Genomic DNA, 55,375 nt, shown 5'->3' on the forward strand with positions numbered 1-55,375 from the left:
ATTCGGCCCATCGAAACGTTTTGCAAAGCCGTCAGTCGGCCAATCAATTGATGCTGTTGAAACACCATGCCAGTCTGTCGGCGATGCATGCGCAATGCACGCGAGTTCGCCAAATTTCCTAAGCCGGCGACAATGGTGGTGCCGCGCTGCGACGCATGCAGCGAGTTAATACAGCGAAGTAGCGTGGATTTTCCAGCGCCGGAAGATCCGAGCAATACGGTGAACTGTCCCTGATGGAGTTTGAGAGTGGTGGGATACAGTGCAATCGCATCACCATAACTGACTGAGACATTCTGTAGTTCGATCATGACACCTCCGGCAGATTTGAATTCGTAATCAAAAATGATGACCTGATTACGAATCTGAATTGCAGCGATGGTAATGTCGTGATATGACACCCTGATGACTCGTTGATGTCATTTTTGTGACATGGTCGCGGGTGCCTGTGAGGGAAATAAGTTGTGCTATCTATGCCAAATATAGACGTCTGCTATCGGCCAGGAGTGGACGCTGGTCAGCGACCGCTAAGTGGTCAGGTGCTATGGTGATCGTGAGTGATCGTCCTAGCTCATTAAACGTACTAGACCACAATTCCGCATGTCCCTCACTGACTTCCAAACACTTGTTCTTGATGAAGGGCTCGCCGAATGGTTCGCCAACCACGGCGGCGCCAGCGCGAGCACCATTGCTGAGAAGCTCTCGGTGTCACATGAGCAAGCACTGGCAGCGGTTGAGGAGCTTGCGCATCTGGGCTATGGCACCCTAAATCGTGACGTAAAGCTGGTCGCGCTGAGCTTCGACCCCGCCAACCCTAGTGGTGGCTTTACCCAGAGGCCATTCACGACCCACATCTTCTTCCCCTCCAGGGGCGCGCTGCGTCGGGCCTTCTACGCTTCTGAACTACCGGCACAAAACCTAACCGAGTACGTTGTAAGACTGCACCTCGGTACTCAGCAGATTGAACTCATCTTCTTCTCCGAGGAGGTTCTATCTCGCTACTTTGATCATCCGGAGCTGTACGACATTAGTGACAGTCTCGCCGGCGGAGAGATCAACGCACGTGGGGAAGATGTTGACGATCGTTATCTGTATGTCAGGTATGGCAAATGCCGACTTCGAGACGGAAGAATTGCAGTCACTGCGATCTGCAAGGATCTTGCTGACATGGGAGTGTTGGAGCAAAGGTACTGGCACTCCCATGAACTGGTAAAGCCAGACTTGGAGTCCAGCGATCCCAACTTCCAGGCCTTTCTCGGCAGAACCTACGATGGATCTTGGGTCGAGTACCCTGACCCCATCGCCGATTTGATCGCCGCAATGCGATCTCTGAACTCGATCGTGTCGCCCGGCGCGCTTTTCACTCGACTCGAGAACGTTCACCTTCGCGCGCCAGTTGAGCAAACGTACAAGTCCTTCTGCGACTGCGCTAGCGAGCTCTACAAGATCATTGGCCCCGACGCACTCTCTCAGGCGACCATGAAGGACATTCTCCAAAATAGGTTGGGGTTGTCTGCATCCGACTTTGTGCATCATCAGTCAAAGCGCCCCCTCAGCAGCAGCCAGCTGCTGGCGTTGCTTGAGCAGCAGTTCAAGCTACCTGGCAGTCTGTCGGAGGTCCTTCGTAAGGTATCTGCGCTCCGAGTCGATGCTGATCACAAGATCCTAAATCGGGACGAGAAGCCGTCTACGTACTCAGAACAATTCGCCGCGTTGTGCAGCCAAGCTACCGCAGCCGTCGAGGAGCTTGCCGGAGCGCTGACGCCGTCAACCGAATGATGCCTAACTCTGCGTTGGGCGGCTGCTTTCAGTCGCGCTACTGACCAAAGGCGAAAGGCCACTCTGGGTCGATCTGAGCCGCTCACCTATTTTTTGGTGAGCAAGGAATGGAAACCACCTTGGTGCACCGCAGCAAGCAGTTTAGGCATAAACCGCAGATTGCGGATACCCATCCTCCGGCGCATCGCCGAGGAAGAAGATGCCAGGCAGCCCGGCCAGCCATTCAACTGGCGCACACTTCCTGGTCTGCTGCCTCGCGGATGGCCGTCTGGCCGGTGAAGTCCTCCCACCGGCGCACGATCACATCCACGTACTTCGGATCGAGTTCGATCAGCCGCGCGACGCGACCTGACTTTTCGGCCGCAATCAGCGTTGTGCCAGAACCACCGAACGGATCGAGCACCACGTTACCCGGGCGGCTCGAATTGCGGATGGCTCGCTCGACCAGCTCCACCGGCTTCATCGTCGGATGCAGATCGTTCTTCTGCGGCTTCTTGATCGCCCACACATCGCCCTGATCGCGGTCACCACACCAGTGGCGTTGCGCACCCTCGGGCCATCCGTACAAGATCGGTTCGTACTGGCGCTGGTAGTCGGCACGGCCCAGCGTGAAGGTGTTCTTGGCCCAGATGATGAACGTCGACCACTTGCCACCGGCGGCGCGAAAGGCGGCCTGCAGCACATCCAGCTCGCTGGATGACATCGCCACATAGATGCCGCCCCGGCAGTTCGCCACGGTGGGCGTCAATGCTGCCAACAGGAAGTCGTAGAAGCCATCGCCCAAGTTGTCGTTGAGGATCGCGCGGTCCTTGCCGCGCATCTTGTCCTTGGCGCTGTTGGCATAGTTCACGTTGTACGGCGGGTCGGTGAAGACCATGTCTGCCATGTCGCCTCGCATCAGCCGGGCATAGCTCTCTGCCACGGTCGAGTCACCGCACAGCAGTCGGTGCTGGCCCATGATCCAGACATCGCCCGGGCGCGATATTGGAATTTCGCCAACCTCCGGTACCGCGTCCTCATCGGTCTGCCCCTCGTTGTCCGGCTCGTCGCCCGCGATCAGTTCGGCCAGCGCGTCGGCGTCGAAGCCTGTGATGTCCAGATCGAAACCTTTCAGCTGCAAAGCCTCAAGTTCGATCCGCAACATCGCGTCATCCCAACCAGCGTTCTCCGCGATGCGGTTGTCTGCGATGACCAAGGCGCGGCGCTGGGTCGGGCTCAGGTGATCCAGTACGACCACGGGCACGATTTCCAGCCCGAGTTTCTGCGCAGCGGCCAAGCGGCCATGCCCAGCGACGATGACGCCGTCACTGCCCGCAAGGATCGGATTGGTGAAGCCAAACTCGGCAATCGATGCAGCGATCTGCGCCACCTGGTCATCCGAGTGCGTCCGCGCATTGCGGGCATAGGGCAGCAGTTTGGCTGTAGGCCACTGCTCGATCTTGTCTGCCAACCAGGACGCGCTCATTGTTCGACCTCCGAGGTCGCCAGCCGTTCTGTGGCCACGTCGTCGAAGGACTGGCCCGATTTGATTCCAAAGCCTGCGATGAGCGTGACCGGCACGCCGGGGTGGTTTTGCTGAAAGCGCTTGATGGCCACGTCCACGTACTCCGGTGCAACTTCCACACTGCGGCAGATCCGGCCAGTGCGTTGCGCGGCCAGCATCGTCGTGCCACTGCCACCGAAGGGCTCGAACACGACGTCACCCGAATCGGTGTAAGCCTTGATCGCAAACTCCGGCAATGCCACCGGGAACACGGCCGGGTGATCAATGTCCTGCCCGATCTTGCCCTTGTGGCGCATCACGCGAATCACCGAATCGGGGATGCGGGTGTCCTGCGTCGGCTGACCCTTGTGCGTCCAGCCGCCGACCTCGCCATCCTTACCACGCATCGCTGTGGACGACCCGTCAGCGCGCAGGTGCGATTCCTGGCCTGCGTGCTTGCAAGGCACGATCTTGTTGGGTTTGCGGGTGCTGCGATTGAAGTGGAAAACAAACTCGAAGCTGGGAGCTAATCGGCCCTGCCAGTCGCCGGGCATGCCTGGCCCCTGATCCCAGACGTACCACGCGAAGCGCCGCCACCCTTGCTGACGCATCCAGGACAGCCAGCCGTCCCAATAGGGGATGACTTCGTTGTCGCGGTGGATCAGCCCAAGATTGACCAACACCTGTCCGGCGTCCGTTATCGGCAGATGTGCGAACACACCGCGCATCAGTGCATCCCAATCGACAATGCCGCCGGAGGTGTAGTTGCGCTGGTTGCCATACGGCGGCGAGGTGAAGCAAAGCTGCGCGGTGTCACCCTGCATCAGCGTGGCGACCACGGCTGGGTCGGTGGCGTCGCCACAGATCAAGCGGTGCGAGCCGATGGCCCAGACATCTCCCTCGCGCGACACCGCCACCACTGGCGTGTCAGGTACGTCATCGGTCGTATCGAGTTCATCGGCGTTTGCACCATCCTGCGCCGCCGGTTCACCTTCAGTCGACGGGGCATCTGCCAGCAGCGCATCGATCTCGATGTTCTCGAAGCCGGTCAGCGCCAGTTCGAAACCCGCTTCGGAAAGCTCCGCCAGTTCGAGCGCCAACATCTCCTCATCCCAGCCAGCGTCAAGCGCCAGCCGGTTGTCGGCGATGACCAAGGCGCGCTTTTGCGCGGTGGTGAGATGGGCCAGTTCGATCACCGGCACCTGATCCAGCCCCAGCTTGCGTGCAGCAGCCAAACGACCGTGGCCCGCGATGATGCCGTTGTCGCCATCAACCAGTACCGGGTTCGTCCAGCCATATTCGACGATGCTGGCGGCGATCTTGGTGATCTGCGCATCGGAATGTGTGCGCGGATTGCGGGCGTAGGGAATCAGCGCCTCGACCTTGCGGTACTCGACGTTGAGCGTATTCAAAGAGGGTGTCCTGAAAATAGAAAACCCGCCGACGACAACCGTGGGCGGGTTTTTGGGGTTGGTGCGAACTGACGGGGTGCGAACTGCGAACCGTGCGAACCTTGGTTCGCACCCTGACGCTAAAAAAGCGCCGCGCTCGCGCCCCCCGCATTGGTTTTTGGCCAGGAAGGACCCGTTGATTTCTGGGCTGCTTCCTCTGCCGTCACCTCTGTCCAGACGATAAATGAATACTACGCAAGATCAGGTCGTTTTGTTGCAGGGGCAAAAACCGCTGATTGCCGCGTGATGGCGCACATCCCCGACCATACGCGCCAAATCACGCCAAAACCCTACGCAACCACCACACCATTAAGTTGATCTGCGACCGTCTGCAATGCCCGCCGCCAATGCCGCCATGCCGTCGTGCGGTCGCAGGCAAAGCGGATCGTGATGTCCCGCCAGCCATAGCGCTTCGCGCGCATCCATACGAGATGACGTTGCTCGATGGTGAGCCACTGCACCCAGCGCATAGCCTCCAGCATTCGTTCAATTGCCTCTGGACTCGGCGGAAAGGATCGGTACACCCTCTCGTCCGCTGCAAAGGTCTCCCATTCGCTTCGGACAATGGCGGGCCAGCAGTTGAAGTAGCCCTGCACTCGAACAGGAGGCAACCGTCGACTGGTGCTTGCGGCCTCTTCAAACCGAGCAGCAACGTCCTCGATAGTCCACTTAGTCATTGCGTCGCCCTCCGTAGAGCCGGTCACCGATGCGTCGCACGATTTCGCGCTCGATGAAGTCCAGACGTTCGTCGGATGCGTTGACCACCAGGATGTGTTGGTCACGCCAGCCACGTTCCTTGATCGCATCCAGATCCGTGGCCTGAGGCTGCAGACGACCGAGGGGGCAGCGGTATTGGGGTGTCGGCACCTTCATGTCACACCTCCTGCGTCTCGACAGCCCAGTGCAGCAAGGCCAGTGCGTCGGCTTCGTTGTCGTCGACTGGGGTGTGACCACGCAGGCGGACGGACGCGATCATGTCGTCCTTGCCCGCATTGCCCTTGCCGGTCGCGTGCTTCTTGATCGTGCCGACTGGAACACCCTGGTAAGGGATGTTGTGATGCTCACACCACGCGGTCAGGTGTCCCATGAAGCCACCGTAGGCGTGCGCCGCATCAACGCCAGCGTGCCGTCGAACCTCCTCGAAGAACACCGCGTTGATGTGGTTGCTGGCCGAGAGCAATTCGTTGAGCCAGCGCTTGAAACGGAGGAAACGCATGCCGCCTCCTTCAAATCGCTGCGGCTTGAAGTGCTCCGTGCCGCTGGTGATAGTGCCGTCCAGGTGCTGCAAAGCCCACCCGGTGTGTGTGCCCAGATCAAGGGCCAAGATTGTCGTGTTCATCGTCGTACTCCAGTTCGGGGGGCGAGTGACGGATGCGACGGGTTCTTTGGAAAACAGCCTTTACGTGCGCGCACGCGTAGCGCGTCAATCAGGAAACCCGTCAAATCCGTCACTCGCCCGGATTGCTCAGTCATCTCGATAGGGGTAGCCATGGCTGTACGGCTTGGGCCTGAGGGCTATGCCCGTGATCCCACGTGCGCCCCCGGTCAGCCGACACTTCTCGAACTTGCGGGCGGCCATCAGTTCGGAAAAGCGCTTGACCGAGCCCACGTACTCACCCGCGCGCTCAGCCCATTCACGCCAGTCGGCGAACAATTCGGAAACGCCTTCGCGGTGGGTCTTGGCCAGTAAGCAACGCTCTTCGATCCACTGCCCGAGCGCGTCCTCAGCCTCGAAATACTCCTCGGTCGCCGACACCACACTGGCGGGTGGCTTCAGTCCTTGGCGTTGCCAAAAGCTGCAGCCCTCGACTGCCCACGCCAGAATGCCGTCCCGCTCCTTGAGCAGTTTTTCGGTCAGCCTGCCGTCACGCCGCTCGGGCGGGATCGTCACCGTGAACGGGATCAGGTGCAGTCGCCGCTTCATCGCCTCATCCACGTTGCGGATCGATGGCTTGTGGTTGCCTGCGATCACCAACTTGAACTGCGGCACGTACTCGAAGAAGTCCTGGCGCATGAAACGCGCAGACACCTTGTCGCCACCGGTGATGGCCTTGACCTTGGATTCGTTCCAGCGCCGACCCTGTTCGGTTTCGATGGAGGACACAAAGCGGGCACCGCGCAGGCCCGCCAAATCGGTCGGATGCCGGTCGGTGCGCGCCTCCATGAACGTGTCCATCGGCGCGTTGGCCGCGTAGTCGCCCAAGATGGTGGTCAGGACGTTGACGAACACCGACTTGCCGTTCGCGCCGGTCCCGTACAGGAAGAACAGCGCGTGCTCGCTGGTCACGCCCGTCAGGCAGTAGCCAACCATCAGTTGCAGGTAGGCAATCAGTTCAGCGTCACCGCCTGTGACGTCGGCCAGGAATGCGCGCCACGTCGGACTGTCGCCCTGCGGTGTGGCCGTGGTCACCTTGGTCATCCGATCATCGCGCCGGTGCGGTCGCATGCGGCCCGTGCGCAGATCAACCACACCGCCTGGTGTGTTGAGTGCCCAGACGTCGGCATCCCACTCCTCGGCGGTGGACGCGTGCTTGGGATCGGAGCGTGCGATTTTCTCGACGGATGAGATCGTGGCGGAGCTGGCCAGCTTGCCTGTGAGCCGAGGGCTGTCCGCCTTGAGTGACGCCATCCGGCAGATACCGCGCGCCAGATGAGACACATAGAGAACCTGATCCGGATTCCAGCGCACGCCGGTCCAGACCAGCCATTTGCCCCAAAGCGCGCAGTAGCGCCAGTCCTCGCCATAGCGGCGTGTGAAGGCCGAGGACAAGCCGTCCTCCGTAGTCCAGTCGACACCGGTCAGCAGATCCGGTGGTGGCGTCTCCTCGACCGACCGCATCACCGGCATCCGCTCGCCGACGGCGAGGAAGCCCCTCACATCGAAGCCGTCCGGAATGGCGTCAGCCGCATCCCATCCTTCCGGCTTGTCATCGGGTGGCACCAGGATGGCGACCGTGGTCGCACCCGCGTTCAGGATTGCTTGCGATGCACGGTCAGCGTAATCCCAGCCTGGCGCGTCCCGGTCAGGCCAGATCAGCACGGATTTGCCCGCCAGCGGCGACCAGTCGGTCTTATCGACGGGAGCGTTTGCGCCATGCATGGCCGTGGTTGCCACCACGCCGATGGCGATCAGGGCCTGCGCACACTTCTCGCCCTCGACCAGCACAACGTGACCAGCGGCAGCCAGCCCCGGCTGGTTGTACAGCGGACGCGGATCGGGCGGAGTCATCTTACGCCGCTTGGCATCCCACGGCCGGAACTCCTTCTTGCGCCCGGGTGGGTCGTAGCGGTACACGACCGCAATCAGTTTGCCGGTGGCATCGAAGTAGTCCCACTTGGCCGTGGCCGGGCCGAGATCATCAACCGGAGCTTCCTTCTTGGCGCGGCGTACCGGCACTGATCGCGAACGACCGAGCAGATCAGCTGCCTCGTCGAGCACCCGGGGAAAGTCGGTGTGGACGTTGGCCCCGAGGTAGGCGGCGATCAAGGCAAAGATGTCACCGCCATCGCCCGTGGCACGATCCGTCCAGAGACCAGCCTTGTCGCCTTCGAGTACCACCTCAAGGCTGTCGCCCGGGCTGCCCAGGATGTCCCCGATCAGAAACTTGCCACGACGCTTCTTTCCTGCCGGAAGCATCGTGGTCAGGACTGATTCCATGCGTGCGATCAGTTCAGTGCGAATATCGTCCCGCTCGCTGTCATTGACGTTGCGCCGGCCCGTTTCTCCCGGTGGTGATGTGTCATTGAAATCAAGCATCGGCACCACCCTCGTGTGACGTCTGCTGCGCAGCGATCCAGGCTTCCAGCTCGTTGGGTTTGAAGCGAACCAGTTTGCCGACGCGGTAATGCGGAATGCGACGCTCCTTTCGCTCCTTGGCTTGAGAGAGCCAATACGACGGCAGGTTGAACATCAGGGCAGCCTGGCGCACGTCGATCAGCTGCTCGCCCAGTACGTGATTCAAATTCGAGGTATTCATGCTTGTGTCCTCCAGCAGCGGTCTTGCCACGCGCACATCCGGCATTCAAAGTGGGTCGAGTCATGGAAGGCGCGCGGCAGGAGCTCTCCCGCCTCGGTCGCCGTGATGACCTTGACCGCCCGATCCGACATGCGTTGGGCCAGTGCTGCGTCAAAGGGCACGAGCTCGGTGTAGATCTCCATCGTGTCGGCGTTGAGTGCCGTGAAGATCGCCGGGTGCTCGTGCAGTTCGAGATAGGCTTGGTAGATCGCCACTTGCGCGGCGTAGACGGGCTTGGAGAGAGTCAGGCCCTTCTTGTCCAGATCGCTCCAGGACTTGTTGCCGAGACACTTACATTCCCAGAGCGCGGGATAGGCGAATCCCTCGGGGCCGCCGACGATGACGCCGTCGATGTGGCCCTGCAGGCGGCCATCGGCCACCGAGAAACCGAACTGCTCGCCGTCGGCCTTGCGGGTGCGCAGGTCAAAGCCCGCGTCCCGGAGCCACGCGACCATGCAGTCCTCCATGACGTGACCGCGTTCGAAGATCCGCAGCATTCGGCCCGGGGTGTCACGCCCGTGGTCGATGGGTGCCTTGGCGTACTCGAACTGCAGCGCTCGCTCACAGGCCACTCCGAGGCGCGAGGCCCCGAGGTACTGGCGCTCGGACTGGCGGGCGCGAGCCTGCTGCAGGCCCGTGTCCACCAGGGTGGTGACCTGACCCGAGATGCTCGATGAGGAGTTGAAGTCGATCATGGCTTCTTCCCCTTCGGCTCTTCCCAGGGCAGGTCGTCCTCCAGATCCGCGAACGGGTTGGCCAGAGGGTCGGGCGCAGGCGTCATGCCGCGTACCGGTGGGTACTTGCTCGCCTCGTGGTGCGCGACCATTGCCTCGGTGTAGCAAGTGACGATGGCGTCGATCACTTGCAGCGCCTCGGCTTCGGAGTAGTCGCCCAGCGGCTTGGTGAAGCCAATCTCGCCCGCAGCCTCGCCGAAGGCCCTGAGGCACTTCTTCATCGCGGCCAGTTCGACATCAGATGGATCGATCATGGCGACCTCCGTACTGTCGACGCGACCTTCCTTGACCCGCAGCCAGTTGCCGTACAGCGCATGAAACGCGTTTTGGCAGCGTTGTGAGCAGAACACCCAGTCGATGGGATAGCGCCGGGGATGGCCGACACCGTGACGGTTGTCGGTGTGGCCGAATCCCCGGGCCTGTCGTTTGCAGACCCAGCATTTCATCGGCCTCCCTCACTGTGCCCACGACGGCTTGCCGGTCACCGGTGCGCGTTGTGGAGCCGGTGCCTGATACGCAGGCGCAGCCGCCTGCGCTGGAGCGCCGGAATGTCCACTGCCCGGAGCCTTGGGCGGCACGCCCATCAGTTTTGCGTAGTCGGGGTGATCAGGCTCGACCGCGATCTTGACCACGTTCCGGTCTTGGCCCTTGCCATCCTTCTCAATGTCCACGCGCGCCAGAAACTCCAGGCCATCCAGTTCATGAAAACCCTGGATGCGGCGCGCGGCGGCGGCCTGCGGGCTGTTGTCCTGAGGATGGACGTTGCGGGCGCTGTTGAGCGCGGCGCGGATAAAGCTGCGCCCCATCTGACCCCAGGTCGGCCCCTTCTTGGAGTGCAGGCCGATGTTGCTCCACATCTTGCGCTTGGCATGGTCGCCCGCCGTGACGACAAACTCGGCGGCGAGGTAGACAGAGCCGGTTTCGAAGGACTCGGTGGCGTAGCCGCCGCCCCAGCCTTGTCCCGGATCGTCATAGCCACCGGGCTTGATGGTCATGCGCACTGGCACGACAGCGCCCTTGGGGATCAGGTCAAAGCCCGACTGTTGGGGATCGGCATCTTGGAAATCAAAATAGTTGGACGACATGGCGATTACTCCTTGGATTCGGTGGTGTTTTCTGCGGTGGGGGTGCCGGTGCAGCCGGGCATGGGCAATGGCGACTGGCCTGCGCACTTGGCGATCAGTGCGCCGAGATGCGGCGGCTCCAGCAGGTCGAGACGACCGCTGCGGTCTTTGGCCGGGAAGCCGTAGGGATTGACGGTGTGGGTGACGAAGGCGCGGTAAGCACTGCCGTCGTCGGCCTTGATCTCGGCCAGTGTCACGACCTCATCGACAATGCCGGGCAGCTCCAGACTGGTCTTGCTGCCTTCGATCTGTGGCACGAACACCTTGCGGTTGTAGTCATCGAGGCGCTCGTCGAGGATGGCGACGAACACCACGTTCTTGCCCCGTGCGTGCTGCAAGTGGGTCAGTGCGCCGATCATTTCCTGGCCGAGCAGGCCATAGGCCGCGCGCAGATCCGGTTTGCCGGAGCGGTCACTGGTGGCACCGGGTTGCGTCTTGCACCATGCGAAGCACTGCCGGGACAACTGCGTGATCGAGTCGAGAAAGAAGGTCTGGTAGCGGTCGAGCTGCGTCGGGCTGCCAAATTTCTCGATGACGTGGTCGTAATGCGCCTGCGAGAACGCGCTCTCCGGCGGCAGTGACTTGTCCGGGCCTGCGAGGAACACGAAAAAGTCGCGGCTTTCCGGCCACGATGCCGGGCGGATGGTGTCGCCCGGCCAATCGGCCACGGCGAGATCGCCCGCCTCAATATCGAGGAACAAGGTGGTGGCAGGGTCGAGGTCTTTGAGCCGGGTGGTCTTGCCGATGCCAGACTTGCCCAGCATCAGCAACTTCACACCCTTGCGTTCGGCCAAGCGCTGCTGCGCGGTAATGATCGGGAGGGACATCACGCCACCTCCTTCAGTTGCTCCGCGACCGCCGGATTCCAGAGGATTTGGTAGCCGCTGTGACCGTTGCGGGAGTACGGCATGGCTTCGGCCCATGCTTCACCGGCCTCGGTCAGTTCCCACTCGTCCCGGTCGTTGCGGAACTGAAGGCCGCCGGATGCCAGCAACTGGTTCGTGGCTTTGGCTGAGCGACTCAGCAATTTGCCGAGCTGTGTGGCGTTGAGCGAGCAGATCGGCTCGTTGGCGGCAGGCAAAGCGCGGCGCAGCACTTCCGTGGTCAGGCCGGTGTTTTCCTGAATGCAGGTCAACGTGGCAGCCATTGCAATGCCGGTCTTGACACCCGGTACCTTGGCGACCGCTTCGCCGATCAGCAGGATGGCGGTGACGCGATCTTGGGTCGGCGCGGGCAAGGCAGCCATCGTGGTGGCGGCGGAATACGCGCCTGTCTTGCGGATTGCAGGCAGCACTTCACCGGTGATCCAGCGCTTGAAGCGCTTGGCGGCATCCTTGGTGCTACCGAGGATCAGGGCGTAAAGCCCCGACTCGTTGACGTGGTTTTGACGTTGACGGCCACCTGCCGTAAGGGTCTCCAATTTCTGGAGATCCTCGGCATCGACGTGGGACTTGATCGCCTGAGACGGATTGCCCATCTCCAGGGCGTCGCAGACATCGGTGGCGTTGAACCACGGCAGACCGAGTTCATCGACCTGGACGCGCACGGCGTGCGCTTCGAACTGGAAGGGAATGATCGCGCTCATGATCAGCCCTCCCACGACACGTCGGCGATACGGTCGACTCCACGCGCGGCACGTTTGCGCATCTCGGTGTGGAGTTCTTCCAGCGCGGTGCGGCGGCGGCCGAGCGCCAGCGATTCCGCGTTGGCTGTCTGGATGGCAAAAGCCAGCTCGTCCACAGTGGCGACATCAAGCGGGACAACGACGTCCTGACCGTCCGCGCGGCGATACCGGATTTCGTCAGGGAGGTGTTCGCCGTAGATGGACGGCAGCTGTTGACGCAGCGAGGCGATGAGATTGGTGCTCATGGTCATTACTCCGAATCGATGGAAAGGGTGAAAGACGGCTTGCCGGAATCCACGGTGCGAGCGGCGGCGAACTGCTGTTGCAAAGCAGGCGGCCAGTTCGTGAAGCGGGATTCGGAGACGGACAACTTGATGTCGAGGTAACCCTCGACCTTCTCGCCTGAGGCGACGATGCGTTCAGCGATCTCAGCCAGTTGCTTCTGATCCCAGCTGACCTTCTTGGGCAGCTCGAACTTCAGGTGCAGCGGGCCATCGCTGATGTGTGCTGTGCCGAAGTCACGGCCGGATTCGCGCAGCGCGGTGCGTGCCTGCTCGCCGTAGCACTGATCCAGTGCCGCATCGAACTTGGTGCGCGCCTTCTTCAGCCAGTCGATGGCTGCATCGAGGTTCTTGTCGATCTCGTGTTTCTGCGCGGGCGGCAATGCGGCCAGTTGGCTGACCGACATCTCGGCGATGTCGGCAGGGAAGATGGTGATGTCATTCATCGCATCTCTCCTCAAACCGCCGCGCGTTCGGATGTCGAGTCGTGCAGCGCTTCGCGCTCAAACTCGAGGATCGCGTCGACCGGGTAGCCGACACGCTTGGACAGCTTCAGGTAGCGTGGACCGCGACCCTCACTGCGCCAGCGCTGCAAAGTCTTGGGGCTAACGCCCCAGCGTTGCGCGAGCTCGTTTTCGTTGAGCACGCGGCGATCACCGGGTGACATGGTGTTGATCGCCTGCTGTGGCGACCGGGGGATACCGCTGGTTGGTGTCTGCATGGAATGCTCCTGTGACGTTGTTGAGTAACAGGTGTCATTCCAAACTTCGGGTGGCGAACCTTTAAGGGACGCAATGGCGAACCACGACGGAACTCCAGGTTCGCCAATGGCCCAGTGCAGAAAAGCAAACGGCGAGCACATGGCTCGCCGTCATCGGATGTGTCTGGAAGCAGATCAGGCGTCGGAGAAACCGAGCAATCGACGCTGCGCAGGCCAATCGCGCGGCAGTTGCTCTTGGCGGCCACGCAAGGTGTGCAGATTCAGGTGGCGTGGCTGACGTCCTTCGAATATCGCCTCCACGATATCGGGGGCCAACATGGTCATGCGCAGGACCTCGGCAGCCCAGCCCGGTTCCACTTTGAAGGCGTGCGCCAAGTCCGTTGTCGTGGAGTAGGTGCCATCGTCGATCAAGCGCTTCCAGTAGAAGGCCTTGCCCAGCGTTTTGATCATCGGCACATCGAAGCCACCGATTCGGTCCGCGATCTCGGGGGCTGGCGGTATCAGCAGCTTCCGGTTCTGGCGGCGCTTGATCGTCAGGGGCACCAAGGTAACCCGCTGCCCCTCGCTGACATAACTGCGCGCCTCGGCTCCAATCTCGATGCGGACGGCGCGCTGGCGCTGGTGGGTCGTGGCATTCATGCCAAAGCCTCCTCGACACGCTCTTGGGACTCTTCGATCAAGGGATGCGTGCTGATGTCCGCACCGAATCCGATCCAACCGTCCTCTCGCCAAACGATATCCAGGCCGTGCCCGTGTAGTTGCACGCGTTCGATCAACAGCCGTGTAATCCGTTGCTGCTCGGCAGGGAACAGTTGCGACCACACGTCACCGATGCGCTGCATGGCGACCACCACCTGTGCCTCGTCCAGCGTCGCCCCCGCCGGATGCTGCTGGCAGGATCTCCACACTGCGATCAGCATTTGCGGCGATGAGAGCGCAGCATGGATTTGCGCCAACACTGCATCTTCGATCTCGGCGGCTGGCAGGTGGCCCACGTCCGGCGTATGCGGAGCCAGGCTGGCACCGGCGTTGCGCCGCTTGTGCAGGTAAGGCACGTAGTAGCGGTACTGCCGACCATTTTTCTTTTTGACGAAGGAGTGCAACATGCGTTGGCCATCCGGTGCAAACAGAAGTCCCGCCAGCAGTGCCGGATGCTTGGCTCGGTGTTCGCGCGGAGCCTGCTTTCGCCTCTCAATGAAGGCGTGTGCCGAGTCCCACAATTCTTGAGAAATGATGGGGTCGTGCTGGCCCGAGTACCACGTCTCGTGATTGCAGATTTCACCGAGGTAAATGCGGTTACGCAGCAAGGTAAAGAGGTACTGCTGATCGATGCTGCGTCCCAATCGCTCCCGACCGGACTGGGTGACCCATGCCTTGGTGGTATGCCCTTCGATTTCCAATTCGCGGACGAGTCGCGCAGCCGAGCCGTGCTCGGCATAGCGGCGGAAGATGTCACGCACCAGCGCGGCTTCACGTTCATTGATGACGAGCTTGCGTTCGACCACGTCGTATCCAAGAGGCGGGACTCCGCCCATCCACATGCCCTTGGCCTTGCTGGCGGCGATCTTGTCGCGGATGCGTTCGCCGGTGACCTCGCGTTCGAACTGCGCGAATGACAAAAGGATGTTGAGCGTCAATCGCCCCATCGATGTGGTGGTGTTGAACTGCTGCGTGACCGCGACAAAGGAGACGCCGTTGCGGTCGAAAACCTCGACCAGCTTTGCGAAGTCCGGCAGGCTGCGCGTGAGGCGGTCGATTTTGTAGACGACCACGGTATCGATCTTCCCCGCCTCGATGTCGATCATCAGGCGGCGCAACCCGGGCCGTTCCATGTTGCCGCCCGAGTAGCCGCCGTCGTCGTATCCGTCGTCGACGGCTATCCAGCCTTCATGCCGTTGGCTGGCAATGAAGGCCAAGCCTGCATCACGCTGTGCCTCGAGGCTGTTGTATTCCTGATCGAGGCCTTCGTCAGTGGACTTGCGGGTGTAGACGGCGCAGCGCTTCTTTGGCGTGACTGCGGGAATCTGGTTTCGCCGCACTGAGCTCATACCGCCTCCTTCTTCGAAGCTGGTGCCTTCAAGCCAAAGAACACCGGACCTGACCAGTGACTGCCCGTGATGCGTTTGGCTACAGCGGACAGGCTCTTGAAGCGTTGCCCCTGGTACTCGAAATCATTCGATCCACGCACCAGCACACGATGCTCAATGTCGTCGTAGACGCGTGTCAGGACGGTACCGGGCAGCAGGCGCTGACTATCGCCGCGCAGTTGCTTGGGCAAGATGCCGGTTTCGCCAACCTCCTCGAGCTTCTTGCGCAGTGATGGTTTCAAACCGCCAAACGCGCGCTCTTGCATCCGGTAGGCCAGGCGACTTTCCAACCAGACCCGATGGTGGTGATTCGGCCGTTCATCGAAATGGTCGTCCCAGAGAGCCCAAAGATCATCCATTGAAAGATGGGGAATAGCCGCGACGCGGGCGGCGACTGAGGCGGGCGTTGGTGAGGTTGCGTGTGCTGTCATGGGCGAACTCCGTTGTTGTGATCGGGGTTCGCATTCACGCGCTGTTGGCCGGGGAAGCCAAGGCAAACGTGCTCGCTGTTTTTGGAGATGTCGCGCGATTGGCGGACACGAAGGCGCAGCAGCGCGGCAGCCAAGAGATCAGCGATTTCTTGATGCCCGTGCCGTGGCCGGTCAGGTGATGTGCAAATGGAGATAGGTTCGATTTCTGTCATGGCAAGCGTTCCGATGGAAAACGCTGCTCATGCTAAAAACCAAGGGCACTTCGCGTAACGTGAATTAGCGTGAGTGCGCGGGTTTGGCGCTATGTCTCTTTGGGCCTATACCAAGCCGCGCGCTGGCCATTCACTTCCCGATACCGAAGCTCGAAAAGGCGGGATTCGTGCACGACCTGCCGCCAACTGCTGCACCCATACTTGGCCGGCAGTTGATCGGGATACCTTTCTGCAATCCATCGTCCAGCAGTAGCGACCGGCGTCCACTCGTCGACAGCCAACTGATCTGCCGCTTCACGCAATGCGCGAACAATTCCGGCTGCGGGCCAATCCACCGAGCCATCCGGCGCTATGCCGTTGATCACCAGATCGCGGAAGGCATCGGACTGGGCAAACTCCGCCGCCAGACGACGGGCCTGATCCATGTGCTCCGCCCAGCCTCGCAGTTGCTCAAAGTGTTGATCGACGCGACTGTAGGCCGCCGCCAAGGACTCTTGCGCACCACGGCATCCATCCTGACTCCAAAGGTCGTGCTGGTCGATAAAGTGGTGCACCAGGTTGTTCCGCAGCAGAACCAGTTCCTTCAGATCGTTTTGCGTCGTATCGAAATCCTCGGCAGACATCCGCAAGCTCATCTTCATCTTGAACGAGATGATGTTGTCGGGCGTATCTGGTTCGGCGACCTCGTCTTGCTCGCCGCTGGTGACATACGTTCCGAGCAGCGTGCCAACCAACGTACCCAGAGTCTTGTTTGCGGCATCCGCAATGCGCTCCGCTTGGTTCGATTCGAGGGGTGATCCTGACGCAGAGATTTCGTGGTGTGCCACGATGGCCTTCATCAGTTGTTCGTACTGCTGCAGACGCAAGAGACAACGGCCCAGCATTCGCTGCACCTCGCGTTGCAAGGTCTGCAGTTCTTCATCTATGGGTTGGATCGGCAAGCCTGTCATCGAGGGACTCACCGTACTGGCAATTGCCCGTTCGAGACGAACTGATCGAAGCTGTCAAAGCTCTCGCCGTCTTGCCAAGACCGATCCCATGACCGTGGTTCAGCACTTTCCAGTAGCAAAAGGGTCAGGACGCGATCTCCTGTGGTGTAGCTGTGCTTGAACTCGCGCAACTTCATGTGTGGTGCCTCCTCCGGGCACCAGATCGCTGCAGACATCTCCGTGCCATCCCACTCCTGCTCAACGGTGGAATCAGCAGCCAGGGTGCCGGGTAATGGTTCCTGCGGATCGTCAGTGCGCCGAATGCGGGCGCGCGTCTTGACCGCGCTGCTGCTGCGCCATTCGTACTTCACGAAACCGTTGTCCCAATAGACAAGGATTGCCCGCTGCGTGGTGAATTTGATGAACCGAATGCACAGCGCCTCGAACGACACCTGGAACCGTTTGGCAAGGGCGCTCAGGACATGCAAGTCGATGTGCTGGTTCGAGATCCACTCGCGCAGCAAGTCGCCAGGCATCAGCAGGTTGCTGGCAAAGTCGTCCGCCTCACGTTCGATGACACGGATAGTGTCAGCGCCGGAGTACACGCTTTCCTTGTCGCAGTTGAAACTTTGCCGCTGATCGCGGTGAAGGATGAAGTGGCCCAGTTCGTGAGCGATGGTGAAACGCTGGCGTTCGGGGTTTGCCTTGCCGTTATAGAAGATGCCCCACTCTGCGGTGTCCTGTGGGTTGCGCACCAACATGCCTTCGCAGCTATTGATGTCCAGCACCATCGGGGCCTTGATCTCCCGCACCCCTTTGCCGTAAGGCGTCTCTGGAAGCATTTGCCGGACGACTTCCAGATCCACGGCATCCGGCATGCCATCGGCGTGCCAGGCCCGCAACCATCTCAAGACGGTGCTGGCCGCGATGGAACCGGTTAGGGGCTGGGATGAGCTCAATTGTCAGACCGCCTTAGTTCTTGTCGGGGAACATGATTTTGAGTGCCTGACGGTAACGATCCTTCTCCTCGTCCGTCATTCCAGCGTACTCGCGGAAGAAGGCCACATCTTCTGGACTGGCCTGAGGAACCTGTTCAATGGGCTCGCCCATGATGTCCTCCATCGTCACGCCCAGCACCCTGGCCAAGGCCTGGACCCGTTCAGCGGAGGGACGCTGGCCGTCCTTCATCTCCAGTTCCCATATATACGCCTTGGTACAGCCGACTTCGTCGGCGACCTGTTGCAAGGTCAATTTCTTCGCCTCGCGTAAGCGTCGCAGGCGTGCTCCGAACGCTGAAGCCATAGCGATGCTCCTGTAGGGGAAAACAGTCAGTTAACAAAAACAAGACCGCCAGTATAGCCGCGAGATACAAATAAGGTCTAGATGTGCCGCTTTGATTGACAAGCGGAAATCTGAGGTTCAGAATCGCGATTGTATCTCGCTGCTTTACTTGTACGAGGTGCGTGTTCAGTAACCTAGTCGCTGGCCAGTGCAGTCCGTACATCGGTCGCAGACCTTCGACGCCGATCCAGAAAGGACGATCAAGATGAAGAAGACCTTTGTCGACGTGATGCTCGAGCTGCCGGTGGACGCCACGCTGCGCGACTTCCTGACCACCCACAGCCTGCCTGTGCCCGATGGCTTTGCCTGGGATGACACACCGGAGACCAGCCAGTTTCTGGTCGAAGCGGTCAAAGTCTGGCCCGACATTGCTGCCCGCGACCGGATGACCGCCAACCTCATGGCCAGCGTTCAGTTGGGCGATGCAGCTGGTAAGCAGGCGATGTTTGAGGCGGCCGTGGCCGATGGTGCTGCGCTTGCGGGTTTGGCGCTGTGTGCAAGCGACATCCACCGTTCCTTCTGGCTCTACGTCCACCACCCGGCACTGTTCGAGCGTGCCTATGACTTCAGCTTTTGGGAACAGCATGGGCAACAGACACAGCAATACGATCTTGGCCTGAAACGCCAACCGAACGGTTCGGATGCCAATCTGACCGCGTTGCGTCACGCCATCTCGGCCTTCTACAAGCGCGAACTCCAATGCGGAGACGGCAGCGTGGCGCACTTGGTCGAGCGCAGCCCGGGCGTGTTCCTGTTGTCGGTCCATGTCAAGGACATGGCGATGCTGCGTCTGGAGTTCGAGGGGGCGACCCTGAAACGCCGGGTCGGCAACCCCAACATCCACATGGTGCTGGAGTACGCCAAGTCCACCGGTGTCGTGCGCACGCTGGTGCGCGGCGGGGCAAAGTATCAGCAAATGCTGGTCGAGGCCTTCGCGGAGCATGTGCTGGGCGTGAAAGCAAGCGCTCACAAGATCAAGTCGCCGACTCTGGATCTGTCGATGCTGCGCACCGGGTTCGATGTGCCGGAGGTCTTTGAGGACGGTTTTTCGATGGTGCAGCTCAAGGCACTCACCCTGCTCAGCCCCGACACGGCGCTGAAGATCGAATGCACGGCGATGCAGTCCAGCCAGCAACGCTCGGTGCACGATTTGCTGAAGGAGAAACTCCCAGGCCCGCTGGAGGGTCAGTGGGCGGTGACAGCGGCACAGGTCAATCTCTATTACCCGCCCGAGCCGGGCAGGACTCGCCCCAAGGTGGTCACCATCGAAGTGACCAGCAAAGGGCGGCTGAATCTGCACAAGTTCGACGCCAAGATGCAGGCGCAGCTGGAAGGCTACTTGGTTGCGGTGGGCATCTTGCAGAAGGGCCAGACCCTCAGCGCCCAGGAGTTGCCGCCGGAGACCGACCCAGTCAGTTCTTCATCCGCTTTCGAGGACTGACCAATGACGACGCACGATGCCTGGGCCCTGGTTTGCCGACTGTTCGCAGGCGGCACGCCGGTGCTGCGGGCCACGCTGTCGCCACGCGAGGTATCTGCTTTGTCTATGCTCGGCAAAGCCGTCAGGCCAACAGTGGTGGATCAGTTTTTTGTGCTCTGTCCCCACTGTCAGCAGCATAGGGCGCAGGTCTGGGGCGATGGACGGGGCGGTCGAATCTGCCGGTGCCCGGAGTGTGGCCAGGTTCCTGTCGAGGCAATCGACGGTGCGGCGTTGGCCCTGGACGAAGACTGGCTGAGGCAGAAAATGCGCCTCGCGCTCGACATCGAGAGCCGCGACGACATCGATGACTTGGGCGACGGTGCTTGGCGGCTCGGTAATGCCCGCAGCTCGCCGGTCGTGCTGGCCCGAGATCTGACGAGAGTGCTGCATGAGCCGTCCTTGCTGGATCGTGTCCGAGTTGCGGGTAGCAACATCCGAGTCATCACTCCCAGGCCGCGCACGACTCGTGGATCGCCCTTCGGCTCAGGAGTGGAATGGCTGGCGCTGGAAGAACGATTCACGTTCTATGGCAACGGGATCTCGTTCATCCCTTCGGCACCGTCTGCAGCGCCAGCAGTGGCCGATCCGGCCGCACCTGTGAACGGGCCATTCTCGGCGGACTTCAAGTGGGCGACGCTGCCGGACGTGCAGGCCACGCCGATCCGGTTCACCGATGGTCAGGCTAAGGTCTTCGAGTCGCTGTGGTCGTTCAAGGGAGTCGAGGTGGACGGAGAAAGGATCATGCAGCGCGCTGGCCAGAAGAGCGACAAGCCGATTGACCTGTTCAAGATCAAGTCTAAGGACAAGGGCAAGCCGGAGCACGAGGCTCGACTGGCGGCCTACGGAGCACTCGTCGTCACGCAGCAACGCGCAGGCTTGTATTCCATGCCTTGCGCGGCGGCAGTGTTGGCGTGACGGACTGCTGCTCCAAGCCCACCCGACAACGAATGGCAATGGCACGCGCGCAAATGATGGTCGCAAAAGGCCATGTGCGTGTGCCACGGCGAAGAAGTTAGCGCCGATTTCGAGAGAAGAGAGGGCGGAACGGAGGGCAACCGGGGATGTTCCTGCCAGGCCACAGGAGCCTGGTCGCACACGCAGAATGTGCGGGAACCCCGCGTGTCATGCGGGAAGCACAAATGAAAACGCCCAACCGAGAACAGTTGGGCGCTGAATTTTGGTGGCCAGTCGCGGAATCGAACCACGGACACGCGGATTTTCAATCCGCTGCTCTACCAACTGAGCTAACTGGCCAAAAACGAAGGCCGCATTGTAGCCACGACCTACCGACCTGTCAAAGACTTTGTGACATTTATTTCGCAACGCCCTCACACCGACCCCGGCGGCGGCAGGGAGCGGTTCCAGGCGGAGGCCAGGGGCGCATCTTCGGCCAGCTCGGGACGGGGCTCCTGGTAGGCGGGAAAAACCACCCGGGCGATGCTGCCCTGGCCCTTGGGATTGGGCCGCAGGCTGGCCTGGGCGTGGTGCAGCTCGGCGATCTCGCGGACGATGGGCAGGCCCAAGCCGGAGCCTTCGGTGCCCGCATCGTCCACCCGGTAGAAGCGCTCGAAAACCAGTTCGGACTGCTCCTCGGTGATGCCGATGCCGCTGTCCTCGATTTCCAGCACCACTTCCGATTCGCCGCCCTCGCTGCGCCGGCGCACCACCCGGCAGGTGACCTGGCCGCCCACGGGGGTGTAGCGCAGGGCGTTGTCGATGAGGTTGTTGATCATCTCCCGCAGCAGGAAGGAGTTGCCCTCGATCTCGGTGGCGCCGTCGGCAGGCTCGTAGCCCATGTCGATGTAGTTCTCCAGGGCCCGCATGACCCAGTCCTCGACGATCTCCCGCAGCAGCTTGTCCAGGTTCATGGGCGCCAGGGGCTGGCTGGCGGCGCCGCTGCCGGCCTCGGCCCGGGCCAGGGTAAGCAGCTGGTTCACCAGGTGGGAGGCCCGGTCCACCGCCCCGGCCATCTGCCGCAGGGCGTACAGCAGGCGCTCCGGGTCGTTCTCCCGCATGGCCAGCTGGGCCTGGGTCTTGAGGCCGGTGAGGGGGGTGCGCATCTGGTGGGCGGCGTCGGCGATGAAGCGGGTCTGGGCCTCCATGTTGCGCTCCATGCGCTCCAGCATGCCGTTGAAGGCCTCGATCAGGGGCTGCAGTTCTTCCGGCACCTTGCGCGTGTTGATGGGCGAAAGATCGCCGGGACGTCGGGCCTCGATGCGGCTGCGCAGCTTGGTCAGGGGTTTCAGCCCCTGGGAGAGGCCGAACCAGACCAGGATCACCGCCAGGGGAATGATGACGAACTGGGGCAGGATGACGCTGGCGATGATCTTGTTGGCCAGCTGGGAGCGCTTTTCCAGGGTCTCGCCCACTTCCACCACCAGCCAGCGGTCGTCGGGCCGGTTGGGATCGGCGAGGAACTGGTAGGCGATGCGCAGGTCCTGGCCGTTGAATTCGCCGTCGCGGAAGCTGATCTCGCCGGTGTCGTCCCGGGGCCGCACCAGCTCGGGGGCCACCGGCAGTTCCTTGTCGCCGGCCAGGCGTGTGCCTTCCCGGGTGACGACGTGGAAGTAGACGCTGTCCACCTCGTCGGCCCGCAGCACGGCCCGGGCCGAGCCGGAAAGGTTGATCACCGGCTTGCTGTCGCTGTAGCGGATCTGCCGGGCGATGGCGTTCACGTTCTCCCGCAGGGCCTGGTCGTAGGGATAGCCGGCGACGATGTTGGCGAAGTAGTGGGTGATGGCGATGCTGATGGGCCAGACGAAAAGCAGGGGCGCCAGCATCCAGTCCAGGATTTCCCCGAACAGGGACCGCTGGGCGTCGCCCCCCTCCTTAGCGGCCGGCGCCGGGTTCTTGCGGCTTTTCAAGGCAGTAACCGAGTCCGCGCACGGTGGCGATGCGCACCCCGCCGGATTCCAGCTTCTTGCGCAGGCGGTGGATGTACACCTCGATGGCGTTGTGGCTCACCTCCTCGCCCCAACCGCACAGGTGGTCCACCAGCTGGTCCTTGGAAACCAGGCGGCCGACCCGGGAGAGGAGGATTTCCAGCAGCCCCAGTTCCCGGGCCGAGAGGTCCAGGTTCTGGCCGTCCAGCTGGGCCACCCGGCCGGCCTGGTCGTAGGTCAGGGCACCGCAGGTGATGACCGGGGCGGTACCGGAGGAGCGCCGGGTGAGGGCCCGCACCCGGGCCTCCAGTTCGGCCAGCTCGAAGGGCTTGGCCATGTAATCGTCGGCCCCCAGGTCCAGGCCCTTGACCCGGTCGCCGGTGCCGTCGAGAGCGGTGAGGATCAGCACCGGCAGCTGCACATTGCGGGCCCGCAGGCGCTTCAGCACCTCCAGCCCGGGCAGCTTGGGCAGGCCCAGGTCGAGGATGAGCAGGTCGTAGGAATTGGTCATCAGGGCCGTGTCGGCCTCCAGACCCGTATAGGCGCAGTCGACGGCGTAGCCGCCCTGCCGCAGGGAACGGGAAAGCCCGTCCGCGATGATTTTGTCGTCTTCAGCCAGGAGTATGCGCATGGAGGATAAGAGCCTGATCCGCGTAAGTTTTATGTAAGCCCGCGCCCTTAATCTGGCGCCGCTGTTCTCCTTTTATGGTCTTAGGAGTCTCGCTTCGGCGGGACTCGGGGGGCGGTTCGATTCCTGCACCGAATCGTCCCCTGCCATCTTTCTTGCGCGCTTTTTCTGTGCGTGCTGCGTTCCCGCCTCCGCTTCGTCCTCGCTCGGCCACTGGCCAAAAACCGCCTCTGGCGCCGCTTTCCGCCGCACGGACGTTCCTTACGGGAACCTTTTCAGTGTAACAAATTCGCCCCTCTCCGGTTGCTGCGCCGCGTCATGGACGGCACTGCCAGTTCCATCCGGACGGCATCATTTCATTCAAATGAATGAAATGGCACAATGGAGCCATTCAAAGCGCCGGCCATCCCCCAGGCGCCGCATCCTCCGCGGAGAATCCCCATGCCCTCCCCTGCCCCCACCTCCATCGCCCGCCGGGCCGTGCCCCTGGTCCTGGTCGCCGTGCTGCTGCTCGGCGGCGCCATCGCCTACCGCCTGCGCCCGCCGGTCCTGCCCCCCGGCATCGCCCTCGGCAACGGCCGCCTGGAAGCCATCGAAGTGGATGTGGCGACCAAGGTGGCGGGCCGCCTGGCCGAGGTCAACGCCCGGGAAGGGGACAGCGTGCCGCTCAACGCAGTCCTCGCCCGCCTCGACGCCGAGGACCTGGCCGCCCAGCTGCAGGCGGCCGAAGCCCAGATCCGCCAGGCCCGGGAAAGCACCCGGGAAGCCAAGGCCGGAGTAAACAGCGCCGCCAGCCAGCGGCGCCTGGCCCAATCCACCCTGAAGCGGACCGAAGCCCTGGTGCAAAAGGGCTACGTCACCGGCAACAAGCTGGACCAGGACCAAAGCACCCTGCAGACCGCCGACGCGGCCCTGGCCGCGGCCCAGACCCGGGTGGCCGAAGCCGTGGCGGCGGTGGAGTCGGCCCAGGCCAAGGCCGAGGCCCTGCGCGTCAGCCTGCGCGACACCGCCCTGCGGGCGCCCCTGGCCGGCCGGGTGCTGTACCGCCTGGCCGAACCGGGCGAGGTGCTGGCCGCCGGCGGCAAGGTGCTGACCCTGCTGGACATGAACGACATGTACCTGACCATCTACCTGCCCACGGCGGAAGCGGGCAAGGTGGCCGTGGGCGACGAGGCCCGCATCGTCCTCGACGCCCTGGAGGCCCCCATTCCCGCCCGGGTCAGCTTCGTCGCGCCGAAGGCCCAGTTCACGCCCAAGGAAGTGGAAACCCGCAACGAGCGGGAAAAGCTCATGTTCCGCCTGAAGCTGCGGGTGGAGCCGGAATGGCTGGCCCAGCACGCCGACCTGGCCAAGCCCGGCATGCCCGGCGTCGGCTACGTGCGCACCGCCGCCGATGTGGCCTGGCCCGCCAAGCTGCAGCTGCGCTGATCCCGCCACCGGCCCAGCTCCAACCACTCCCACTCCCGGCCCGCCACCATGGCCTCACTGGACACCGCCACTCCCATCGCCCGCCTCGCCGGCGTCAGCCTGCGCTATGGCCAGGTTGATGCCCTGGCGGACGTCACCCTGGACCTGCCCGCCGGCGGCATGGTGGGGCTGATCGGCCCGGACGGCGTCGGCAAGTCCTCCCTCCTGGCCCTGGTGGCCGGGGCCCGCAAGATCCAGACGGGACGGGTGGAAGTGTTCAGCGAGGACATGGGCAGCGCCCGGGTACGGCCCCGCCTGCAGCCGCGCATCGCCTACATGCCCCAGGGCCTGGGCAAGAACCTCTACCCCACCCTGTCGGTGGCGGAAAACGTGGATTTCTTCGGCCGCCTCTTCGGCCAGGGCAAGGCCGAGCGGCAGCGGCGCATCGACGAACTGCTCGCCGCCACCAACCTCTCCCCCTTCCGCGACCGGCCGGCGGCCAAGCTCTCCGGCGGCATGAAGCAGAAGCTGGGACTGTGCTGCGCCCTCATCCACGACCCGGACCTGCTGATCCTGGACGAGCCCACCACCGGCGTCGATCCCCTTTCCCGGCGCCAGTTCTGGGAGCTGATCGACCGCATCCGGGCCCGCCGCCCGGGCATGAGCGTGCTGGTGGCCACCGCCTACATGGAAGAGGCGGAGCGCTTCGACTGGCTGGTGGCCATGGACGCCGGCCGCATCATCGGCACCGGCAGCGCCGCCGAGCTGAAGGCCCGCAGCGGCGCCGCCACCCTGGAGCAGGCCTTCATCAGCCTGCTGCCGGAGGAACGGCGCCAAGCCCACAGCCAACTGGTGATCCCGCCCCTGCCGCCGGACGGCCACGACTTCGCCATCGAGGCGGAGGGCCTGACCCAGCGTTTCGGCGACTTCACGGCGGTGGACCGGGTCAGCTTCCAGATCGGCAAGGGCGAGATTTTCGGTTTCCTCGGCTCCAACGGCTGCGGCAAGACCACCACCATGAAAATGCTCACCGGCCTGCTGCCGCCGACCCAGGGCAAGGCCAGCCTGTTCGGCAAGACGGTGGACGCCAACAACCTGGAGACGCGCAAGCAGGTGGGCTACATGTCCCAGGCCTTCTCCCTCTATGGCGAGCTGACGGTGGCCCAGAACCTGGACCTGCACGCCCGCCTCTTCCACCTGCCGCCGGAGAAGATCGGCCCGCGCATCGCCGCCCTCGCCGAACGCTTCGACCTGACGCCCTACGCCGACGCCCCGGCGGCGGACCTGCCCCTGGGCATCCGCCAGCGCCTCTCCCTGGCGGTGGCGGTGGTGCATGAGCCCCGCCTGCTGATCCTGGACGAGCCCACTTCCGGCGTCGATCCCATCGCCCGGGACCAGTTCTGGGCCCTGCTGGTGGAGCTGTCCCGGGAACAGGGGGTGACCATTTTCATCTCCACCCACTTCATGAACGAGGCCGAGCGCTGCGACCGCATCAGCCTCATGCACGCCGGCAAGGTGCTGGCCAGCGACACCCCGGCCGCCCTGCAGGCCGCCCGGGGCGCCGATTCCCTGGAGGCGGCCTTCATCTCCTACCTGGAGGAAGCCAGCGGCGCCGCCCCGGCCCAGCCCCAGCCCCAGAACCCGACGCCCGCCGACGCCCAGCCCGCGCCGACGGCAGCGGCGCGGGCGCCCCACCGGCACAAGGCTTTCAGCCTGCGCCGTCTGCTCGGCTACGCCTACCGGGAAGCCCTGGAGCTGCGCCGCGACACCATCCGCCTCACCTTCGCCCTGCTCGGCTCGGTGCTGCTGATGTTCGTGCTCGGCTACGGCATTTCCATGGATGTGGAAGGCCTGCGCTTTGCCGTGCTGGACCGGGACCAGTCCCCCGAGTCCCGGGACTACATCGACAACATCGCCGGCTCCCGCTACTTCCTGCAGCAGCCGCCCATCGCCGACAGCGCCGAGCTGGAGCGGCGCATGCGCGATGGGGAACTGACGGTGGCCCTGGAAATCCCCCCCAATTTCGGCCGGGACCTGCACCAGGGCCGCTCGCCGGAAGTGGGGGCCTGGGTGGACGGGGCCATGCCCTACCGGGGCGAGACCACCCGGGGCTACGTCCAGGGCCTGCACCAGCAGTACATCGTCAAGCTGGTGACCGAGGCCACCGGCACCGCCCCCACCCTGACCTGGACCGACGTGGCCCTGCGCTACCGCTACAACCAGGACTTCCGCAGCATCTACGCCATGGTGCCGGCGGTGATCCCCCTGCTGCTGGTGTTCATCCCGGCCATCCTCATGGCCCTGGGCGTGGTGCGGGAAAAGGAGCTGGGCTCCATCACCAACCTCTACGTGACCCCGGTCAGCCGCCTCGAATTCCTCATCGGCAAGCAGCTGCCCTACGTGGTGGTGTCCATGCTCAGCTTCTTCGCCCTGGCCCTGCAGGCGGTGCTGGTCTTCGGCGTGCCGATCAAGGGCAGCTTCCTCGCCCTGGCCTGCGGCGCCCTGCTCTACGTGGTGTGCACCACCGGCCTGGGCCTGCTCATTTCCACCTTCACCAAGACCCAGATCGCTGCCCTCTTCGGCACCGCCATCCTGACCATGCTGCCGACGGTGCAGTTCTCCGGCCTCACCACCCCGGTGGCCTCCCTGGTGGGCGGCGCCTACTGGATCGGCCAGTTCTTCCCCGCCACCTACTTCCTGGTCATCAGCCGCGGCGTGTTCACCAAGGCCCTGGGCTTTGCCGACCTGGGACAGCAGTTCCTCGCCCTGGCCTGCTTCATCCCGGTTCTGACCCTGATTTCCCTGGCCCTGCTGCCCAAGCAGGAAAAATAGGAAACGACCATGGACCGCCACGGCACGCTGGCCAACATCTTCCGCCTGGGGCTCAAGGAGCTGCGCAGCCTGTGGGCCGACAAGGTGCTGCTGGTGCTGATCGTGTGGGCCTTCACCGGCGGCATCTACAGCGCCGCCAAGGGCGTCTCCCAGGAACTGCGCAACGCCCCGGTGGCGGTGGTGGACGAGGACCGTTCGCCCCTTTCCGCCCGCCTCATCGGCGCCCTGACGCCGCCCTACTTCAAGACGCCGGACCTCATTTCCATGGCCCAGATGGACCGGGCCCTGGACCAGGGCCGCTATTCCTTCTCCCTGGTCATCCCCGCCAATTTCCAGCGGGACCTGAAGGAAGGGCGGCGCCCGACCCTGCAGCTGAACATCGACGCCACGGTGATGAGCCAGTCCTTCATCGGCGCCAGCTACATCCAGAGCATCGTCGCCGGGGAACTCAACGAATACCTCACCGGCAAGCGGGACAGCAGCGCCCCGCCGATCCGCCTCACCACCCGGGTGCGCTTCAACCCCAATCTCACCGGCTTCTGGTTCGGCGGCGTCATGGAGGTGATCAACAACATCAACATGCTGACCATCATCCTGGTGGGGGCCGCCTTCATCCGGGAGCGGGAGCACGGCACCCTGGAACACCTGCTGGTGATGCCCCTGACCCCCTTCGAGATCATGATGGCCAAGGTCTGGGCCAGCGGCGCCGCCGTGCTGCTGGCCGCCAGCGTCGGCCTCATCGCCGTGATCCAGGCCATCATGCAGGTGCCCATCGCCGGCTCCGTGCCCCTATTCCTCTGCGGCGCCGCCCTCTACCTCTTCTCGGCCGCCTCCATCGGCATCTTCCTCGGCACCATCGCCCGCTCCATGCCCCAGTTCGGCCTGCTCTTCATCCTCACCATCGTGCCCCTACAACTGCTCTCCGGCGGTGTCACGCCCCGGGAGAGCATGCCGGAAGTGGTCAGCGACATCATGCTCGGCGCCCCCATCACCTACTTCGTGCGCCTGGCCCAGGCCATCCTCTACCGGGGCGCCGGCCTCGACACGGTGTGGCCCGAGTTCCTCGCCATCACCGGCATCGGCGCCATCTTCTTCCTCATCGCCCACGCCCGCTTCCGCAAGTCGGTGACCCAGACCCAGGTGTAGGACGCGCCATGGCCGAACTGCCCCAACTGCACAGCGACGACACCCGGGAACGGCTCCTGGCCGCCGGCCTGGCCCTCTTCGGCCGCCACGGCTACGACGGCGTCACCACCCGCATGCTGGCCGCCGCCGCCCGGGTGAACCAGTCGGCCATTCCCTACCACTTCGGCGGCAAGGAAGGGGTGTACCGGGCCGTCGCCGAATTCATCGCCGCCGAGATGGGGCCCCGCATCCAGAGCCTGACCCGGGAGGCGGAACAACGCCTGCAGGACCCGGCCACCGACCCGGGCGAGCTGCTGGTGCAGGTGGTGCGGGATCTGGCCGCCGCCTCCTTCGTCCCCGGCCACCCCCTGGCCTGGTTCATCTTCCTCACCCGGGAGCAGTTCCACCCCACGCCGGCCTTCGACGTGCTCTACGAGCGCTTCACCCGCCCCGGCCACACCCTGGTCAGCCGGCTCCTGGCCCGGGTCACCGGCCAGCCGGAGGAATCGCCCGAGAACCTGCTGCTGGCCCACGCCCTGATCGGCGCCATGGTCGCCTTCGGCTCCGCCCGCACCACCCTGCAGCGGCGCCTGGGCTGGTCGGAAAGCGATTACGAGCCGGCCCAGCTGCAAGCCATGCTGGCGGTCATCGAGCAGCACTGCCGGGCCACGGTGGCGGGCCTGCGACGGCAGGCCTGAGAGACAGCAGGGACGCCACTCTCCAGGCAGGCACGGCGGAGATGGCCGCCGATACTGGCTCCCGGACCAGCCCCCTATTACACCGCCAGCCGGTAGCCGACGCCGGATTCGGTGAGGATGTGCCGCGGCATGGCCGGGTCGTCCTCCAGCTTGCGCCGCAGGCCGGCCATGTACACCCGCAGGTAGTGGGCGTGCTCCACATGGCTGGGGCCCCACACCTCCCGCAGCAGCTGGCGGTGGGTGAGGACCCGGCCGGCATTGGCCACCAGCTGGCTCAGCAGCCGGTATTCGATGGGGGTCAGATGCACCGCCTCGCCGTGGCGGCTGACCTGGCGCCGGGCCAGATCCACCTCCACCGGGCCGAAGGCGAACACCGGCGGCATGTCGCCGCCCCGGCCGGCGCGGCGCAGCAGGGCCCGCACCCGGGCCAGCAGTTCGGGAATGCCGAAGGGCTTGGTCAGATAGTCGTCGCCGCCCGCATCCAGGGCCGCCACCTTGTCGCTCTCGTCGCTGCGGGCCGACAGCACCAGCACCGGCACGCCGGACCAGTTGCGCAGGTCCCGGATCAGATCGACGCCGTCGCCATCGGGCAGGCCCAGGTCCAGCACCAGCAGGTCGGGCTTGCGGGTGCCGGCCTCGATCAGGCCCCGGGCGGCGGTGTCCGCCTCCCACACGGTGCAGCCCTCCGACTCCAGGGCGGCGCGGACGAAACGGCGGATCTGGGGCTCGTCCTCGACGATCACCACCACCGGGGCAAGGCGCTCCTGGCCGGCGGCGGGATTCACAGCAGCTCCGTCGGCAGGGCCGGGGGCTGGCCCAGGGGCAGGGTGAACACGAAGCGGGCGCCGGGGCCGTCGCTGCGGTTCTCCGCCCACACCTTGCCCTTGTGGGCATCGACGATGGCGCGGACGATGGCCAGGCCGAGGCCGACGCCGGGAATGGCCGACTCGTCCTGGCCCCGGGTGAATTTCTCGAACAGGCCCGCCTCCTTGCCCGGCGGCAGGCCCGGCCCGTTGTCGCTGACGCTCACCAGCACCCGCTCCGCCTCCCGGCGGGCGCCGATCTCGATGAGGCTGCCCGGCGGCGTGTACTTGGCGGCATTTTCGATGAGATTGCAGAACACCCGTTCCATCAGCACGGCGTCGAACTCCAGCAGGGGCAGGTCGGCGGGCAGGTCCACCCGCACCCGGTGTTGGGCCAGGACCGAGGCCCGGGCCTGGAGCGCCGCCCCCACCACTTCCTCCAGGGGCTGCCACTCCTTTTTCAGGGTCACCTGGCCCGACTGCAGCCGGGCCATGTCCAGCAGATTATGCACCAGGGCGCTGGTGCGCATGGCCTCGCCCCGGATGGCCTGGGCCAGCTCGGCCTGGGCCGGCGGCAGGGCGCCGCCCAGGCTGAGGGAGTCGGCCAGCCCCACCAGGGCCGTGAGGGGAGTGCGCAGGTCGTGGGAGAGGGCCGCCAGGAGGCCGTTGCGCAGGCGCTCCGACTCCATCTGCACCAGGGCCTCCTGGGCCACCTCGATGTAATGCACCCGTTCCACGGCGATGGCCACCAGGGTGGCGCAGGTCTCCAGCAGGCGCTCCTGTTCCGGCGAGGGCAGCCAGGGCTGCTCCCGGGGCAGCACCGCCAGCACGCCCCGGGTGCGCATCGGCGCCTTCAGGGGCAGGTAGCGCATGGGTGCCGAAGGCAGGGTGTCGGTGGAGTGGCCGGCGGCCTCGCCGTGGTCCGCCGCCCACTGGGCGATGCCCAGGTCCACCGGCAGGTCGGCCGGCAGCCCTTCCGGCAGGCTCAGGCGCTCCTGCTGGCCGGGCACCAGCAGCAGCGCCCGGGCCTGGAAGCCCTGCTGCACGAAGCGCCGGGTGATGTCGTCGATCTGCTCCACGGTGAGGGCCGCCGACAGCTCCCGGGCCATCTCGTAGAGGGCGTCACTGCGCCGCTCCCGGCTCTGGGCCACGTCCACCTGGAAGCGCAGGCCGGCGGTGAGCTGGGCGGTGATGAGGGCCACCGCCAGCATCACGGAAAAGGTCAGCAGGTACTGCACGTCGCTGACGGCGAAGGAGAGGCGCGGCGAGACGAAGAAGAAATCGAAGGCGGCGACGGAGAGGAAGGCGGCCAGGATGGCCGGGTTGCGCCCCAGCTTGACCGCGGCGAAGAGCACCGCCAGGAGGAACAGCATGACGATGTTGGCCAGGTCCAGGGCGCCGTGCAGGGGCGTCGCCACCAGGGTCACGGCGGCCACGGCCGCCGCCGCCAGGCCGTAGCCCCGCACATTGACTGCGGCGGGCCGGGCCGGACCGTCCGGGAGCGGCGGCGCTTCCCCGTCCACCCCGTCGCTGGCCACCTGCATCACGTCCAGGTCCGGCGCCTGGCGGGCCAGGCGCCGCGCCAGGGAAGTGCGCCAGGGCAGCCAGCGGCGCCAGTCCCCGGGCAGTTCCCGGCCCAGCAGAACCTTGCCCAGATTGTGTTCCCGGGCGTACTGGATGGCCGCCGCGGCGGCATCCTGGCCCGGCCGGTTGGCCGTCTCGGCCCCCAGCTCCTGGGCCAGGCGCAAGCTCTTCAGCACCCGCCCCCGCTCCCCTTCGGGCAGCCGCTGGTAGCGGGGGGTCTCCACATAGAGGGCGTGCCAGGGCACCTCCAGCTGGGTCGCCAGGCGGGCGGCGCTGCGCACCAGGCGCTCGCTGCCGGGGCCCGGACCGATGCACACCAGCAGGGATTCCCGGGTCGGCCAGACGGTGCTCACCGACTGGTCGCGGCGGTAGGCCCGCACGTCGTCGTCCACCCGGTCGGCGGTGCGGCGCAGGGCCAGTTCCCGCAGGGCCAGCAGATTGCCCTTGCGGAAGAAGTTGGCCATGGCCCGCTCGGCCTGCTGGGGCACGTACACCTTGCCGGCCTTGAGCCGGGTCAGCAGTTCCTCCGGCGGCAGGTCCACCAGCACCACCTCGTCGGCGGCATCGAAAAGGCGGTCGGGTACCGTCTCCCACACCCGGGCGCCGGTGATGCGGCCCACCACGTCGTTGAGGCTTTCCAGATGCTGCACATTGACCGTAGTGAACACGTCGATGCCGGCGGCCAGGAGTTCCTCCACGTCCTGCCAGCGCTTGGGGTGGCGGCTGCCGGGAGCGTTGCTGTGGGCCAGCTCGTCCACCAGCACCAGGTCCGGCGCCCGCTGCAGGGCGCCATCCAGGTCGAATTCCTGCAGGCGGCGACCCCGGTGCTCAACCTGCCGGGAAGGCAGCAGCTCCAGGCCCTGGACCAGCTCGGCGGTTTCCCGCCGGCCATGGGTTTCCACCACCCCCACCGCCACGTCCACGCCCTGGGATTGCAGGGTGCGGGCGGCGGCCAGCATGGCGTAGGTCTTGCCGACGCCGGGGCTGGCGCCGAAGAAGATTTTCAGGCGGCCGCGGCGGGCCTGGATTTCCTCCGCCTCCAGGCGGGCCAGGAGGGCGTCGGGATCGGGGCGTTGCAGAGGATCGGACATGGGTGGAGTTTATTCCTTGGCGGCAGCGCGCAGGGCCAGCTCGGCCAGGATGCGCTGCCGCACCTGCTGGCGCAGGCGGTGTTTGCACTGGGGGCCGCAGGTCAGCTGGCGGCCGTAGGCGAAGGGATGCTCGACGGCGTTGATCGGGTGCCGGGTGCCGCAGACGGGACAGATATGGATGGGCATGGCCGTACCCTCACAGGCGCTGCTCGGCGTAGCGGGCCAGGGCCGCCGGCTGGTCGGCGATGCTGGCGGCCACCAGATAGACCTCCCGCCCCGGCCCGTCGCCGAGGGCCACGGCCAGGGCGATGCCGGCGGCACCGGCCGCCACCGCCAGCCGCAACGGCGCCTCCCAGGCGGCCAGGTAGCTGGCCAGGGCACGACGCCCGACGCTGTCGCGGGAGAAGGAAACCTGGCCGAGGGCGCGGCCCTGCTGGCGGGCAGCCAGTTGCAGCTGGTCGCCGTCGATACGGATTCCGATACAGACATTGGCATTCATAGGACACCTGGGAACGAAGGGTGGCGCGGCACCCGATGCCCACAGATTAGAAAAGGGGCCGTTGCAATGGGGTCAAAAATAGCCGAACCCGTATCAAGATGGCGTTAAGAATCGCCCCCCCATTCCGGCAGCAACAAAAAAAAACCGGCCCGGGCGAGGCCTGGGCCGGCACAAGAAACAGCTTCCCCGGGGGAGGTGGAAGCTGCTGTCGGAACCCGTTAGAAGGAACGCCCCACCTGGAGGACGAGACGGTCCTTGTTCAACTCCCGGGTTTCGCCATTGGCTGCGGAAAGGCCGCCCACCGGAGGCCGGTAGAAGCGGTCATTGGTGGCGCCGACCCAGGCGCCGGAGAGGCTCCAGCCGCCGCTGAAGGTCCTGGTCAGGCCGAGGCGGTAGTCGGTGTAGTCGGCGCTGATGCCGCCGTAGGTGGCTTTGACGTCGGTGCGGCCCAGGTGCAGGTTGAGGGTCAGGTCCTCGGCCAGGGGCACGTTGGCGCTCAGGTCGTGGTAGAGGCTGCCCTTGGTGTCGCCGCTGTAGCCGGTCTTGGCGTTGGCGCCGAAGTAATCCGTGAGGGACACGGACAGCTTGTAGCTGAGCCAGCGCCAGGAGAAGCCGCCATTCAGCTCGAAGTTGTCGAACTTCTGCCCCGGCAGGGAACAGGGGGCCGCCCAGGCGGCGGAGGGACAGGTCCCTTTGTTCACATTGGCGCCGGGATACCAGTAGCCGTAGCCGCCGACGGTATAGCCCCAGTCGTCGTCCAGCTTGCCGTTGTAGCCGGCGTAGTAGTCCACCTCCAGGTTGCCCCCCGGATAGGAATTGCCGGAGACGTTGGAGGCCCACAGGCCGGCATAGAGGCCGTTGCGGTGGGCCAGGTCCACGCCGCCCTGGAGGGCGGGGCCGCCCCAGGTCTGGTCGATGCCGCGGAAACGGTATTCGCTGACCAGGTTGAGATTGCTGCTGACGGTAAGGTCCGGGGCGGCCTCCGCCTCGGCCCGGGCGGCGCCGGCGGCAAGCAGAAGCAGGGGCAGAAGTACAAGGTGCTTGGAGTTGTTCATGGGTTTTTCCTGTTTTGGGGTGAAGGGGAAGAAGCCGGGGGACGGTGTCCCAGCAGCCAGCCGGCCAGGGCGATGGGGGCGAAAATGGCCAGCAGCGCCAGCAGCAGGTGGCAGAGGTCCAGGAGCGGGCCGGTCATGGCGGGCTCTCAGGGCGCCACCTGGTCCAGGGCCCGGTTGAGGGCCAGGACATTGACTCGGGGCTCGCCCAGAAAGCCCCATTGGCGCCCTTCCGTGTGGCGCTCCAGCAAGGCCAGCACCTGGGCTTCGGGCAGACCGCGCAGGCGGGCTACCCGGGGCGCCTGCCAGCGGGCGGCGGCGGGGCTGATGTGGGGGTCGAGACCGCTGGCGGAGGCCGTCACCAGATCCACCGGGATGGGGGCCTGCTGGCTAGGGTCCGCCGCCTTGAGGACGCTGATGCGCTCCTGCAGCGCCGCCTCCAGGGCCGGGTTGAGGGGCCCCAGGTTGGCGCCGCCGGAGCTGCCGCCGTTGTAGGGCATGGGCGCGGTGGCGGAGGGGCGGCCCCAGAAGTAGCGGGGGTCGGAGAAGGGCTGGCCGATGAGGCGGGAGCCCACGGCCTGGCCGTTTTCCTTGAGCAGGCTGCCGTTGGCCTGGTCGGGCATGGTGGCCTGGGCCAGGCCGGTGACCAGGGCCGGGTAGGCGGCGCCGGTGAGGGCGCTGAGCAGCGCCAGGAGGATCAGGGCGGGTTGCAGTTCCTTGAGCATGGAAGTCTCCTTAGGCCAGATGCAGGCCGACAAGCATGAGGTCGATGGCCTTGATGCCGGCGAAGGGCACCACCAGGCCGCCCAGGCCGTAAACCAGCAGGTTGCGGCGCAGGATGGCGGCGGCGCCCTGGGGCCGGTAGGCCACGCCCTTCAAGGCCAGGGGGATGAGGGCGACGATCACCAGGGCGTTGAAGATCACCGCCGAGAGGATGGCCGAGGCCGGCGTCGCCAGGCCCATGACGTTGAGCACGCCGAGGGCCGGATAGGTGGCGGCGAAGGCGGCCGGGATGATGGCGAAGTACTTGGCCACGTCGTTGGCGATGGAGAAGGTGGTGAGGGCGCCCCGGGTCATCAGCATCTGCTTGCCCGTCTCCACGATCTCGATCAGCTTGGTGGGGTTGGAATCCAGGTCCACCATGTTGCCGGCCTCCTTGGCCGCCTGGGTGCCGCTGTTCATGGCCACCGCCACGTCGGCCTGGGCCAGGGCCGGGGCGTCGTTGGTGCCGTCGCCGGTCATGGCCACCAGGCGGCCGTCCTGCTGGTGCTGGCGGATCAGCTTGAGCTTGGCCTCCGGCGTGGCCTCGGCCAGGAAGTCGTCCACCCCGGCCTCGGCGGCGATGGCGGCGGCGGTGAGGGAGTTGTCGCCGGTGATCATCACCGTCTTGATGCCCATGCGGCGCAGTTCGGCGAAGCGTTCCTTGATGCCGCCCTTGACGATGTCCTTCAGCTCCACCACCCCCAGCACCCGGGCGGCGCCGGCGCTGGATTCGGCCACCGCCAGGGGCGTGGCGCCGCGGCGGGCGATGTCGTCCACCGCCTGCTGCACGGCGGCAGACCATTCGCCGCCCAGGGCCAGGATGTGGGCCTTGACCGCGTCGGCGGCGCCCTTGCGGATGCTGCGCCCCTGCCAGTCGATGCCGCTCATGCGGGTCTGGGCGGTGAAGTGCACGAAGCTGGCGCCGTCGGCGTGGATGTCCCGGCCCCGCTGGTGCAGGCGCTCCTTGGCCAGGGTGACGATGGAGCGGCCCTCCGGCGTTTCGTCGGCGAGGGAGGCGAGCAGGGCCGCTTCGGCCAGTTCCTTCTCGCTGACGCCGGCGGCGGGGGCGAAGGCGGCGGCCTGGCGGTTGCCCAGGGTGATGGTGCCGGTCTTGTCCAGCAGCAGCACGTCCACGTCGCCGGCGGCTTCCACCGCCTTGCCGGAGGTGGCGATGACGTTCTTTTCCATCATCCGCCCCATGCCGGCGACGCCGATGGCCGAGAGCAGGCCGCCGATGGTGGTGGGAATGAGGCACACCAGCAGGGCCACCAGCACCGTCACCGTCACCGGGCTGCCGCTGCCGGCGACGCCGACGCTGTAGATGGAGAAGGGCAGCAGGGTCGCCGTGGCCAGGAGGAAGGTCAGGGTCAGGGCCACCAGCAGAATGGTCAGGGCAATCTCGTTGGGCGTCTTCTGCCGCCTGGCCCCTTCCACCATGCCGATCATGCGGTCGAGGAAGGTCTCCCCCGGATTGACGGTGATCTTCACCACCAGCCAGTCGGAGAGCACCCGGGTACCGCCGGTGACGGCGCTGAAGTCGCCGCCGGACTCCCGGATCACCGGGGCCGATTCGCCGGTGATGGCCGATTCGTCCACCGAGGCCACGCCCTCCACCACCTCGCCGTCGCCTGGGATGACATCGCCGGCCTGGACCAGCACCACGTCGCCCTTGCGCAGGTCTTCCGAGGGCACGGTGTGGAAGGGGGCGCCGGCGTGGGCTTCCCGCAGCTTCTTGGCCCACACGGTCTTCTTCAGGCCCTTCAGGGCGGCGGCCTGGGCCTTGCCCCGGCCCTCGGCCACGGCCTCGGCGAAATTGGCGAAGAGCACGGTGAACCACAGCCACAGGGTGATGGCCAGGATGAAGCCGGCGGGGGCCTCGCCCTCCCCGGCCAGGGCCTGGAGCCAGAGGCCGGTGGTGAGCAGGCTGCCCAGCCAGACCACGAACATCACCGGGTTCTTCACCTGGTAGCGGGGGGAGAGGCGCTTGACCGATTCCCAGGCGGCTTCTTGCAGCAGGGCCCGATCGTAAAGGGATTGGCTTGTTGTTTTCATCGATGACTCCTTAGCGGACGCCGACCATCTGCAGGTGTTCCACCACCGGCCCCAGGGCCAGGGAAGGCAGGAAGGTCAGGGCGCCGACCACGATCACGGTGCCGATCAGCAGCACCACGAACAGGGGCGTATGGGTCGGCAGGGTGCCGGCGGACGGGGGAGTGCGCTTCTTCGCGGCGAGGGAGCCGGCGATGGCCAGCACCGCGGCGATGATGGTGAAGCGGCCGAAGAGCATGGCCAGGCCCAGGGCGGTGTTGTAGTAGGGCGTGTTGGCGCCCAGGCCGGCGAAGGCGCTGCCGTTGTTGTTGGCGGCGGAAGAGAAGGCGTACAGCACTTCCGAGAAGCCGTGGGCGCCGGGGTTGAAAACGCCTGCGGTGCCCGCCTCCAGCATCAGGCTCAGGGCCGTGCCCAGGAGCACCGCCAGGGGCGTGGCGAGGATGGCCACGGCGGCCATCTTCATCTCGTAGGCCTCGATCTTCTTGCCCAGGTATTCCGGGGTGCGGCCGATCATCAGCCCGGCGACGAAGACGCCGACGATGGCGAACACCAGCATGCCGTAGAGGCCGGAACCGACGCCGCCGAAGACCACCTCACCCAGCTGCATCAGCCACATCGGCACCAGGCCGCCCAGGGGCGTGAGGGAATCGTGCATGGCATTGACGGCGCCGCAGGAGACGGCGGTGGTGACGGTGACGAAGAGGGAGGTGGCGCTGATGCCGAAGCGGGCCTCCTTGCCTTCCATATTGCCGCCGGCCATCAGCTCGCTGCCCTGGGTGGCCAGACCGAGCCGCTCGAACAGGGGGTTGCCGGCCTGCTCGGCCCACACTTCCACCGCCAGCAGGGCCACCAGGATGGCGGTCATGGCGGCGAGGATGGCCAGGCCCTGGCGCAGGTCGCCGACCCAGCGGCCGAAGGTGAAGCAGAGGGCGGCCGGGATGAGGACGATGGCCAGCATCTGCAACAGGTTGGAAACCGGGGTCGGGTTCTCGTAGGGATGGCTGGAATTGGCGTTGAAGAAGCCGCCGCCGTTGGTGCCCAGGTGCTTGATGGCGATCTGGCTGGCCGCCGGTCCCAGGGGCAGGGTCTGCTCCCTAGCGGTGGCCGCTTCCAGCACCGGCTTGCCCGCGGCGTCGAGCACGGGCTGGCCATCGGCGCCGACCTTGGGCTGTTCATAGTCTACCGCCTGGGTCAGAGGCACGCTGGCATAGGGCGCCACGCTCTGCACCACGCCCTGCCCCACCAGAGCGAGGGCCAGGATCAGGGACAGGGGCAGCAGCACGTAAAGGGTGGAGCGCACCAGGTCGATCCAGAAATTGCCGATGCCGCCGGCCTCCTTGCGCTGGAAGCCCCGCATCAGGGCCACCACCACGGCCATGCCGGTGGCGGCGGAAAGGAAGTTCTGCACCGCCAGGCCGAGCATCTGGGTCAGGTAGCTCATGGTGGTCTCGCCGCCGTAGGCCTGCCAGTTGGTGTTGGTGACGAAGCTGACAGCGGTGTTGAAAGCCAGGTCCGGCGTGGTGTTGGCCATGGCCTGGGGGTTGAAGGGCAGCCACAGTTGCAGGCGCTGCAGGGCGTAGACGGCGAGCACGCCGAGCAGGCTGAAGGCCAGCACGGCGCCGGCATAGCGGCGCCAGCCCATGTCGTCGCCGTGGCGCACGCCGGCCAGGCGGTAGCAAAGGTTCTCCAGCGGCCGCAGCCAGGCCACGAAGGCCGGCAGGTCGCCCCGGTAGATGCGGGCCATGTACAGCCCCAGGGGCCAGGCCAGGAGGAAGAGGACGGCGAAGAAGAAGCCGTATTGCAGGAGGAGATTGGTACTCATGAGAAATCCTCCGGGTAGAACAGCACGGCCAGCAGATAGGCGAAGAGGCCGCCGGCCACCGCCAGGGCGATCAGGTAAAGGGGCGCCATCACGACCTCCGCAAGCGGTCGAAACAGGCCACCAGGCCGGCCGTCAGGGCAAAGAAGCCGACGGCCAGGCCGATGTAGAACAGGTCCATGGAAATCCTCCGTATGCAGATGGAACATCACGCTCGAACTGTAGGCGGGGAGGAATCAAGACCTTGCTAAAGCTGGGGAGGGCCTCGTTAAGATGGCGTAAAGAAACTGGGCCTGGCTGTAACGGCAATAGGGACGGCCATCTTCAGGCAGCCATAGCCGAAATGCCCGTCCTTGCTGCCTCCCAGCCGAGGCGATGAGAGCAGAGACAACGTGCGGGAAGGAGGAGCGCAGGCCCGGGCGGGGCGCCATGACACCCGGCGGCAAGAGGAAATGAAGGACGACGGGGGCCAGCCGCGACACTGCCTTCGGACGGGGCTCTCCGGGACCGGCTACGCCGAAAGGAAAGGGACGGGCGCCGCCAACGGCGCCGCTGCGGCGGTTCTAACGGAAGGAACCGGAGCGCCTCAGCCCCGGGGCAGCAGGCGCTCCAGTTGCTGGGCGAAGGCGTGGCGGTCGGACTGGCTCATGGCGGCAGGGCCGCCGGTGTCGACGCCGGCGGAGCGCAGGGTGTCCATGAAATTGCGCATGGAAAGGGCGGCCTGGATGGTGCCCTTGTCGTAGGGCTCGCCCCTGGGCGTCAGCACCCGGGCGCCCTTGGCGATGACTTCCGCTGCCAGGGGAATGTCGGCGGTAATGACCAGATCCCCCACCGCCACCCGGGCGACGATCTCGTTGTCCGCCACGTCGAAGCCCTTGGGCACCTGGATGCTGCGCAGGTAGGGCGAGGGCGGCGCGTAGAGGGCCTGGTTGGCCACCAGGGTGACCAGGATTTGGGTGCGCGTCGCCACGCGGAAGAGGATTTCCTTGATGGCCTTGGGACAGGCATCGGCATCGACCCAGATTTGCATGGTCAGCGGGTTCCGAACGGGAGAATGGCCGGCAGCTTACCGCAAGCGCCCCCAACTGGCAGCGGGGCGGCCCGGATTCCGTCCGCCGCCCGGAACCGGGACCGGGAACTTCGCCGGACGGGAGTGCCGCTGCCGCCGGCGGATGGAGACCCGCCGGGAGAGTTGCTACGGCGGTGTCGGCAGGCAATCCAAAAAGAAAAAGCCCGGCTTCAAGCCGGGCTTTTTTGCAGCAGATGCTGACAGGGGCGAATTACATGCCCATGCCCATGCCGCCCATACCACCCATGCCGCCCATGTCGGGCATGCCGGCGGCGGGCTTGTCTTCGGCCAGCTCGGCCACCATGCAATCGGTGGTCAGCATCAGGCCGGCGACGGAAGCGGCGTTCTGCAGAGCGGTACGCTCGACCTTGGTGGGGTCCAGCACGCCCATTTCCACCATGTCGCCGTACTCGCCGGTGGCGGCGTTGAAGCCGAAGTTGCCCTTGCCTTCAACCACCTTGTTCACCACCACGGAAGGCTCGTCGCCAGCGTTGGCAACGATTTCGCGCAGGGGCTGTTCCAGGGAGCGCAGCACGATCTTGATGCCGGCGTCCTGGTCGTGGTTGTCGCCCTTCAGGTTGCCCAGGTTGGCGCGGGCGCGCAGCAGGGAAACGCCGCCGCCGGGGACGATGCCTTCTTCAACGGCAGCGCGGGTGGCGTGCAGGGCGTCTTCGACGCGGGCCTTCTTTTCCTTCATTTCGACTTCGGTGGCAGCACCCACCTTGATCACGGCCACGCCGCCGGCCAGCTTGGCCACGCGTTCCTGCAGCTTTTCGCGGTCGTAGTCGGAGGTGGCGGCTTCGATCTGGGCACGCACCTGGGCCACGCGGGCCTTGATGGCGTCTTCGGAACCGGCGCCGTCGATGATGGTGGTGTTTTCCTTGGCCACTTCGATGCGCTTGGCCTGGCCCAGGTCGTCCAGGGTAGCCTTTTCCAGGGTCAGGCCCACTTCTTCGGAGATCACCTGGCCACCGGTCAGGATGGCGATGTCTTCCAGCATGGCCTTGCGACGGTCGCCGAAGCCGGGAGCCTTGACGGCCACGGTCTTCAGGATGCCGCGGATGTTGTTCACCACCAGGGTGGCCAGGGCTTCGCCTTCCACGTCTTCAGCGATGATCAGCAGGGGACGGCCGGCCTTGGCGACTTGTTCCAGCACGGGCAGCAGATCGCGGATGTTGGAGATCTTCTTGTCGAACAGCAGGACGAAGGGATTGTCCATAACGGCAATCTGCTTGTCCGGGTTGTTGATGAAGTAGGGGGACAGGTAGCCGCGGTCGAACTGCATGCCTTCGACGACGTCCAGTTCGTTGTTCAGGGACTTGCCGTCTTCAACGGTGATGACGCCTTCCTTGCCGACCTTTTCCATGGCATTGGCGATGATGGTGCCGATGTCAGCGTCGGAGTTGGCGGAAATGGAACCGACCTGGGCGATTTCCTTGGTGGTGGCACAGGGCTTGGAAATCTTCTTCAGCTCTTCGATGGTGGCGGCGACAGCCTTGTCGATACCGCGCTTCAGGTCCATCGGGTTCATGCCGGCGGCCACGTACTTCATGCCTTCGCGCACGATGGCCTGGGCCAGCACGGTGGCGGTGGTGGTGCCGTCACCGGCCAGGTCGGAGGTCTTGGAAGCGACTTCCTTGACCATCTGGGCGCCCATGTTGGCGAACTTGTCCTTCAGTTCGATTTCCTTGGCCACGGACACACCGTCCTTGGTCACGGTGGGGGCGCCGAAGGAGCGCTCCAGCACCACGTTGCGGCCCTTGGGGCCCAGGGTCACCTTGACCGCGTCGGCCAGGACGTTGATGCCTTCGACCATGCGGGCGCGGGCGGAATCACCGAATTTGACTTCTTTAGCTGCCATTGAAATTCTCCAGAATCTGTTGAATGGGAAAGGGGGAGAGGCTTAGGCCTCGACCACGCCCATGATGTCTTCTTCGCGCATGACCAGCAGTTCCTGGCCGTCCACCTTGACGGTCTGGCCGGCGTACTTGCCGAACAGGACGCGGTCGCCCACCTTCACGTCGGGGGCGTTCTGCTTGCCGGAATCGTCACGCTTGCCGGGGCCAACGGCCAGGACTTCACCCTGATCGGGCTTCTCACCGGCGGAATCGGGGATGACGATACCGGAAGCGGTGGTGCGCTCAGCTTCGACGCGCTTGACGATCACACGGTCGTGCAAGGGACGGATTTTCATAGGGATAGCTCCTTGTAACGAAGTTATTGCAGGGATTCAGGGGCCTGTCGGCCCGGTCAGGCGGGGTGGTGAAGGCCTGGCCTGTTAGCACTCACCCCGAGCGAGTGCTAATAATAGGGGCGCCCCCCTTCGATTTCAAGGGCGGCCAGACACAATTGTTGTCCCCAGGTATGGCGAGAGGCAGAAAATTGCCGGGGGAAGGAAGCTAAGCAACTGATCCAAAATACAAACATCCACCCAACCCACGGAACCGATCAATACACCCTCCGGTAGGCGCCAGAGCCCAATGGCTGGATCAGGACAGGGACAGGACGGCGCCTGCCGGCGTGATGGGCGGGTAGTCCCCCTCCCCATCGGGCCAGGGCGTCAAAATCTCGAAACCGGTTTCGGTCACCAGCACCATGTGCTCCCACTGGGCCGAAAGGGAGCGGTCTTTGGTCACGACCGTCCAGTCGTCAGGCAGATGGCGGATGGCGGATGGCGGCGCCGCCCGCATTGAGCATCGGCTCAATGGTGAAGATCATGCCCGGCTCCAGTTTCAGCCCCTTACCGGGCTGGCCGTAGTGGGGCACATGCAGGTCGTCGTGGTAGACCGTGCCGATGCCGTGGCCGCCGTATTCGCGAACGACGCTGAAGTTCTCCCGCTGGGCAACGCTCTGGATGGCGTGGCCGATATCGCCAAGGGTGGCCCCCGGACGGACCTGCCGTATACCTGCCTGCATGGCTTCATAGGTCGTGCGCACCAGGCGCCGGGCCAGGATGCCGGGGTTGCCGACCAGGAACATCCTGCTCGTATCGCCGAACCAGCCGTCCTTGATGACGGCAACGTCGATGTTGACGATGTCCCCGTCCTTCAGCTTCTTGTCGGACGGAATGCCGTGGCAAACCACATGGTTTACCGAAGCGCAAATGGTCTTGGGGTAGCCGTGGTAGCCCACATTGGCAGGAATCGCCTGCTGCACATGGACAATGTACTCGTGGCACAAGCGGTCCAGCTCATTGGTGGTAACTCCCGGCCGGATATGGCCGGCAATCATCCGCAGGACATCGGCAGCCAACATTCCGGCGCGTCGGGCCATGGCAATTTCGGCCTCCGCCCGGATGGGTACGGCTCGCGCTGCGCTCATGCCGCCTGCGCCACCGCTGCATCCTTGTCGGCAGAACTGCCTTCAGCCTGCCGTTCCGCCTGAATCAGCAACTGGCAGATATCAGCGTAGGCCAGGTTCGGGTTGAGTTCCGCGAGCATCCCCACACGTAGCCAATGTTCCGCTTGCGCGTTGATGGAACGGCTCAAGGCGCCGCTGGTGAGACGCAAATTTTCGTGCATCTGCTCTGAAATTTTGACGATTCCCATGACACCTCAAAATATACGATTTATATACGAATCGTATACTAGCAAAAATATGTGTGCTCTGGCCCATCCTGCCCCCCCCAGGTCCGGGCCGGGCTTTGCGGCGATTCCCGGACTCGCCCCCGGGCCTGGGCCGCCCCTATAATGGCAGGCTTCCCAGTCCCGCTGCGGGGCCCCGGACAGCCATGCGCCCCTCGCCGGTGGCGGACGACGGCCCGGCGGCGGCCCCGCCAGATTCCGATGCAGCCCATTCGCCTGACCCTGCTTTGCCTCGCCGCCTGTCTTGCGGCCTGCGCCGCGCCCACTGCCCCCACCGTCGTCAGCGCGCCGCGACCGCCGGCCCCGGCCCGGCCCAGCGTGCCGCCCCCGGCCGAAGTGGTGGCCACGCCCCAGGCCCCCAGCGTCTATTTCTCCCCCGGCGATGCCGAGGTGCCGCCGGCGGCGCCCCTGCTCGACCAGATGGCCGAGGAGCTGCGGGCCGACCGGCTGCGGCGCCTGGTGCTGCATGCCCACACGGACCACCTGGGCAGCAAGGAGTACTGCCTGGCCCTGTCGGAGAAATGGGCCTCCCTGGTGGAGGCCGCCCTGGTACGCCGTGGCGTCCGCGGCACCCAGATACTCATCCGCGCCCGGGGCAGGGAACTGGCGCCGGCCTGCGACAGCGAAGCCTGCCGCAGTTCCTGGCGCCGTGTCGAACTGGTGCTGCAGCCCTGACCCCCCTTTGGCGGCCATGCCGCCGGCCCGCCCTCCTCCCTGGAATTCCGCCATGCCCATGACCTACGAAGAGTATCTGGACGAAGTCACCACCCTGATTACCGAGAAGTACGACCTGGAGGACGAGGCGGCCATCGCCCTGGTCATGGCCGCCCAAGACAAGGAGTACTTCTGCCCCCACGACGACGATCCGGCCCTGCGCAACCTGGAGCAGGCCCACGCCGACGCCCGCAAGCTGTTCAAGGAACGGCAGAACTTCCTCGCCTGAAAAAAATATTTTTCACAGCGGCACCGCTCCGGAACGTCCGTCACCCCCTTGACGGACACCCGCCGGACCAATGCCGGCGCCGTTCTTTCCGCATTTGCACCACCCCCTCACCCTCCCCGTCCGCGGTTAATCGCGGACGCGGCCACCTGGGCTGCCCAGCCCAAAAACCGAATCAAAACAGCGCTTCCGCAGTTTACGCATTGATAAATCGATTGCACCAGTCGACATGAAACAGCCCATTGCAACGGCATAACTACCAAGAAAAATTGACGCAGCGCACAAATCGTTTTTCCATTAAATCATTCACTTACCGAGACTCGAAATTCTTCCGTCCTGACGCAAAAAGTTCTCATTGGAGTAAGGGAACTGTAAGTCTTCGGGGACATAGTTCGGCTCCATGGCCATTCCTTCGATTGGCCCGGAGGTTTTTTAGGAGGAGACAAATGAGTCAACAAGAGCTGACCAAGCGGATTCGGGCAAACCCGAAATTCCACGAGCTGAAAAGCAAGCGCAACGTCTTTGGCTGGACCCTGACCGTCATCATGCTGCTGGCCTACTACGGCTATATCGCCATCATCGCCTTCGACAAGGCGCTGCTGGCCCAGAAGCTGTCCGAAAGCGGCGTCATGACCGTCGGCATTCCCGTTGGTGTCGGCCTGATCCTGTTCACCGTCGCCATCACCGGCCTCTACGTCCGCCGCGCCAACAGCGAGTTCGATGCCCTGACCGAGCAGATCGTCCAGGAGGAAATGAAGAAATGAAAAAACTGACCAACACCCTCGCCCTCGCCGGCCTGGGCCTGCTCAGCTCCCCGGTGTTCGCCGCGGCGCTGGAAGGCCAGGCCGAAAAGCAGGCCACCAACTGGACGGCCATCATCATGTTCGGCGCCTTCGTGCTGGCCACCCTGTGGATCACCAAGTGGGCAGCCTCCAAGACCAAGACGGCGGCTGACTTCTACACCGCTGGCGGCGGCATCACCGGTTTCCAGAACGGCCTGGCCATCGCCGGCGACTACATGTCCGCCGCTTCCTTCCTGGGTATTTCTGCCGCCGTGTTCGCCAACGGCTACGACGGCCTGATCTACTCCATCGGCTTCCTGGTGGGCTGGCCCATCATCATGTTCCTCATGGCCGAGCGCCTGCGGAACCTGGGCAAGTTCACCTTTGCCGACGTGGCAGCCTACCGCTTCCAGGCCACGCCGATCCGCGCTCTGGCGGCTTCCGGTACCCTGGTGGTGGTGGCCTTCTACCTGATCGCCCAGATGGTGGGTGCCGGCCAGCTGATCAAGCTGCTGTTCGGCCTCGACTACTGGATGGCCGTGGTGCTGGTCGGCATCCTGATGATGGTCTACGTGCTGTTCGGCGGCATGACGGCCACCACCTGGGTGCAGATCATCAAGGCCGTGCTGCTGCTCTCCGGCGCTTCCTTCATGGTGTTCATGGTGCTGGCCAAGTATGGCTTCTCCCCTGAAGCCCTGTTCGCCGACGCCGTGCGCATCAAGACCGACCTGGCTGCCAAGGGCCTGCTGGCCAAGGCGCTGGAAACCGATCCGAGTGCCACTGCCGAGACGGTCGCTGCCGCTGCTGCCGCCAAGGGTCAGTCCATCATGGGCCCGGGCTCCTTCATCAAGGATCCCATCTCCGCCATTTCCTTCGGTATGGCCCTGATGTTCGGTACCGCCGGTCTGCCCCACATCCTGATGCGCTTCTTCACCGTGCCGGATGGCAAGGAAGCCCGCAAGTCCGTGTTCTGGGCCACCACCTGGATCGGTTACTTCTACATCCTGACCTTCATCATCGGCTTCGGCGCCATCGTGCTCGTCGGTACCAACCCCGAGTTCCTGGATGCCAAGGGCGTGCTGAAGGGCGGCGGCAACATGGCGGCTATCCACCTGGCCAACGCCGTGGGCGGCAACGTGTTCCTCGGCTTCATCTCTGCCGTGGCCTTCGCCACCATCCTGGCTGTGGTTGCCGGTCTGACCCTGTCCGGTGCCTCCGCCGTGTCCCATGACCTCTACGCTTCCGTGTTCCGTCACGGCAACGTGGATAGCGCCACGGAAATGCGCGTGTCCAAGATGACCACCGTTGCCCTGGGCATCATCGCGGTGGTGCTGGGTATTGCCTTCGAAAAGCAGAACATCGCCTTCATGGTGTCCCTGGCCTTCGCCATCGCCGCATCCGCCAACTTCCCGGTGCTCTTCATGTCCGTGCTGTGGAAGGATTGCACCACCAAGGGCGCCTTCTACGGCGGCTTCCTGGGCCTGATCACCGCTGTGGTCCTGACTGTCCTCTCCAAGTCCATCTGGGTCGACATCCTGGGCAACAAGACGGAAATCTTCCCCTACGCCTCCCCGGCCCTGTTCTCCATGGCTGCCGGCTTCATCGGCATCTGGCTGTTCTCCCTGATGGATCGCAGCGAACAGGCCGCCAAGGAACGCGTCGCCTACCTGGATCAGGAAATCCGCTCCGAAACCGGCATCGGTGCCGCAGCGGCCTCCTCCCACTAAGAAGCAAACCGACCCACCTCACAGCCCGGGGCTCGCCCCGGGCTTTTTTTTGCCCGTCCGGCTCCCCCCATTTTGAATATTAGAAAACTCTGAACTTACATATAATGGGCGCCGGCCTCATTCCGGCCCATCCCGACAAGAAGCAGCCCAAGTCCGACCCCGCCGCGTTTATTCCGGCCGCCCGTTATACGGAACCCACCGCCATGACCCACACCGCCCCCACGCCCGCCCGGCTCTCCCTCTTTCCCGTTTCCTTCTTCTCCACGGTAATGGGCACCGCCGGCCTTGCCATCGCCTGGCAGAAGGCCCACCTGGTCCTGGGGGCGCCGGCGGAAGTGGGACAATGGCTGCGCTGGCTGGCTACCGCCGTGTGGCTGCTGACGGCCCTGGTGTATGGGCTCAAGTTCCTCACCCACCGGGTCGCCGTCCTCGGCGAATGGCGCCATCCGGTGCGCATCAACTTCTTCCCCACCATTTCCATCGGCCTGCTGCTGCTGGCCATCGCCTGGGCCGAGGACGCCCCCGGCCTCGCCGCCCCGATCTGGGGCCTGGGCGCCGGGCTGCATCTGGCCTTCACCCTGGCCATCATGGGCGGCTGGCTGCACCACACCCACTACGAGATCAAGCACGCCAACCCGGCCTGGTTCATCCCGGTGGTGGGCAACATCATCGTGCCCGTGGTCGGCGTGCGCTTTGCCCCGCCGGAGTTGTCCTGGTTCTTTTTCAGTATCGGGCTGGTGTTCTGGCTGGTGCTGCTGACCATCGTCATGTACCGGCTCTTCTTCCACGAGCCCCTGCCCCTGCGCCTCACCCCAACCCTGTTCATCCTCCTGGCGCCGCCCTCGGTGGGTTGCGTCGCCTGGATGAACCTGACCGGAGAAGTGGACGCCTTTGCCCGCATCCTGCTGCACACGGCCCTGTTCCTGGCCCTGCTGCTGTTCTCCAATGTGTTGCGCTTCCTGCGCGTGCCCTTCTTCCTCTCCTCCTGGGCCTATTCCTTCCCCCTGGCGGCGGTGACCATCGCCACCCTGGCCATGGCCGGTCGCACCCACAGCACCTTCTTCAGCGCCCTGGGCATGATCCTGCTCTCCATCCTCAGCCTGGTCCTGGGCCTGCTCATCGCCCGCACCCTGGTGGCCATCCGCCGCGGCGAAATCTGCCAGCCGGAATGAGGCCGGCGGCGGGCCGCCCGGGCCCGCCCCGTCTTACAGGGCGTCGCTGCCGCCCAGTTCCCCCACCTCGTTGGCCCAGGCCATGGCCATGATCATGGCCCGGTTGGTGGCCTCCGCCTCCAGGCCGGCGGCCTGGGCGGCGCTTTCGATGCGGGCCGACTCCAGGCTCTCGCAGGCTTCCGCCACCTCCAGCAGCTGGGCGTAGGGCCCCTGCCGCTGCAGCAGGGCCTGCTTCACCGCCGGCGGCAGGGTCAGCTGCCCCACCACTTCGGCCAGGGGCTGCTGCAGCAGCCGGTCCAGCAGGGAAAAGGAGCCGCACAGGAAAAGGGCGTCGTGCTCGGCCGGCGGGAAGCGGCCGGCCCCCAGCAGTTCCATCAGCCGGCCCCGGGTCAGGGCGTGCTCCACCACCAGCCACTCGCCGAAGCCGCCGCCCTGGGGGGCGAACAGCAGCAGGGACAGCCAGCGGTAGAAGCGCCCCAGGCCCAGCACCACCAGGGCATGCTCGATGGAGGAAACGGGCGTGGTCAGGCCGATGCCGGGGGAGTTGATGTAGCGCAGGATGCGGAAGGAAAGCAGGGGGTCCTGCTTCAGGGTTTCCGCCAGCTCCTTGTTCTCCGCCTCGTTGCGCACCAGGTTGAGCAGCTGGATGATGCGCATGCGGGAAGCGGCGCCCTTGGCCGGCGCCCAGGCTTCCTTGAGGGACACGGCGCGGCCCTGGAAATAGTCGAAGCCGCGCTGGAAGCAGAGATTGAATTCATCCGCCGTCTGCACGTTGTCGGCGATGAGGTGCACCGTGTGGCCGTCCACCGTCTTCAGGGCGTAGGCCAGGTTGCGCAGGCGCTCGCCGTCGAAGGCCGCCACATCCACCGCCACGTAGTCGAGATGGGGCCGCAGGGCGGCCAGGGCGGCCTTGTCCGGCGGCACGTACATGCCCAGGAGAAAGCCTTCCTGGCGCAGCCGCACCAGGGTCGCCGGCGGCGGCAGGGCCTCGGCCTCCACGTCGGGCGGCAGGGCCAGCATGAGCACCGTGTTCTGCCGCGGCAGGCGGGCCAGGGCGGCCGAATCCAGGGCATCGGGGCTGACCGGGACGAAGGCCAGGCGCTGCCCGAGCACCCCGGATTCGCCGGAGGCCAGGGCCAGTTCGTGGAACAGGGCCTCCTGCAGGCTGCGCTGGACGACGGCGCTGCGCCCGCCCAGGCGGGAAGCGAGGCGGGCCTCCAGATTGAACTCGTAGGCGGCCACCCGCTGCTGGCGATTGACGATGGGCTCGCGCCGCACGAAGGAATGGCGCTGCTCCTCCCCCGGCAAGGGAGCAACCGGCGGCGTGGCGGGCGCGGCCGCGCCAGAGGCGGCAGGGGCAACAGGCGCGGCGGCCTCGGCGGCGGCCGGCACTTCGCTGCGGGAGCGGAACAGGCGGGAAAACATGGGCGGGCGGCTCCTCGGATGAAGCCGTCATTCTAGACCGGGAAACCCGGCTGCGGCAGGGTCAGGCCGAGGGTTGGCGGGCCGCGCGCCAGAGGCTGGCCACCGCCGGCGAGAGCCGCTCGATGACGACGCCGCGGCGCTCGGCGGCGACGACGCAGAGGGCCAGGCCGTCCGCATCCACGGTCGTCACCTCGGAGAGGTCGATCTCAGCCACCCCCATCTTGTCCAGGGCGTGGAAGAAGTCGTTGCGCAGGGACAGGTTGAGGGCACCGGCGATGCGCATCACCTTGCGTCCGGCCAGGGTGTGCATGGACAGCACGGAGGCGATGCCGTTGCGCAGGGAGTCCTGGATCGCGCCTTCCAGCTGGATCTCGGAAGCCGGCCCCAGGTCGAAGCGCACACCCACCAGATCGCCCAGGCCGCGGCTGATGACGATGGGCACGGTGTCGATGCCCATGCCCTGGAGCGCGAACTCCAGGCCGAAGCGGTCGCCGATGGCCAGGGGCAGCTCGGTGCGCAGCAGGGCGCCGCCGAGGGAAACGTTGTGCAGTTCCGCCCGCAGGTTCTGGCCCTGGTGCCCCACATAGGCCGGCAAGGGCTTGGCGAAACGGATGCGGACGTGGCGACGCTGTTCTTGCATGATGGGCTGGGCGGGGGACGGTGGGATTCGCGCTATTATCGCCCCAAAGCCCCTCCCCGAACGCCGAATAATGCGCATATTCCACCGTAGTCCCTTCGCCACCGGCCGCCTGGTGCTTGCCCTGTGGCTGACCCTGCTCTGCAACCCACTCCACACCTACGCCGCCGGGCAGATGCCGCCGGACACGGCCACTGTCCTGCCTCCCGAGGTCACCCGGGCCCTCAACGCCGCCGGCCTGCCTCCCGGCCAGTTCGCCGTCGCCGTGCAGGCGGTGGACGCTGCCGCGCCGCGCCTGCTGCACAACGCCGCCCGCCCCATGAACCCGGCCTCGGTGATGAAGCTGGTGACCACCTACGCCGCCCTGGAAAAGCTGGGCCCGGCCTACACCTGGAAGACCGAGCTGCGCGGCGACAACGCCCCCCGGGACGGCCGCCTGGAAGGCAATCTCTACCTGGTCGGCAGCGGCGACCCGGCCCTCACCCTGGAACGCTTCTGGCTGCTGCTGCGGCAGCTGCGGGACCGGGCCGAGGTACGCCAGATCGGCGGCGACCTGGTGGCCGACCGCCGCGCCTACCGCCTGCCCCCCTTCGACCCCGCCGCCTTCGACAACGAGCCCCTGCGGGCCTACAACGTCAATGCGGATGCGGCCCTGGTGAACTACACCGCCCTGCGCTTCACCCTGGTGCCGGACCTGGCCGCGGGCAGCGTGCGCCTGGTCCAGGAAGTGCCCCAGGAAGGCCTCGCGGTGAACGCCCGCATCGCCCCCGGCGCCGGCGAATGCGGCGACTGGCGCGAAAAGCTGACGGTGCGCTTCGACCCCGCCGGCAAGCGCCTCGACATCGGCGGCACCTTCCCCCTGGTGTGCGGCGAAAAGCCCCTGCACCTGGCCCCCCTGGCCGGCGACGCCTATCTCGCCGGCCTCTTCCGCCCCCTGTGGCGCGAACTGGGCGGCCAGTTCGCCGGCCAGGTACGGGAAGGCCCCGCCCCGGTGGGCGGCGTGCCCCTGCTGCGCTGGGAATCCCCCAGCCTGGCCGAGATCGTGCGCGACACCAACAAGTACAGCAGCAACGTCATGGCCCGCCACCTCTTCCTCGCCCTGGCCGACACCCCGGCCGGCGAGGCCGCCACCCTGGCCGGCGCCCGCCAGGGGCTGCGTCAGGTGCTGGCGGAAAAGGGCCTCAGCTTTCCCGAACTGGCGGTGGAAAACGGTTCCGGCCTCTCCCGGGACGACCGCATCGCCGCCCGCAGCCTGCTGCAACTGCTGCTGACGGCCTGGAAGAGCCCGGTCATGCCCGAGTTCGTCGCCTCCCTGCCGCTGGCGGGCAGGGACGGCACCCTGAAGCGCCGCTTCGGCAACGGCAGCAGCGCCGGCCGCGCCCACCTCAAGACCGGCTCCATCGAAGGCGTGCGCGCCTGGGCCGGCTACGTCACCGACGCCGGGGGCCGCCGCTGGGCCCTGGTGGCCCTGGCCGGCGGCCCCAAGGCCGGCGCCGCCTGGGGCCCGGTGGAGGCCCTGCTGGAATGGGTGGCGAGCCAAAGCCCAACGCCCCAGGCAGCCCCCAGCACCCCACTCTCCAACTGATCCCGCCTGACCCCGGCGCCTAGGGCGCCGCTGCGGCTGCCGGGGCCAGGGCGGCGGCCACGGCCCGCACCCAGGCCTCGTCGTCCGCCTCGTCGTCCTGCCGCCACGGCCCCTGGCCGAAGACCCGGCGCCCGGTGGCCAGCCCCAGCTGGCGATAGCTCTCGAACTGGGCCTCGTCAAACCACTGGTCGGCGGTGGACTGGTGGGGGAAGTCAGGGTGGGTGGCGGCGTAGTTGCCCACGTCCACCGGCTCGTCCCCCAGCACCATGGGTTTCAGGTACACCAGCACGCCGCACTCCGGGGTCGGCGGCATCCCCGCCAGGGCCTGCCGCCCGTCGTCCCAGTAGCGGATGCGCCCCACCGCCAGCCGCTGCCGCGGCGCCGCCCCGGGCAGCAGGGGGCGCACGTCGATGTCGATCTCGGCCCCCAGGTCCACCCGGCACTTGCGGATGGCGTTGCCCAGGTCCTCGAACTGGAAGTCCCTGTCCTGGCCACCGTCGCTGACCACGATCAGGCGGCAGCGGCGGCGCACCAGCTCGTACAGCCCCAGGTTCTCGAAATGGCCGCCGTCGGAGACATTGACGAAGCCGGTGTCCTCATTGACGCTGCCGAACAGCTCCCGCAGCAGGTACCACAGCCCCAGGGGCGGACTGCTGAGGGCGATGAACGGTCCTGCCGGATTGGGGCACCAGCGCCCCAGACGGACATTGAGCAGGGCCATGACGAAGGCCATGGCCGGCTCGGTGTGGTAGCCCATATTGGGGTTGGCGGCGGCCCCGGAGACCGCCATGGCCATGCCCAGATGGGCGCCCTCCCGGCTCATGTAGTCCCGGCTCGGCGCCAGGAACTCGCGCCACTCGGGGCTCTGGGACGAGGGCGGCAGGAGAAAGCCGCAGCGGTCCGGCGAGAAGATGAAGGGGGCCGCCTGGCGCTGCTGCCATTCCAGGGGTTCGCTGCCGGTGAGGTTGAGGGCGCCGTTGAGCAGGGGGATGGGGCGCTGGGCCGCCAGGTCCTGCAGGGGCAGGTCGTCCGCCGGGTCGAAATCGGTGAAACGGTCGCTGCGCCGCTGCGGATTGGAGGCGCCCAGATAGCAGCGGGTCAGGCGGTTGCGGTAGAACTGGTGCATGGAAAAGAGATTGACGTCGATCCGCGCCGACAGGGCCCAGGCACCCAGCAGGCAGACAGTGGCCGCCAGTACCACCGCCGCCAGCCCGGGCATGGTTAGGGACGGCGCCAGGAACCAAGGCTGCTCCCCCGCCCCGGCCAGGGTGCGCAGGCCCCATTCCCCCAGCCAGGAAAGAAACAGCAGCAGGCCGCCGATGAAAATGTAGGGTGCCGCCTGCAGCAGCCGCTCCAGCCAGGGGTTGGCCCCCTTGCCGCCGGTGGCCGGGCTGCGTCCGGCGAGGGCGCCGGCCACCGTGCTGATCAGCCAGGCGAGGCCGCCCGCCGCCGCCAGGGTCTGGCCCAGCCAGCCAAGGAAGGCGCTGCCGTAGAAGCTGACCAGGGCCACCAGGGACCAGCCCAGGCCGATGCCGATGGACATGCCGCCGGCCCGGCCGGCCCACTCCCGGGCCAGTTCGGCCAGGGCCCGCTTCATCAGGCCGATGTGCAGGGCGACCGCCAGGCAGAGGAACTCCCACAGGACGAAGGCCCCCAGCCCCACCGCCAGCCAGGGCCGGGACGGCGGCGGCAGGGCGGCGAGGAGGCGCACATAGCCGTAGACCAGGACGGCAAGCAGGGCCCCGGCCGGCAGGGCGGCCGCCAGGGAGACGCGGAAGGCGGTGCCGCCGCCCCGGGGCAGGGGCAGGTCGAGGCCGGCCGCCAGCAGCCACAGCAGGGGGTAGGCCAGGACCAGGGCGGCCCACAGCGCCCCGTCGCCGCCGGCCAGGGCCGGCAGCCAGGTCCCGTCGTTGAACAGGGCGGCGGCCAGCAGGGCCGCCAGCATGCCCGGCAGCACGGCGCCGCGCAGCACCTGCCCCTGGCTCGGCCCGGGACGCGACGATCCATCGCCGTCGGCGGCCGGGCGCCGGTACCAGGTCATGCCCCGGTACAGGCCCCGGGCGGCGACGGCCAGCAACAGCAGCACCGCCCCCCACAGCCAGGGCGAAGGCGGGCCGCCCTGCCACAGGGCAAGGACGACGCCCCGCGGCAGGAACAGCAGGCCGAGGAGGAAGAGGATGAAGACGCTCTGGGTCAGCAGCAGGTTGCGCGACAGGTTGGCCACCGCCGCCAGGGTATCGACGCTGAAGAGGCCGAAGCGGGGCGTCAGGTAGTTGCTGTAGCGGCGCAGGAAGGCAATGGCCGGATGCTCGCTGGCGCCCGTGGCCGTCTGGCTGGCGTCGTCCCGGCAGCCACCGGGCTGGCCGGCGGCGGCCACCGAGGGGGCGATGCCGACGGGGCCGGGCTGTTCCAGCTGCCGCACGGCCCGGCGGCTGTCCGCATCGGTACGGTGGATCAGGGCAGAGAGCCAGGTGCCGATGTAGCCGCCGCCGGAAACGGTGGACAGGTAATCCACCCGGCGCAGCAGGCGGGCCTCGGCCATGGCCTGCAGCACGCCCAGGGCGAAGGTGGCGCTGCGGATGCCGCCGCCGGACAGGGCCAGGCCGCAGAAGGCCGCCGTGGCGGCCGGCTGGGGCGCCGGAGGCTCGGGCGGATTCGCGGCGGATTCGCCGAACCAGGCCTGGGCCCGGACACCGGCAGCCGTCACCGACGGGGGGGCGGCCGGGCGCAGACGCCGGGCCTCGTCCTCGAACTGGCGCCAGCTTTGGCTTCGCTGCGGGCCATCTTCAGGCAACAGGGGCGCGCTCATGGTTGCAGCTCCGCGCAGGGCTTGAGCACCTTGCACACGGGGGCGCTCTCCTCCTGGGCGCCGCCGAGGCGGGCCAGGCTCTTGCACGACACTTCCAGGCGGTCGGCCACGGCCTGCCAGGCCCCTTTCAGTTCCTTGCCGTCCACCTTGTTCTGGGGAGCGATGATGTCCAGGGCGGCGACGAAGCCGCGGCGGGAGGCGGAGCCGTAAATGGCGTCGGCCATGCCGTCCTCCAGCACGTCGCCCACCTCGGCCAGCAGGCTCACCGGATTGCTGGCCAGCCCCCGCAGGCGCCGGGCGGTGGGCTTGATGCCGGCCTTGACCACGTCGGCCACGGCGATCAGGACATCGGCCCGCTCCAGGGGATAGATGGCGGCCTTGCGCGCCGCCGGGGTCCACGCCAGGACCGAGCAGGCCTCGTGCAGCTCGGCCTCGGCGGTGCGGATGCGCTGCAGCAGGGCCGGCGCCAGCACGCCCCGGTCCTCGTGCTCCTCCAGGGCCCGGGTGCCGGCCTCGGCGAAGGTCAGCACGATGAAGTGGGCCGCCAGCTGCCGCACCCGGGCGCCGTCGTCGCCCTGGCCGGCATCGCCCAGCATCCTGGCGCAGGCGCTGTTGTCGGCGACGGCGGTCTTGCCGCAGACCAGCTTGAGAAAGCTGTCCTGCACTTTTTCCAGCCCCTTCCTTTCCTCTGCAGCGCCGGCGCCGGCGGCACCGAGCAAAAGGC

At 65.8% G+C, this 55,375-nt stretch carries 56 protein-coding genes, 1 tRNA gene and 1 pseudogene (2 of these 58 only partly in view); 13 read left to right on the forward strand and 45 right to left on the reverse strand.

The window, feature by feature from the left end:
- Positions 1–398, reverse strand: the beginning of a protein-coding gene (phnC, locus tag OEL49_RS12985; protein ID WP_370452114.1) for a phosphonate ABC transporter ATP-binding protein. It extends 511 nt beyond the left edge of the window; only the first 398 of its 909 coding nucleotides appear in the window; it begins with the start codon at positions 396–398; its stop codon lies off the left edge, out of view.
- A gap of 199 nt (positions 399–597) precedes the next feature.
- Here phnC and OEL49_RS12990 point away from each other — a divergent pair, with 199 nt between their 5' ends.
- Positions 598–1,776 (forward strand): hypothetical protein, encoded by a 1,179-nt coding sequence (locus tag OEL49_RS12990; protein ID WP_020200554.1) that lies wholly within the window; start codon positions 598–600, stop codon positions 1,774–1,776.
- A gap of 223 nt (positions 1,777–1,999) precedes the next feature.
- Here OEL49_RS12990 and OEL49_RS12995 read toward each other — a convergent pair whose 3' ends face one another.
- From OEL49_RS12995 to OEL49_RS13100, 22 genes are all read right to left on the reverse strand, one after another.
- Entirely contained in the window at positions 2,000–3,241 is a 1,242-nt protein-coding gene (locus tag OEL49_RS12995; protein WP_029043083.1) for a site-specific DNA-methyltransferase, read from the reverse strand.
- A complete protein-coding gene (locus OEL49_RS13000) occupies positions 3,238–4,671 on the reverse strand; it encodes a site-specific DNA-methyltransferase (RefSeq protein ID WP_020200556.1) in 1,434 nt (477 codons plus the stop codon). The genes OEL49_RS12995 and OEL49_RS13000 overlap by 4 nt, the downstream gene beginning before the upstream one ends.
- A 329-nt stretch (positions 4,672–5,000) precedes the next feature.
- Entirely contained in the window at positions 5,001–5,387 is a 387-nt protein-coding gene (locus OEL49_RS13005; RefSeq protein WP_029043084.1) for a DUF6362 family protein, read from the reverse strand.
- Positions 5,380–5,583: a hypothetical protein gene (locus OEL49_RS13010; RefSeq protein WP_020200558.1), complete on the reverse strand. Its 204-nt coding sequence runs from the start codon at positions 5,581–5,583 to the stop codon at positions 5,380–5,382. Before OEL49_RS13010 ends, OEL49_RS13005 begins: the two co-directional genes overlap by 8 nt.
- 1 nt (position 5,584) lies before the next feature.
- Positions 5,585–6,049 carry a crossover junction endodeoxyribonuclease RuvC gene (locus tag OEL49_RS13015; RefSeq protein ID WP_020200559.1) on the reverse strand — a complete coding sequence of 155 codons (465 nt, stop codon included), beginning with the start codon at positions 6,047–6,049 and terminating at the stop codon, positions 5,585–5,587.
- Positions 6,050–6,175: 126 nt separating this feature from the next.
- Positions 6,176–8,467: a phage/plasmid primase, P4 family gene (locus tag OEL49_RS13020; protein ID WP_029043085.1), complete on the reverse strand. Its 2,292-nt coding sequence runs from the start codon at positions 8,465–8,467 to the stop codon at positions 6,176–6,178.
- Positions 8,460–8,687: a helix-turn-helix domain-containing protein gene (locus OEL49_RS13025; protein WP_020200561.1), complete on the reverse strand. Its 228-nt coding sequence runs from the start codon at positions 8,685–8,687 to the stop codon at positions 8,460–8,462. Before OEL49_RS13025 ends, OEL49_RS13020 begins: the two co-directional genes overlap by 8 nt.
- A complete protein-coding gene (locus tag OEL49_RS13030) occupies positions 8,684–9,421 on the reverse strand; it encodes a hypothetical protein (RefSeq protein WP_062794259.1) in 738 nt (245 codons plus the stop codon). Before OEL49_RS13030 ends, OEL49_RS13025 begins: the two co-directional genes overlap by 4 nt.
- Positions 9,418–9,906 (reverse strand): DUF6511 domain-containing protein, encoded by a 489-nt coding sequence (locus tag OEL49_RS13035; RefSeq protein WP_029043086.1) that lies wholly within the window; start codon positions 9,904–9,906, stop codon positions 9,418–9,420. The genes OEL49_RS13030 and OEL49_RS13035 overlap by 4 nt, the downstream gene beginning before the upstream one ends.
- A gap of 9 nt (positions 9,907–9,915) precedes the next feature.
- Positions 9,916–10,545, reverse strand: a complete 630-nt coding sequence (locus OEL49_RS13040; protein ID WP_020200564.1) for a hypothetical protein — start codon at positions 10,543–10,545, stop codon at positions 9,916–9,918.
- Between the two features lie 5 nt (positions 10,546–10,550).
- A complete protein-coding gene (locus OEL49_RS13045; protein WP_020200565.1) occupies positions 10,551–11,411 on the reverse strand; it encodes an ATP-binding protein in 861 nt (286 codons plus the stop codon).
- Positions 11,411–12,169: a BRO-N domain-containing protein gene (locus OEL49_RS13050; protein WP_029043087.1), complete on the reverse strand. Its 759-nt coding sequence runs from the start codon at positions 12,167–12,169 to the stop codon at positions 11,411–11,413. The genes OEL49_RS13045 and OEL49_RS13050 overlap by 1 nt, the downstream gene beginning before the upstream one ends.
- A 2-nt stretch (positions 12,170–12,171) precedes the next feature.
- Positions 12,172–12,453 (reverse strand): hypothetical protein, encoded by a 282-nt coding sequence (locus OEL49_RS13055; protein WP_029043088.1) that lies wholly within the window; start codon positions 12,451–12,453, stop codon positions 12,172–12,174.
- A 5-nt stretch (positions 12,454–12,458) separates the two neighbouring features.
- Complete coding sequence (locus OEL49_RS13060; RefSeq protein ID WP_020200568.1) at positions 12,459–12,935, reverse strand: hypothetical protein; 477 nt, start codon at positions 12,933–12,935, stop codon at positions 12,459–12,461.
- Between the two features lie 11 nt (positions 12,936–12,946).
- Positions 12,947–13,210, reverse strand: coding sequence for a helix-turn-helix transcriptional regulator (locus OEL49_RS13065; RefSeq protein WP_020200569.1), 264 nt, complete (start codon positions 13,208–13,210; stop codon positions 12,947–12,949).
- Between the two features lie 174 nt (positions 13,211–13,384).
- Positions 13,385–13,849 carry a hypothetical protein gene (locus OEL49_RS13070; RefSeq protein ID WP_020200570.1) on the reverse strand — a complete coding sequence of 155 codons (465 nt, stop codon included), beginning with the start codon at positions 13,847–13,849 and terminating at the stop codon, positions 13,385–13,387.
- The gene (locus OEL49_RS13075) at positions 13,846–15,258 is read right to left on the reverse strand and encodes a recombinase family protein (RefSeq protein WP_020200571.1); all 1,413 of its coding nucleotides are present in this window, start codon (positions 15,256–15,258) and stop codon (positions 13,846–13,848) included. Before OEL49_RS13075 ends, OEL49_RS13070 begins: the two co-directional genes overlap by 4 nt.
- The gene (locus tag OEL49_RS13080) at positions 15,255–15,728 is read right to left on the reverse strand and encodes a DUF2924 domain-containing protein (RefSeq protein ID WP_081651278.1); all 474 of its coding nucleotides are present in this window, start codon (positions 15,726–15,728) and stop codon (positions 15,255–15,257) included. Before OEL49_RS13080 ends, OEL49_RS13075 begins: the two co-directional genes overlap by 4 nt.
- Positions 15,725–15,940, reverse strand: a complete 216-nt coding sequence (locus tag OEL49_RS13085) for a hypothetical protein (protein WP_081651279.1) — start codon at positions 15,938–15,940, stop codon at positions 15,725–15,727. The genes OEL49_RS13080 and OEL49_RS13085 overlap by 4 nt, the downstream gene beginning before the upstream one ends.
- An 89-nt stretch (positions 15,941–16,029) precedes the next feature.
- Positions 16,030–16,881: an OST-HTH/LOTUS domain-containing protein gene (locus tag OEL49_RS13090; RefSeq protein WP_287875068.1), complete on the reverse strand. Its 852-nt coding sequence runs from the start codon at positions 16,879–16,881 to the stop codon at positions 16,030–16,032.
- A gap of 17 nt (positions 16,882–16,898) precedes the next feature.
- Positions 16,899–17,828, reverse strand: a complete 930-nt coding sequence (locus OEL49_RS13095; protein ID WP_020200575.1) for an ImmA/IrrE family metallo-endopeptidase — start codon at positions 17,826–17,828, stop codon at positions 16,899–16,901.
- 13 nt (positions 17,829–17,841) lie between these two features.
- Positions 17,842–18,171, reverse strand: a complete 330-nt coding sequence (locus OEL49_RS13100; protein ID WP_020200576.1) for a helix-turn-helix domain-containing protein — start codon at positions 18,169–18,171, stop codon at positions 17,842–17,844.
- Between the two features lie 244 nt (positions 18,172–18,415).
- Here OEL49_RS13100 and OEL49_RS13105 point away from each other — a divergent pair, with 244 nt between their 5' ends.
- Both OEL49_RS13105 and OEL49_RS13110 read left to right on the forward strand, forming a co-directional pair.
- Positions 18,416–19,651 carry a hypothetical protein gene (locus OEL49_RS13105; protein ID WP_020200577.1) on the forward strand — a complete coding sequence of 412 codons (1,236 nt, stop codon included), beginning with the start codon at positions 18,416–18,418 and terminating at the stop codon, positions 19,649–19,651.
- A 3-nt stretch (positions 19,652–19,654) separates the two neighbouring features.
- Entirely contained in the window at positions 19,655–20,605 is a 951-nt protein-coding gene (locus OEL49_RS13110; protein WP_029043090.1) for a hypothetical protein, read from the forward strand.
- Positions 20,606–20,868: 263 nt separating this feature from the next.
- Here OEL49_RS13110 and OEL49_RS13115 read toward each other — a convergent pair.
- The 3 genes from OEL49_RS13115 to OEL49_RS13125 form a co-directional block, all read right to left on the reverse strand.
- Positions 20,869–20,944: transfer RNA gene (locus OEL49_RS13115), tRNA-Phe, on the reverse strand.
- A gap of 74 nt (positions 20,945–21,018) precedes the next feature.
- Complete coding sequence (locus tag OEL49_RS13120; protein WP_014235385.1) at positions 21,019–22,554, reverse strand: sensor histidine kinase; 1,536 nt, start codon at positions 22,552–22,554, stop codon at positions 21,019–21,021.
- On the reverse strand, positions 22,520–23,203 hold the full coding sequence (locus tag OEL49_RS13125) for a response regulator transcription factor (RefSeq protein WP_014235386.1): 684 nt from the start codon (positions 23,201–23,203) through the stop codon (positions 22,520–22,522). Before OEL49_RS13125 ends, OEL49_RS13120 begins: the two co-directional genes overlap by 35 nt.
- 438 nt (positions 23,204–23,641) lie before the next feature.
- On the opposite strand from OEL49_RS13125, the gene OEL49_RS13130 reads away from it, so the two are divergent.
- Genes OEL49_RS13130 through OEL49_RS13145 form a run of 4 tightly spaced genes read left to right on the forward strand, consistent with a single transcriptional unit; the run spans position 23,642 to position 29,262 of the window.
- Positions 23,642–24,628, forward strand: a complete 987-nt coding sequence (locus OEL49_RS13130) for an HlyD family secretion protein (RefSeq protein ID WP_014235387.1) — start codon at positions 23,642–23,644, stop codon at positions 24,626–24,628.
- Positions 24,629–24,676: 48 nt separating this feature from the next.
- Positions 24,677–27,439, forward strand: a complete 2,763-nt coding sequence (gene rbbA, locus OEL49_RS13135; protein ID WP_287875076.1) for a ribosome-associated ATPase/putative transporter RbbA — start codon at positions 24,677–24,679, stop codon at positions 27,437–27,439.
- Positions 27,440–27,448: 9 nt separating this feature from the next.
- The gene (locus OEL49_RS13140; RefSeq protein WP_014235389.1) at positions 27,449–28,585 is read left to right on the forward strand and encodes an ABC transporter permease; all 1,137 of its coding nucleotides are present in this window, start codon (positions 27,449–27,451) and stop codon (positions 28,583–28,585) included.
- Positions 28,586–28,593: 8 nt separating this feature from the next.
- Positions 28,594–29,262, forward strand: a complete 669-nt coding sequence (locus OEL49_RS13145) for a CerR family C-terminal domain-containing protein (RefSeq protein ID WP_130459191.1) — start codon at positions 28,594–28,596, stop codon at positions 29,260–29,262.
- Positions 29,263–29,339: 77 nt separating this feature from the next.
- Here the strand turns inward: OEL49_RS13145 and kdpE are convergent, their stop codons facing one another.
- The 15 genes and pseudogenes from kdpE to OEL49_RS13220 form a co-directional block, all read right to left on the reverse strand.
- Positions 29,340–30,047: a two-component system response regulator KdpE gene (gene kdpE / locus OEL49_RS13150; protein ID WP_014235391.1), complete on the reverse strand. Its 708-nt coding sequence runs from the start codon at positions 30,045–30,047 to the stop codon at positions 29,340–29,342.
- Positions 30,044–32,740: a two-component system sensor histidine kinase KdpD gene (kdpD, locus tag OEL49_RS13155; protein WP_014235392.1), complete on the reverse strand. Its 2,697-nt coding sequence runs from the start codon at positions 32,738–32,740 to the stop codon at positions 30,044–30,046. Before kdpD ends, kdpE begins: the two co-directional genes overlap by 4 nt.
- 9 nt (positions 32,741–32,749) lie before the next feature.
- Positions 32,750–32,926, reverse strand: coding sequence for a hypothetical protein (locus OEL49_RS13160; RefSeq protein ID WP_014235393.1), 177 nt, complete (start codon positions 32,924–32,926; stop codon positions 32,750–32,752).
- Positions 32,927–32,936: 10 nt separating this feature from the next.
- Positions 32,937–33,239, reverse strand: a complete 303-nt coding sequence (locus OEL49_RS13165) for a hypothetical protein (protein ID WP_014235394.1) — start codon at positions 33,237–33,239, stop codon at positions 32,937–32,939.
- Between the two features lie 218 nt (positions 33,240–33,457).
- On the reverse strand, positions 33,458–34,294 hold the full coding sequence (locus tag OEL49_RS13170; RefSeq protein WP_287875081.1) for a TorF family putative porin: 837 nt from the start codon (positions 34,292–34,294) through the stop codon (positions 33,458–33,460).
- On the reverse strand, positions 34,291–34,431 hold the full coding sequence (locus tag OEL49_RS13175) for a hypothetical protein (protein WP_014235396.1): 141 nt from the start codon (positions 34,429–34,431) through the stop codon (positions 34,291–34,293). The genes OEL49_RS13170 and OEL49_RS13175 overlap by 4 nt, the downstream gene beginning before the upstream one ends.
- Before the next feature lie 9 nt (positions 34,432–34,440).
- The gene (kdpC, locus tag OEL49_RS13180; RefSeq protein ID WP_287875084.1) at positions 34,441–35,016 is read right to left on the reverse strand and encodes a potassium-transporting ATPase subunit KdpC; all 576 of its coding nucleotides are present in this window, start codon (positions 35,014–35,016) and stop codon (positions 34,441–34,443) included.
- Positions 35,017–35,026: 10 nt separating this feature from the next.
- Positions 35,027–37,105: a potassium-transporting ATPase subunit KdpB gene (gene kdpB / locus OEL49_RS13185; RefSeq protein WP_287875086.1), complete on the reverse strand. Its 2,079-nt coding sequence runs from the start codon at positions 37,103–37,105 to the stop codon at positions 35,027–35,029.
- A gap of 10 nt (positions 37,106–37,115) precedes the next feature.
- Positions 37,116–38,924: a potassium-transporting ATPase subunit KdpA gene (kdpA, locus tag OEL49_RS13190; protein WP_287875088.1), complete on the reverse strand. Its 1,809-nt coding sequence runs from the start codon at positions 38,922–38,924 to the stop codon at positions 37,116–37,118.
- Positions 38,921–39,013, reverse strand: coding sequence for a potassium-transporting ATPase subunit F (locus tag OEL49_RS13195; RefSeq protein WP_014235400.1), 93 nt, complete (start codon positions 39,011–39,013; stop codon positions 38,921–38,923). Before OEL49_RS13195 ends, kdpA begins: the two co-directional genes overlap by 4 nt.
- Before the next feature lie 494 nt (positions 39,014–39,507).
- Positions 39,508–39,951 carry a YaiI/YqxD family protein gene (locus tag OEL49_RS13200; protein WP_287875091.1) on the reverse strand — a complete coding sequence of 148 codons (444 nt, stop codon included), beginning with the start codon at positions 39,949–39,951 and terminating at the stop codon, positions 39,508–39,510.
- A gap of 250 nt (positions 39,952–40,201) precedes the next feature.
- A complete protein-coding gene (groL, locus tag OEL49_RS13205; RefSeq protein ID WP_287875093.1) occupies positions 40,202–41,851 on the reverse strand; it encodes a chaperonin GroEL in 1,650 nt (549 codons plus the stop codon).
- A 42-nt stretch (positions 41,852–41,893) separates the two neighbouring features.
- Positions 41,894–42,184, reverse strand: coding sequence for a co-chaperone GroES (locus OEL49_RS13210; RefSeq protein WP_014235404.1), 291 nt, complete (start codon positions 42,182–42,184; stop codon positions 41,894–41,896).
- A 295-nt stretch (positions 42,185–42,479) separates the two neighbouring features.
- Positions 42,480–43,311, reverse strand: a pseudogene (map, locus tag OEL49_RS13215) (type I methionyl aminopeptidase).
- The gene (locus tag OEL49_RS13220; protein WP_014235406.1) at positions 43,308–43,538 is read right to left on the reverse strand and encodes a ParD-like family protein; all 231 of its coding nucleotides are present in this window, start codon (positions 43,536–43,538) and stop codon (positions 43,308–43,310) included. The pseudogene map and the gene OEL49_RS13220 overlap by 4 nt, the downstream one beginning before the upstream one ends.
- Before the next feature lie 237 nt (positions 43,539–43,775).
- On the opposite strand from OEL49_RS13220, the gene OEL49_RS13225 reads away from it, so the two are divergent.
- From OEL49_RS13225 to OEL49_RS13245, 5 genes are all read left to right on the forward strand, one after another.
- The gene (locus OEL49_RS13225) at positions 43,776–44,249 is read left to right on the forward strand and encodes an OmpA family protein (RefSeq protein ID WP_287875097.1); all 474 of its coding nucleotides are present in this window, start codon (positions 43,776–43,778) and stop codon (positions 44,247–44,249) included.
- A 52-nt stretch (positions 44,250–44,301) separates the two neighbouring features.
- The gene (locus OEL49_RS13230; protein ID WP_014235408.1) at positions 44,302–44,517 is read left to right on the forward strand and encodes a hypothetical protein; all 216 of its coding nucleotides are present in this window, start codon (positions 44,302–44,304) and stop codon (positions 44,515–44,517) included.
- Positions 44,518–44,960: 443 nt separating this feature from the next.
- Complete coding sequence (locus tag OEL49_RS13235; RefSeq protein ID WP_014235409.1) at positions 44,961–45,278, forward strand: DUF485 domain-containing protein; 318 nt, start codon at positions 44,961–44,963, stop codon at positions 45,276–45,278.
- Positions 45,275–47,023, forward strand: a complete 1,749-nt coding sequence (locus tag OEL49_RS13240) for a cation acetate symporter (protein WP_014235410.1) — start codon at positions 45,275–45,277, stop codon at positions 47,021–47,023. Before OEL49_RS13235 ends, OEL49_RS13240 begins: the two co-directional genes overlap by 4 nt.
- A 104-nt stretch (positions 47,024–47,127) precedes the next feature.
- The gene (locus OEL49_RS13245; RefSeq protein ID WP_014235411.1) at positions 47,128–48,195 is read left to right on the forward strand and encodes an SLAC1 anion channel family protein; all 1,068 of its coding nucleotides are present in this window, start codon (positions 47,128–47,130) and stop codon (positions 48,193–48,195) included.
- 33 nt (positions 48,196–48,228) lie between these two features.
- Here the strand turns inward: OEL49_RS13245 and OEL49_RS13250 are convergent, their stop codons facing one another.
- Together OEL49_RS13250 and OEL49_RS13255 are read right to left on the reverse strand one after the other, a co-directional pair.
- Positions 48,229–49,620 (reverse strand): EAL and HDOD domain-containing protein, encoded by a 1,392-nt coding sequence (locus OEL49_RS13250; protein WP_014235412.1) that lies wholly within the window; start codon positions 49,618–49,620, stop codon positions 48,229–48,231.
- 61 nt (positions 49,621–49,681) lie between these two features.
- The gene (locus tag OEL49_RS13255; protein ID WP_014235413.1) at positions 49,682–50,260 is read right to left on the reverse strand and encodes a PilZ domain-containing protein; all 579 of its coding nucleotides are present in this window, start codon (positions 50,258–50,260) and stop codon (positions 49,682–49,684) included.
- Positions 50,261–50,330: 70 nt separating this feature from the next.
- Between OEL49_RS13255 and dacB the strand changes: the two genes are divergently transcribed.
- Positions 50,331–51,842 carry a D-alanyl-D-alanine carboxypeptidase/D-alanyl-D-alanine endopeptidase gene (gene dacB / locus OEL49_RS13260; RefSeq protein ID WP_287875104.1) on the forward strand — a complete coding sequence of 504 codons (1,512 nt, stop codon included), beginning with the start codon at positions 50,331–50,333 and terminating at the stop codon, positions 51,840–51,842.
- 19 nt (positions 51,843–51,861) lie between these two features.
- Here dacB and OEL49_RS13265 read toward each other — a convergent pair whose 3' ends face one another.
- A complete protein-coding gene (locus tag OEL49_RS13265; protein ID WP_287875106.1) occupies positions 51,862–54,651 on the reverse strand; it encodes a patatin-like phospholipase family protein in 2,790 nt (929 codons plus the stop codon).
- Positions 54,648–55,375, reverse strand: partial view of a hypothetical protein gene (locus OEL49_RS13270; protein WP_287875108.1) — the 3' portion only. The gene runs 55 nt beyond the window's last position; only the last 728 of its 783 coding nucleotides appear in the window; the start codon falls outside the window, past its right edge — the gene reads right to left on this strand; it ends in the stop codon at positions 54,648–54,650. The genes OEL49_RS13265 and OEL49_RS13270 overlap by 4 nt, the downstream gene beginning before the upstream one ends.

The organism is Azospira sp., from assembly GCF_030247495.1.
In the GTDB taxonomy this organism is placed as follows: domain Bacteria; phylum Pseudomonadota; class Gammaproteobacteria; order Burkholderiales; family Rhodocyclaceae; genus Azospira; species Azospira oryzae.

Bases quoted from the DNA above. Each gene is read 5' to 3' on its own strand.
- OEL49_RS12990 (WP_020200554.1), top strand. From the start codon at position 598: ATGTCCCTCACTGACTTCCAAACACTTGTTCTTGATGAAGGGCTCGCC.
- OEL49_RS12995 (WP_029043083.1), bottom strand. From the start codon at position 3,241: ATGAGCGCGTCCTGGTTGGCAGACAAGATCGAGCAGTGGCCTACAGCC.
- OEL49_RS13005 (WP_029043084.1), bottom strand. From the start codon at position 5,387: ATGACTAAGTGGACTATCGAGGACGTTGCTGCTCGGTTTGAAGAGGCC.
- OEL49_RS13010 (WP_020200558.1), bottom strand. From the start codon at position 5,583: ATGAAGGTGCCGACACCCCAATACCGCTGCCCCCTCGGTCGTCTGCAG.
- OEL49_RS13015 (WP_020200559.1), bottom strand. From the start codon at position 6,049: ATGAACACGACAATCTTGGCCCTTGATCTGGGCACACACACCGGGTGG.
- OEL49_RS13020 (WP_029043085.1), bottom strand. From the start codon at position 8,467: ATGCTTGATTTCAATGACACATCACCACCGGGAGAAACGGGCCGGCGC.
- OEL49_RS13025 (WP_020200561.1), bottom strand. From the start codon at position 8,687: ATGAATACCTCGAATTTGAATCACGTACTGGGCGAGCAGCTGATCGAC.
- OEL49_RS13030 (WP_062794259.1), bottom strand. From the start codon at position 9,421: ATGATCGACTTCAACTCCTCATCGAGCATCTCGGGTCAGGTCACCACC.
- OEL49_RS13035 (WP_029043086.1), bottom strand. From the start codon at position 9,906: ATGAAATGCTGGGTCTGCAAACGACAGGCCCGGGGATTCGGCCACACC.
- OEL49_RS13040 (WP_020200564.1), bottom strand. From the start codon at position 10,545: ATGTCGTCCAACTATTTTGATTTCCAAGATGCCGATCCCCAACAGTCG.
- OEL49_RS13045 (WP_020200565.1), bottom strand. From the start codon at position 11,411: ATGTCCCTCCCGATCATTACCGCGCAGCAGCGCTTGGCCGAACGCAAG.
- OEL49_RS13050 (WP_029043087.1), bottom strand. From the start codon at position 12,169: ATGAGCGCGATCATTCCCTTCCAGTTCGAAGCGCACGCCGTGCGCGTC.
- OEL49_RS13055 (WP_029043088.1), bottom strand. From the start codon at position 12,453: ATGAGCACCAATCTCATCGCCTCGCTGCGTCAACAGCTGCCGTCCATC.
- OEL49_RS13060 (WP_020200568.1), bottom strand. From the start codon at position 12,935: ATGAATGACATCACCATCTTCCCTGCCGACATCGCCGAGATGTCGGTC.
- OEL49_RS13065 (WP_020200569.1), bottom strand. From the start codon at position 13,210: ATGCAGACACCAACCAGCGGTATCCCCCGGTCGCCACAGCAGGCGATC.
- OEL49_RS13070 (WP_020200570.1), bottom strand. From the start codon at position 13,849: ATGAATGCCACGACCCACCAGCGCCAGCGCGCCGTCCGCATCGAGATT.
- OEL49_RS13075 (WP_020200571.1), bottom strand. From the start codon at position 15,258: ATGAGCTCAGTGCGGCGAAACCAGATTCCCGCAGTCACGCCAAAGAAG.
- OEL49_RS13080 (WP_081651278.1), bottom strand. From the start codon at position 15,728: ATGACAGCACACGCAACCTCACCAACGCCCGCCTCAGTCGCCGCCCGC.
- OEL49_RS13085 (WP_081651279.1), bottom strand. From the start codon at position 15,940: ATGACAGAAATCGAACCTATCTCCATTTGCACATCACCTGACCGGCCA.
- OEL49_RS13100 (WP_020200576.1), bottom strand. From the start codon at position 18,171: ATGGCTTCAGCGTTCGGAGCACGCCTGCGACGCTTACGCGAGGCGAAG.
- OEL49_RS13105 (WP_020200577.1), top strand. From the start codon at position 18,416: ATGAAGAAGACCTTTGTCGACGTGATGCTCGAGCTGCCGGTGGACGCC.
- OEL49_RS13110 (WP_029043090.1), top strand. From the start codon at position 19,655: ATGACGACGCACGATGCCTGGGCCCTGGTTTGCCGACTGTTCGCAGGC.
- OEL49_RS13125 (WP_014235386.1), bottom strand. From the start codon at position 23,203: ATGCGCATACTCCTGGCTGAAGACGACAAAATCATCGCGGACGGGCTT.
- OEL49_RS13130 (WP_014235387.1), top strand. From the start codon at position 23,642: ATGCCCTCCCCTGCCCCCACCTCCATCGCCCGCCGGGCCGTGCCCCTG.
- rbbA (WP_287875076.1), top strand. From the start codon at position 24,677: ATGGCCTCACTGGACACCGCCACTCCCATCGCCCGCCTCGCCGGCGTC.
- OEL49_RS13140 (WP_014235389.1), top strand. From the start codon at position 27,449: ATGGACCGCCACGGCACGCTGGCCAACATCTTCCGCCTGGGGCTCAAG.
- OEL49_RS13145 (WP_130459191.1), top strand. From the start codon at position 28,594: ATGGCCGAACTGCCCCAACTGCACAGCGACGACACCCGGGAACGGCTC.
- kdpD (WP_014235392.1), bottom strand. From the start codon at position 32,740: ATGTCCGATCCTCTGCAACGCCCCGATCCCGACGCCCTCCTGGCCCGC.
- OEL49_RS13160 (WP_014235393.1), bottom strand. From the start codon at position 32,926: ATGCCCATCCATATCTGTCCCGTCTGCGGCACCCGGCACCCGATCAAC.
- OEL49_RS13165 (WP_014235394.1), bottom strand. From the start codon at position 33,239: ATGAATGCCAATGTCTGTATCGGAATCCGTATCGACGGCGACCAGCTG.
- OEL49_RS13170 (WP_287875081.1), bottom strand. From the start codon at position 34,294: ATGAACAACTCCAAGCACCTTGTACTTCTGCCCCTGCTTCTGCTTGCC.
- OEL49_RS13175 (WP_014235396.1), bottom strand. From the start codon at position 34,431: ATGACCGGCCCGCTCCTGGACCTCTGCCACCTGCTGCTGGCGCTGCTG.
- kdpC (WP_287875084.1), bottom strand. From the start codon at position 35,016: ATGCTCAAGGAACTGCAACCCGCCCTGATCCTCCTGGCGCTGCTCAGC.
- kdpB (WP_287875086.1), bottom strand. From the start codon at position 37,105: ATGAAAACAACAAGCCAATCCCTTTACGATCGGGCCCTGCTGCAAGAA.
- kdpA (WP_287875088.1), bottom strand. From the start codon at position 38,924: ATGAGTACCAATCTCCTCCTGCAATACGGCTTCTTCTTCGCCGTCCTC.
- OEL49_RS13195 (WP_014235400.1), bottom strand. From the start codon at position 39,013: ATGGCGCCCCTTTACCTGATCGCCCTGGCGGTGGCCGGCGGCCTCTTC.
- OEL49_RS13200 (WP_287875091.1), bottom strand. From the start codon at position 39,951: ATGCAAATCTGGGTCGATGCCGATGCCTGTCCCAAGGCCATCAAGGAA.
- groL (WP_287875093.1), bottom strand. From the start codon at position 41,851: ATGGCAGCTAAAGAAGTCAAATTCGGTGATTCCGCCCGCGCCCGCATG.
- OEL49_RS13210 (WP_014235404.1), bottom strand. From the start codon at position 42,184: ATGAAAATCCGTCCCTTGCACGACCGTGTGATCGTCAAGCGCGTCGAA.
- OEL49_RS13220 (WP_014235406.1), bottom strand. From the start codon at position 43,538: ATGGGAATCGTCAAAATTTCAGAGCAGATGCACGAAAATTTGCGTCTC.
- OEL49_RS13225 (WP_287875097.1), top strand. From the start codon at position 43,776: ATGCAGCCCATTCGCCTGACCCTGCTTTGCCTCGCCGCCTGTCTTGCG.
- OEL49_RS13230 (WP_014235408.1), top strand. From the start codon at position 44,302: ATGCCCATGACCTACGAAGAGTATCTGGACGAAGTCACCACCCTGATT.
- OEL49_RS13235 (WP_014235409.1), top strand. From the start codon at position 44,961: ATGAGTCAACAAGAGCTGACCAAGCGGATTCGGGCAAACCCGAAATTC.
- OEL49_RS13240 (WP_014235410.1), top strand. From the start codon at position 45,275: ATGAAAAAACTGACCAACACCCTCGCCCTCGCCGGCCTGGGCCTGCTC.
- OEL49_RS13245 (WP_014235411.1), top strand. From the start codon at position 47,128: ATGGGCGCCGGCCTCATTCCGGCCCATCCCGACAAGAAGCAGCCCAAG.
- OEL49_RS13250 (WP_014235412.1), bottom strand. From the start codon at position 49,620: ATGTTTTCCCGCCTGTTCCGCTCCCGCAGCGAAGTGCCGGCCGCCGCC.
- OEL49_RS13255 (WP_014235413.1), bottom strand. From the start codon at position 50,260: ATGCAAGAACAGCGTCGCCACGTCCGCATCCGTTTCGCCAAGCCCTTG.
- dacB (WP_287875104.1), top strand. From the start codon at position 50,331: ATGCGCATATTCCACCGTAGTCCCTTCGCCACCGGCCGCCTGGTGCTT.
- OEL49_RS13265 (WP_287875106.1), bottom strand. From the start codon at position 54,651: ATGAGCGCGCCCCTGTTGCCTGAAGATGGCCCGCAGCGAAGCCAAAGC.